Raw genomic sequence first — 54620 nt, forward strand, 5'->3', positions numbered from 1 at the left:
CTTGCACACACTAAGCTAGCTATAATCCCTAATGGACTTAAACGAGTATTACGCACATTTATTAAATTACAGCGCTTTATTGGTAACACCTTCAAATATAAACATCTAACGAATGGCCGTATTGAAGGTCTTAACAATAAAATTAAGGTGTTTAAACGTATTGCTTATGGATATCGGAACTTTCAAAACTTTAGAACAAGGATATTACTTACGAACAAACTATATTTAAATGGGCTCCCTATTACGCAAGCAGCCTAAGGGCTGCTTGGATATGGAGATAAATATTTATATAATGGATAATGGAAATGAATGATAAATAAAAAAACCAAGCAATCAATGATTACTTGGAAATTATTCTCATCAGTCCGATTTGACGAAGAGCCAAAATAAAGACAAAAAAGAAGCCGAGAAATTACGGCTTCTTTTTTGTCTTTTCTTTGAATAGTTATTATTTATTTAATAGGAATTTAAGTTCAGCTAGACGCTGCTCAAACTGCGCAAAAGTTTCCTCAATGTAAGTCGCATTCGTCATATCAATTCCTGCCTTTTGCATCACATTAATCGGATAGTCAGATGAACCAGATTTCAAGTAGGTTAAGTACTTATCTACCGCGCCATCTTCACCCTCTACCAACCGTTTAGCTAGTGTATTCGCAGCAGAAAAACCTGTTGCATATTGATAAACATAGTAATTCATATAGAAATGAGGTATACGAGACCACTCTAAAGCAATTGTTTTATCTTCACCAATTGAAGGTCCATAGTATACTTTGTTTAGTTCAAAATAATTTTCACTTAAGAAATCCGCTGTTAGTGGTTGACCCTTAGCATCAGATTCATGCATGAACTGCTCAAATTCCGCAAACTGTGTTTGACGGAAGATGGTTCCTTTTACGCCATCAAGATAGTGGTTTAGAATATAAATCTGTGCATCCTTATCTTCAAGTGTATCTAATAGATATGAAGTTAATAAATTCTCATTTGTTGTAGAAGCTATTTCGGCTACAAAAATTGAATAATCGCCATATATATATGGCTGGTTACTTCTCGTGTAGTAAGAATGCATTGAGTGGCCTAATTCATGTACTAAAGTATACAAGTCATTTAAAGAATCTTGCCAATTTAGTAGGATATATGGATTCGTATCATAGGCACCTGATGAGTATGCACCTGAACGTTTACCTTCGTTTTCGTATACATCAATCCATTTTTCATCAAAAGCTTTCTCTAAATCTTTTAAATACTGGTCACCTAAAGGCGCTAAAGCTTTAAATGTGATTTCTTTTGCTTCTTCATATGTAAATTTAATTGGTGCATCACCAGTCAAAGGTGTATACATATCCCACATTTGCAAGTCTTCAATCCCTAGCATATCTTTTCTCAATGCAACGTATTCGTGTAGTAAATGTGTATTCTTTCTAACTGTGTCTACTAATGTGTCATAAACACTTTCTGGAATATTATTATTATCTAAAGCTTTTTGACGAGCTGAATCGTAATGACGAATCTTTGCTGTATAATTATGTCCTTTTATATTACCGGACATTAATGAAGCATTGGTATTCTTAACACTTTCATAGCTAGCGTAGAGTTGTTTAAAAGCTTTTTCACGCACTAAACGATCAGTGCTCTCTAATAAAACACCATAGGACCCATGTGAAAGCGTCACTTCATTACCATCTTCATCTTTCACTTTACCAAACTTTAAATCCGCATTGTTTAACAGTGAGAAAGTTGAAGATGCATTTCCAAATATCTCACTTGCACCGGCTAACAATGATTCTGCTTCTGGTGATAATACATGTGCTTTTTTAGCAAATAATTCCCGGAAGAAATGACCATACTCAGCATGGTTTTCTAATGCCTTTTGTACATCTTCCGATACTGATAAAACTTCCGGCTCGAACCAAGAAATCTTTTCACTTACTTGTGCAAGTAAAGCACCTGCTTGGCTATTATACGTTAGATATTTGTTATTATTTGTGTCTTGGTCATGTTTTAAGTGCGCATAAACGTATAATGTTTCTAATTCACGACTAACAGCTAAGAGAGCCTCCAATACAGTAATTACTTGATCGACTCCTTGGCCTAAAGTTCCTTGATAAGTCTGAAATGCTTCCGCTTTACTAGGGAACGCTGCTAAGGCAGTTTCAAAAGCTTCGTCATCTGGAAAGATCGTCGTTAAATCCCATTGAAAAGCACTATCTACTTCATTTCTAGGTTTTGCTTCAAAAATTTTTGCCATGATTTGCCTCCATATTTTTAATAGTATTTTCATTTTAACATATGGAGGTTCTTTTCAACATTAATATGCTAACTACTTTCGTAATGCGCAATCAGCCACATCAACCACGAAACAATGATTTCTTTAGTAAAAAAAGGATGCTCAATAATCAATTGTTGATCTTGTAATAATTTAACAAATTGTCCGAAATGCATCTTCTCTTTAGCATCATCATCTTGATGATACATACTGAGATAAACAAGTATTATAGCCCAATCAGCAACTTTTGAAAAAATACTTCTTGCCTGATAAGTAAATAACGCAACCGGTGCGTCTTGTATATAGGTATGTCTTTGGTAAATAATTTCTAACACTTTCTTTTGATTAGATGTTGGTCTGACCAATACTTGCTTCATAAAGTGGTTTAAATCTTTAGGTGGGGATAGTTTTATTGGTTGTTCTCCTTCAAACAATAAATGGGTAATAAAATCCCCCTGTTCATAAATATAGTGTTCATTAAAATAGCTAATATATCTTTCTATTGATAAGCAGATTTGTCTTTGGGCCTGACCATATAGATTGAGTGTCAATAAGATAACTTTACTCAATCTTTCATGCCAAAATGGTAAGTATAAACCATATTCATAGGAGTATCTCAAAAAGGGACGTATTGCATTCAAAGTTTTGCTAACAGGAAATATGTTATTCTTGTCGAATATTTTTTGATAGCTTGACTGATAACCTAATAACCACAACACGCGACAATTTACCCTTTGGTAATCAACTTCTCGTCTATATACATCTTCTGAAGAAATCTTCGTATATTGAACTTCAATCGTTAGATTATGACTAATATTTGTTTGGTAAGGTATGTATATATCGGCTCTTCTAAGCTGATTTTCAATCAATACTTCCAACTCACATTCAATATCTAAATCAATCAAATGATTATATATCACAGTTTTTTGCTTCAAATGTATGTCAGATTCATTCACTTTATCATGATCTTTTACTGATCGGGCATAATGAGCAAAATGGGGTCTAGTATCTTTTCCATTTTTAAAATATACCGGTCGTTTGCATTGGCTACAAACGTATTTTTGGTTTATTGGTAGTTTATGACCATTTTCATCTATAAGCTCTTCTGCAAAGACAAATGTGCCATCCTCTTTTTGTGCAAATCTCATCCCTTTGCCTCCCCTCTCAATCTTTTATATACGTTATAGCACATTAAAAGCGTCTTGATATTGTAAAAAAAAGAGGCTGGGACAAAAATACCTCAGCCTCTCTTTGCTATATAAAAGATATTTATCATCGGGTTTCAAAAGTCAGCATTATTTGACACTTCCCAAAATGCGCCAATAACATTTCGTTATTGTTCGTTTTTTGGTCCAGTACGTCAATGCTAAACGACTTTTGTCTCACCTTCTTCTGAGCTTATCTAAAGCCAATCGCCTTTTCCATAGATGCAAGTGTTTCATTTGCTACCTTATTTGCTTTTTTAGCACCTTCTGCTAAAATGTCATCTAATTCAGATGAATCCATTAATTTTGCATGACGTTCTTGCATCGGTTCTAAAACAGAAATGACGACATCTGCTAAGTCTTGTTTGAATTTACCGTAACCAGCATTTTGATATTCAGCTACTATATCGTCAATAGAACGGTTAGCAAATGAAGAATAAATCGTTAATAAATTGGAAATTCCAGGTTTGTTTTCCTTATCGTAAGAAATTTCACCAGATGAATCTGTCATTGCTGACTTGATTTTCTTCGTAATCGTTTTAGGATCATCCAATAAAGAAACAAAAGATTTTTTGTTGTCATCTGATTTACTCATTTTCTTAGTTGGTTCTTGTAAACTCATGATTCTACCACCTTCTTTAGGTGCGTAAAACTCCGGCATTGTTAGTATGGGTTTTTCCTTTTTACCTGTGTAACGATTATTAAAACGTTCTACAAAGTTTCTAGTTAATTCAAGATGTTGCTTTTGGTCATCTCCAACCGGTACTAAATCGGTTTGATATAAAATAATATCAGCAACCATTAATGGTGGATATGTTAAAAGACCGGCTGAAACTGATGCTTGTTTAGCAGACTTATCTTTAAATTGCGTCATACGCTCTAATTCACCTAAAGCTGTATTACATTGTACAATCCACGCAGCTTGAGCATGAGCAGGCACTTGGCTTTGAATAAAAATGGTTGCTTTTTCTTGGTCAATACCTAAGGCAATATACAAGGCAGCTAATGATCTTGTATTGCGACGTAACTCCTCAGGATCTTGCGCTACTGTGATAGCATGTTGGTTCACGACACAGTAGTAAGCTTCAAAATCATTTTGTAATTCGATAAATTGCTTCATCGCTCCGACATAATTACCGATTGTTGGTGTTCCACTTGGTTGTACACCAGAAAAAATACGTTTTGTCATCTAAAAATCCCCTCACTTAAATTCTATATTAGTATAGCATATTTCTGCTAGCTTGTTGGTATCTCGCTTGTGCTTATTAGCTTTAGTTACTTCTTGTAATAACTTATTAATGATACGTCAAAATTGGTTAAAAAAACATAGTAAATTCACAAGCTCTATGGTATACTATATTTATGTTAGTTAAGAATTGTTTTTCATACAAAGGAGAGATACACATGGTAAAATTATACATATCACCAAGTTGTACTTCATGTCGCAAAGCACGAGCATGGTTAGAAGAACATGAAATTCCTTATACCGAAAGAAACATCTTTTCAGAACCATTAACCGAAGATGAAATCAAAGCTGTCCTACGCATGACAGAGGAAGGCACTGAAGAAATTATTTCTACTCGATCAAAAGCATTCCAAGAATTAAATATCGATCTTGAAGAAATTCCTTTAAATGATTTATTTGAATTAATCCAAAATAATCCTGGTTTGTTACGACGCCCTATTATTTTAGATGATAAACGTTTACAGGTTGGTTATAACGAAGATGAAATTCGTCGTTTCTTACCAAGAAGCGTTCGTAAACTTGAATTGCAACAAGCGTTACGCTCTTATGAGGAACAAGAAGCACACGCTAATTAATTTAAAAAAACAAGATAATCACGATGGAAAGAGTGCAATTTTCTGTACTCTTTTTATTTTCTAGAGTAAATTACTTTAACTTTCGCATCAATTAGTTTACACTACATAATAATAGATTGGGGTGATTACGATGGAAATGGAGTATATTAACGAAAATACTATCCGAGTATTTATAGATACTGATGATTTAATTGAACGGGGTATCTCGTTTATGGATATCATGAGCAACCAAAACGAAGTTGAGCATTTTTTCATGAGTATCCTTGAAGAGGTCGACGTGTCACAAAAATTCCAACACACTGAAGCGATCACTTTCCAAGTAATGCCGAAAAGAAACGGTATTGATTTGTATATTAGTAAAGGCTTTGGCGATGATAACGAGGAAGATAGTGCTTTCCAACAACTAATGGAGACAATTGGCGAGCTAGAAGATGAAGATAAGGCTAAATCAAGTGAACGTCAAAGTATCTTAGACGACCAAGCTAAACAAGATACCAACAGAAAAAAAATAGCTAGTGCAGGAACTGTGGAACCCCGTGTCCCTAGAGAAATTACGCTAGCCTTCCGTATATTTGAAGATTTCCTTGCTTTTGCTCGTGACTTTAAAGACCAGTATGCACAAGTAGATCTATATTTATATAATGAAGTCTACTTCGCACTAGTAAAATTTGAAGCTAACGAGTTATCTGATAGCGAGATTGAGGACTTGGCTTTCTTAGCGCAAGAATATGGTGAAGTATCCACACTAAATGCTGGATTAATTCGTGAACGCGGACATGAAATTGCTAGAGGCAATGCAAGCGTTCAAGTACGCCGAGCATTTGGTTAAATAGAATAGTTGAAAACAGTTAACCCTAAAGGTTGACTGTTTTTTTATTTAATTGATTACTACCCGTATTTTTACTTTTTTTGCACTCATCGTAAAAAGGACAAGAGTCTATACGAATCCTGTCCTCCTATAAAATTCAATTAAAGAGATGCTAGGTCAGCCAATTCCTCAGCTGTGACATTACCAAAATAGCTTTTAATATTCATACCATTAAAAACTTCAATCAAGTTTTCTCGACTATATTCTTGACCAATTAAAGCATTTTCAACATCAGTAATTTCACCTAAACCAAAGAAATCACCGTAAATTTTACATGCTTTGATTTTCCCTTTTGAGATATTAAACTGGAACTCAATTTGTCCAGCTGCCGTTCTTTCATCGCGAATAATTTCAAAGTCAGGATTTTCACCGTAGTTCCAGTCATCATTATTGGTGTATTGTTGACGGAAATTTTCAATCCATGCCCAATCATCTTCAGTCAAAACATACTCTTGGATATCCTCAAGATTTTCTACATCAAAAATATTACGTAATAAAGCTGATCTGAAATCAGACAAGGTCATATTTTGAGACGCAGCATCCATATGTGGCTTAATATTCGTTACGCGACTTCGGATTGATTTAACCCCTTTTGCTTTTAATTTAGCTGCTTTAGGTTTCAACACTTTAGTAGTTTCTTCAATATCTACATCAAACATCAGTGTACCGTGGGCTGTCATGCGACCATTCTTAGAATACATCGCATTACCAGAGAACTTTTGGTCACCGATTACAAGGTCATTTCGTCCACGTAACTCAGCACCTTCAACACCCATTTTTTTAAGCGATTCAATAATAGGTTCAGTGAACTGCTTAAAGTCTCTAAAGGAATTGCCATCATCATTTGTAATAAAACAGAAGCAAATATTGCCTAGATCATGGTAGACGGCACCACCGCCTGAAAAACGACGGACAACGTGAACATTATGTTCCTTAACATAAGGCTCGTTAATTTCAACATGCGTATTTTGATTTTTCCCAATGATAATTGAAGGTTCATTAATATAAAAGAGTAAGATTGGTTCATCTAGTTTCTTTTCATTTAATAAAAAATATTCAATCGCCAAATTGTAAGTGGGATCAAAAATTTCTTTGCCGTTACGTTCATTTTTAACATAATACATAACTAACTACCTCTCTATTTTAGACTTGATTTCAACTCGTTATAAGTAATATTTTAATCTAAAATTTAGATAAATCAAACTCGTAGGTATATCGCGGACTACCTGAAGCCATATATAGTAGACCTGTTCTAACAAAACCATTTCTTTTTAAGGTTTTCTGCATCATGATATTATCTGGATGTGTATCAATTCGTAATGCATCAATATTATTTAATATCCCCATCTTTTTAATATCCAAAAACATCTGAGTAGTCACTTTACTTCCACGTAAATGTTGAGAAACCATCACACGGTGAATGGCCAAATAAGAGCCTGATACAGTCCACTCACCTTCTGCAAGGTTTTCATACAATTCATCATAAGTACCCAAGACACAGAAGCCAGCAATGCCACCACTATCCCGGTGTTCCCAAACAAAGGCTTGATTGTGCATAATCGCATCTAATAAAATTTCACTGGATATCGTACCATTCTGCCATTGATCTATGCTATTCATTGCAAGTAAAGCTATCGCATCCTCAAGCATATCAGTTAATTGTGCCATGTCGCTCTCAACTGATCCGCGAAGTGCTAGTCCCATATTTATCTGACTCATTCATGTCTTCTCCTAAGTTCATTTTTTTCTTTAAATAAATTCAACTTATTTTATCAGATTGTATCCTTAGTGCATAGTTAGAAAATTACCAAAAATAAAGATGAAATTAAATTGACTTTAACAATATTGCAATAAAAAGAGGCTGGGACAAAAATATCTCAGCCTCTCTTTGCTATATAAAAATGTTTATCATCGGGTTTCAAAAGTCAGCATTATCCGATAATGCCCAAAATGCACCAATAACATTTCGTTATTGGCCGGCTTTTGGTCAGTACGTCACAATTCTACACGACTGTTGTCTCACCTTCTTAACATATCGCTATAATGCTATTTTTGCAAATTATTGTGCCGGCTCAGTTTGACCAACAACTTCAGCAAAGTCAGCTTGAATATCATCATCATCCGTCCAAGCTGATTGATCAGCACCTGAGGTTACTTCATCAATTTTAGCTGCAGTTTCTTCTGATTGGTAAGCATCCACAATTGTTTGGATATCTTCATTTTCGACATCTTCAGATTTTACAACAACAGCGTTTTTATATTGGGCACCAAGTGAACCTAAGTCATCTGTATCTAAGAAAATAGCATCCTCTTCAGGAACTAAACCTGCGTCTACAGCATAGTTTGTATTAGCGATTACTAAATCAGCATCTGCGAGTGAGCGAGGCACCTGAGCAGCATCTACTTCAGTAATTTCAATATTTTTAGGATTGGCTGTGATATCTTCAATACTTGGTGTAATACCTGCAGCATCATCAATTTCAAGGATACCGGCTAATTCTAATAATAGTAAAGCGCGACCACCATTTGTCACGTCATTTGGGATAACCACTGATCCACCATCAACTAAATCTTCGATACTTTCAAGTGAGTCTGAATAAGCACCCATTGGAGAGATGTAAGTATAACCAACTGGTTGTAAGTCAGCATTATCGGATGCCACAAATTCAGCTAAATAAGCTAAATGCTGGAAAGCATTTAAATCTAGGGATCCATCAACTAAAGCAGTATTTGGTGTAACATAATCAGTAAAAGTTTCAACATTTAAAGTTACACCTTCATCTGCTACACGTTCAGCCACATCTTCCCAAACTAAACGTTCAGTATCCCCAACGACACCAACCGTATATTCAGCTTGCTGCTCTGTTGCTGAATCAGCTGACTCTCCCTCGGTACCAGTTGTACCACATGCAGCTAAAGCAATAACTGAAGCAAAGATCGTTGCAGATAATTTAAATTTATTATTCATCATATTCTCCTCCAAAACTTGATTAGTGACAGATTAGTTAATGTTCTACTTTTTTAACCAAGCGATCAGCGATAGCTTGAGAAATAAAGACGATAATTAAAATAATGATTGTTGATACAATCGTTACGTCAGTTTGGAATCTATTGTATCCACGAGTGATAGCTAAGTTACCTAGTCCACCACCACCGATAGTTCCGGCCATAGCTGTTAATCCAATGACATTAATAATAGATAATGCAGATACTCGGATAATACCTGGTAAAGCTTCTTTAAGATAAACTCTAAAGACAATATCTCCTGTTGATAAACCCATTGCTTGTGCAGCTTCAATAACGCCCGGATTTACCTCAACCAAAGCATTTTGAATTTGACGAGCATAAAACGGCACTGTTGCTACGACTAGTGGAACAATTGCCGCTGTTGTACCAATTGAGGTACCTGCAATAAATCTCGTAACGTTTACTAGTAATGCAATCATAATAACAAATGGAATTGACCGGAAAATATTTACTAATTTATCTAAAATACCATAGATAGCCGCATTCGCTTTTAAGCCATTCGGTTGTGTAAGGACTAACCAAATCCCTAAAGCTAAACCAAGGATAAATCCTAGAACAGCCGTCCAGATGGACATGTACAACGTTTCGATTGTGGCTTCAATAAACTCATCAGGAATCCCCGCTGCATTAGGTAAGATACTTTCAATAAAATTCATTATGCATCAACCTCCCCTTGAATGTAATGGTGGCCTTCAATTTTGTATTCTTCAACTGTAATGCCTTCGTAGCCAATATAATCAATGGCTTCTTGTACCTTAGTAGCCTCGCCACTTAGGCTTAACAATAAAGTACCTACAGGAATATTTTGTAAGATTTCAATATTACCGAATAGAATATTGGCTTTAACTGAAAATTGTGTGGTTAATTGAGAAATTAACGGATCACCAGTTGAAGTACCTGAGAATGTTACACGGATCACACGGTCATCTGGATGAATATTTAATAATTCCGGATTGTTCAAAACTTCTTGGATCCCTTTCTCAATTGGCGAAGCAGATTCAATAAAGTCTTTCGTTAATTTTTGCTGTGGATTTCTAAAGATATTAAATATTGTATCTTGTTCAACAACAACGCCATGTTCCATGACAGCAACACGATTACAAATCTCTTTGATTACATGCATTTCATGTGTAATAATCACAATCGTTAAGTTTAATCGTTCATTCAATTCTTTCAGTAATTCTAGAATAGAGGATGTCGTTTTGGGATCTAAGGCTGATGTCGCCTCGTCACACAATAAGACATCTGGATCATTAGCCAAAGCTCTTGCAATAGCCACACGTTGTTTTTGTCCACCAGAAAGTTGACTTGGATAAGCATCTTTACGATCTGCTAAGCCTACTAATTCTAGTAATTCGTGAACCTTTTCTTTCTTCTCATCTTTGGATAACTTAGAATCCTTCAATGGAAAAAGGACATTTCCCTCCACTGTTCTAGCATTCATTAGATTAAAGTGTTGAAAAATCATACCAATTTTTTTACGAGAAGCACGTAATTCAGCTTCAGATAAAGCATTGATTTCCTTATCATTGACAATTACTTGTCCTGAAGAAACAGGTTGCAAACGGTTGATAGTGCGCACAAGCGTAGATTTTCCCGCACCTGAATAGCCGATAACGCCAAATATCTCCCCTTTTTCAATAGAAATATTGACATCTTTTACTGCGTCAACGATGCCATTTGGTGTTTCAAATTTTACCGCGACATCTTTTAAGTCTATAATTGACATTAGTTTCACCTCTACATTTTACTTTATAAAGTTTCCTTTTTTATATTCAATCGGTTCATTCTATCATAAGATGACATCATTTAGTTTGATCTTGATTGATTTCCCCTTAAGGTAATAGCATTCCTTTGATTCCTCTATCTTCAATGTCCAGTTTGAAAAATGCCATCATTATTATTCCTACCATTTATTTTAACAAGTAATCATTAGTTGGGATAATACGAATATAACATAACTATTGATAGCTTTTTTAGATCACATATTTGTTTACGTTTCTTTAATATAAAAAAGCCCAGTAGACACTCGCTAAAAAGCTGATGCTACATGGACTTTAAATAAATTATTTGTTTAAAGCTGCTTTCGCTTGTTCACAAATTGCTGCAAATGCGTCTGCATCGTTAACTGCTAATTCAGCTAACATTTTACGGTTCATATCGATGTTCGCAACTTTTAAACCATTGATTAATGTGCTATAGCTCATTCCGTTCATACGAGCAGCTGCATTAATACGTGTAATCCATAAACGACGGAAGTCACGTTTCTTTTGACGACGGTCACGGTATGCGTAAGTGTATGATTTCATAACAGCTTGTTTAGCTGTTTTGTATAATTTAGACTTCGCACCGAAGTAACCTTTTGATAACTTAAGATATTTTTTACGACGACGACGTGTTACTGTTCCACCTTTAACTCGAGCCATTTAATTTCCTCCTTTTAGTACTGTTCAGCCCGTGACTGAACGCTTAGATAATCTTATTTGTAAGTGTCCATCATTTGAGAAATACGTTTCATATCTGATGAATGAACTGTTGTCGCTTGTTTATGTTGACGACGTTGTTTTTTAGTTTTACCGTGGAAACGGTGAGAACGTTCTGAATGACTACGTTTTAATTTACCTGTAGCAGTCTTTTTGAAACGTTTAACTGAAGCGCGGTGAGTTTTTTGTTTTGGCATGTTTTTTCCTCCTAAAATTGTTCAATTATTTGTCAGTAGCTGGTGCCATTTGAAGAGACATTGAACGTCCCTCCATTTTTGGTCTTTGCTCAACTTCTGCAATATCTTTAAGCTCTTCTGCAAAGCGTTCTAGCACTTCGCGTCCAATTTCTTTGTGCGTAATAGCACGACCACGGAAACGAATTGACGCTTTAACTTTGTCACCTTTTCCAAGGAATTTACGAGCTTGACGCAATTTTGTTTCAAAATCATTTTTTTCAATCGTAGGAGATAAACGCACTTCCTTCAGATTGACTTGTTTTTGATTTTGACGTTGTTCACGCTCTTTCCGTTGTTGCTCATAACGGTATTTACCATAATCCATAATACGGGCAACTGGCGGTTTGGCGTTTGGTGATACTAGTACCAAGTCAAGTCCAGCTTGTTCAGCTTTATCCAAAGCCTCGTCTTTACTTAACACACCTAGCTGTTCACCTTCAGAATCAATTACACGAAGTTCACGTGCACGGATATTTTCATTTACGAACACATCTTTTGCGATAGTAATACACCTCCATTGATGCTTTATAAAGAGAATTTTTTCTGCAAAACTGCATATATCTGTATGAAAGAGAAATTTCACATAGAAAAAACGACGGATAGTACAAACTCTACCCGTCATATTAAGCACACAGATCGTGTCTGTGTGAACTGAATATCTATCAACCAGAGGACGTAACTTGTCAACTCAGGTGAGAAACGGGTGTTTCTGCTTCTTTTCTCAACCTCCATAGTGTAACATCCTTACATCAACTTGTCAATCATCTCTTTTAAACTCTTACTTTAGTCAATTCACGAATTGGGCGTCCTTTTTCATCATAAACAAAATCCTTTACACGCTCTCCATTCCCCATTGCTACTAATAATAAGTCTCGATAAGGTTCTGCCAATTCTTCAAATAGGAAAGTTTCATCATCTAATTGCTCTAGTTTGCGTTTACTGTCGATCTCACCAGGACTTCTCAACTTATATTTTTTTGATGGTAATTTATCTAGTACTCGTTTTTCAATGCGATAGTAGTAATTATCATCACCATATGTAATTTCGAGCGCACCAGAGTTAGTTCGTCTTTTATTTACATCGGTATAATTTTCTTGATGAAGCGTCCACCAGCTTTGAATGCCCTCTAAAGCCTCTTCCTCGCTAGCATATGATCCATGTTCTTTTCGAACACCGTCGCGTCGATTTTCCCAGTAGTTTGTGTAAACTTCAACCATATACATCACTCCTATTTATTTGATACCTCTATCATAAAGGAAATGACAACTGGATGTAAACGTTTTCTATGAATATTCATCTTTTCTTCATTAAGTCTTAATCAGGTAGAATCCAATATGTTTCATCTGAATTATGATTGATTTCTTCAATTTGTGCCTTAAATTCATCCGAATGATATATATCCACTACCGCTTGCACCCAATCTGCTTCTGCCGTTTCCGGGTCTGAAACAACTGCTTGCAATAATAAATCTTCACGCACATCCTCGGCTAATAACATTGTAGAGAAGTCAACACCCGCATCATAGGCAATGGAACCCGGGATAATAGCATAAGCTAAATCTTCCAACGTTCTAGGAATAGTTGCTGATTGCATAGGGATTATATCTATACCTTTAATATTTTCTGCAATATCATCTACCGTTAGCTTTTCTAGGTTTGCGTCATCGTTAAAAGTAATCCAACCAGCTTTTTCTAAAACGAGTAAGGCTCTTGTATAATTTGACGGATCATCCGGAATACCAACACGGTCTCCACTTGATACTGCTGTTAAGTCATCTTTCGTTCCTGGAAATAAACCTGTTGGCACTGTTGGAACGGGCGTAACAGCTGTTAAATCTGCGCCTGCTTCTTGGTTGAAGTTTTCTAGATATAAAGAATGTTGATCCACATTTAAATCAGCAGAACCTTCCTGTAAACCCACATTTGCTGAACGTAAGTCTGTAAACTCAATTTGTTCAACTGTATAACCTTCTTCTTCTAATTTAGGCGCAACTTGATCTAAAAATAACACACTATAAGGACCCGGAGAAGTTGCCACTCTAATCGTTGCTTCCCCACTATTCTCACTGGCACAAGCACCTAATACCAAAGTAGATAAAGAAAACAACCCAATTTTAACCAAAAATTTCATCATATCCATCCCCCATATTACATTATTTTCTACGACAACTTGATTATAGATATATTTAACAAATATTGATAATATCTAAGATAAATCACTACTAATCGTTTAAATCTATAACAACTATTAAAAGCATATTAGATTTGCTATAATTTGAATTAATCTTATTTATTATAATTTTTGCTAAGAAAAAAGGGGTTTTTTCATGCATACACGGTGCCAATTTGCTAACACGACAGAAATGATTGCCTATCATGATAACGAATGGGGACAAATTAAAACAACAAGCCAGCAAGTCTTTGAAGCGCTGTGTTTAGAATCTATGCAGGCAGGTTTATCTTGGTCTATCATTTTGAAAAAACGACTTGCACTTAGACAAGCATTTGCCCAATTTGATATCACTCAACTGGCTAAGTTTGATGAAGCAGATATAGACCGATTAATGACGAACAAAGGTATCATTCGCCACCGGAAAAAAATTCAGGCTATGGTAAATAACGCTCAGTGTGCTTTAGCTATTGAAGATGACCCAGAATTACCCGACTTTAAACACTATATCTATGAAACAGCACAGCAATTACTTGAAGATTATGATTGCAATGAAGAAGAAATCAATAAAGCCTTTATGAAATTATTGAAAAAACGTGGTTTTAAATTTATTGGGCCTACTACCATTGAATCTTTTTTAGAGACCATTGGTGTCTATAACCACCACGATCTACAATGTTACCTTAGATAATCATGATATTAATATCATGATGACTTAGATTTTACATATTTTTATTACTAGTCCTTTATAATGGGAAATAGCGAATGATAAACACAATATATATAAGGAGAGTTTTATGCCGTTAAATATTAACCAACAAAAATGGGATCCTTTTGTTGTCCAACGTTTAAACACAGTTATACAGGAATCCGCATCTGATTTAGGTACAGATAAGGCTGATACTGAATATGCTGTGTTTGATTTTGATAATACAACCATCATGCACGATATAGAAGACCATTTAATGATGTATATGATAGACCATTTAGCCTATAAAATGACGCCTGATGAGTTCTATGAAGTATTAACAAATGGACCTATGAATTTCAATCAGCCTATTTTTTCCAACTCACAAAATAAAGCTACCTATCTTGATTTGGCTAATGATATTATTGCGCAATATCAAGTCTTATACACAGATTATATCTCTTTAGATGAGAACGAACGTTTACCACTAGAGCAAGTAAAAGAGTGGACACAATTTGATGAGTTTGCCACAAAGCTGCGGTTATTTTATCAAAAAGTAGGTAGCGAATTTCAAAGAACGCCTGGTAAAAATTCACCTATTTATTGGTTTAAAGGCTATACAGTAAATGAGTTTAAAGACGTATCTATTGCTGTATTCGAAGATGCTTTAGCTAAACCTATTGCACTTCGTCGACTATCCTCTAGCCCACATATTCAAAGTAAGGTTGGAGAAGTTGAAGCTACTATCCAACAAGGGATCCGGATTGCTGACGAAATACTCAATTTATGGCAAGCATTAAAAGATAATAATATTACAATTTATATCATTACAGCGAGTCCAATTGATTTAGTTCGTTCAATCGTAACCAAGCCCCCCTTTAATTTAGATGCAAGTCAGGTCTTTGGCCAATGCTATGATGTTGATCAAGAAGGGGTGATAGATTCTCGCCTAGAAGCAGGAACATATATTACTAAAGGTCTAGGAAAAGTTGAAGTAATCAAAAACTTTATGGTAGAAACACACGGTAAAGAGCCAGCCATGGTGTTTGGCGATTCAATGGGGGATTACCCAATGATGACACAGCTACCTTCTGTTAAACTATCCGTACTATTTAATAGATATGCTAGTGACCGGACACAACAATTAGTTGCGAAAGGTATCAACATGTACAATCAAAAAAATGCAAATCTAGTGGTACAAGGACGCGATGAAAATAAAGGCACACTGCGTCCGAACATGGCAACGATTCCATTAGGTCAATTAGAGCCAGTGTTACAAGTAGTTGAATAATGTTTTAAGAAAAAAAGAAGGCTGCGAAAATATCTCGGCCTTCTTTTTTGTATATTCAAATTTTAAAGGTTAAACGCATGACAGCTTTTAGTCGGGTTCGTCCCTCCAGAAAGGTCTGCGTTTCAGATGAAGTTGTTGTTGACTGTCTCATCTACTGCCTTCATCTTCCAACGGTTCCTTTCTTAGCGTCGGGGCTCGCACCCTGTTTTAGTCAGGTTCGTCCCTCCAGAAAGGTCTGCGTTTCAGATGAAGTTGTTGTTGACTGTCTCATCTACTGCCTTCATCTTCCAACGGTTCCTTTCTTAGCGTCGGAGCTCGCACCCTTTATTTATATGCTTCGATGTCTTGTTCTAATTGTGCTAAGAATTCATCAAATGGCATTGATGATGTTTCTTTGGAGCCGTAGCGACGTATTGTTACTGTGCTTTCAGCTATTTCATTGTCACCAAAGACTAATTGATATGGAATTTTTTGTGTTTGGGCTTCACGGATCTTGTAACCCATTTTTTCGTTACGATTATCTACTTCAACACGCATACCCGCAGCTTGCATACGACGACGAATTGCTTCAACATGGTCACCGTGTGCTTCATCGTTAACTGGAATTAATTTAGCTTGGACTGGTGCTAACCAAGTTGGGAATGCCCCTTTATATTCTTCAATTAAGTAAGCAACGAAGCGTTCCATAGTTGAAACAACACCACGATGGATAACTACTGGACGATGAGTGTCTTGACCATCTTGACCAACATAAGTTAAGTCAAAGCGTTCTGGTAATAGGAAGTCTAATTGAACAGTAGACATGGTTTCTTCATTACCTAAAGCAGTTTTCATTTGAACGTCTAATTTAGGACCATAGAATGCTGCTTCACCTTCTGCTTCAAAATAATCTAGACCTAGATCATCCATTGCTTCTTTAAGCATTGCTTGTGCTTTTTCCCACATTTCATCATCATCAAAATATTTATCCGTATTGTTTGGATCACGGTAAGATAAACGGAAACGATAGTCTGTAATATTAAAATCATCATAAACTTGTTTGATTAACTGAATTACACGGGTGAATTCTTCCTTAATTTGGTCTGGACGTACAAAGATATGCGCATCATTTAAAGTCATTTCACGTACACGTTGTAAACCAGATAAGGCACCAGATTTTTCGTAACGGTGCATCATACCTAATTCCGCAATTCGAACTGGAAATTCACGATATGAGTGAATTTCATTTTTATAAATCATCATGTGATGTGGGCAGTTCATTGGACGTAAAACTAATTGTTCACCATCACCCATATCCATTGGTGGAAACATATCTTCATGATAGTGGTCCCAGTGACCAGAAGTTTTATATAATTCAACATCTGCCATAATTGGTGTATACACATGTTCATAACCTAAAGAAACTTCTTTATCTACGATATAACGTTCGATAATACGGCGGATTGTAGCACCTTTTGGTAACCAGAATGGTAAGCCAGAACCAACTTCAGGATTTACCATGAAGATGTCTAATTCTTTACCTAATTTACGGTGATCACGTTCTTTAGCTTCCTCACGTTGCTTGATAAACTCTTTTAAGTCACGTTTTTCAAAGAAGGCCGTACCGTAAACACGTTGCATCATTTTGTTATCTGAATTACCTCTCCAATATGCACCGGCAACAGATAATAATTTGAATTCTTTAATATAACCAGTTGATGGTACGTGAATTCCACGGCAAAGGTCGGTGAATTCACCTTGTGAATATACTGTTAGCGTTTCATCTTCCGGTAAATCTGCGATGATTTCCAGTTTATATTCATCATCCGCAAAGATTTCGTTCGCTTCAGCACGTGTCACTTCGCGACGTTCAATTGGATAATTTTCTTTTACAATTTTGGCCATTTCCGCTTCAATTACTGGTAAATCTTCTTCAGTAATTTGTTTTTCTTGGTCAGTATCATAATAAAAGCCTGTTTCAATAGCTGGACCGACACCGAATCTAATGCTTGGATACAAACGTTTCATTGCTTGTGCCATTAAATGAGCAGTAGAGTGACGTAAGATGCCTAAAGCATCCTCATGTTTAGGATCTACAATTTCGATAGCGCCACCTTCATTAATTGGTGCATTTAAGTCGACCAATTCACCGTCAATTTTAGCTGCTATTGCGCGTTTTGCTAATGAGTTACTAATTGATGCAGCAACGTCACGTCCAGTAACGCCTGCTTCGAATGATTTTTTCGCCCCATCTGGGAATACTAATTCAATCATGTTTTGCCTCCCTTTCCCTTTTAAAAACAAAAAAGCCCCACCCTAGCCTATAAGACTAGAATGGGACGCTAATAAACAATATGCGTGGTTCCACCCAATTTTAATAAAATATGCAAGGCATATCTTATCCTCATATGCTGATAATGGGGGCAACCCTTACACCTTATTAAATGTGCTCTCAGCCATTTACTTCGATGCTATCTAAAGAGTGGTTCGCCATATGATATTGCAAGTTTTTCACTAACCAACTTGTCTCTAATGTCCAACCCTAAAGCTTGTCTCTTATTTTCGATATCATTATCTTATTCCAAAATAAGTATAAGCATCACATATATAATTGTCAAATCAAAATTCATATAAATGTTCTTATGAAAAGAAGACGAGTATATACCCGCCTCCTTTATCAGTGAATACTATTGTACGCGTGAACCGTCAGTGTATTGACCACTTTGGTTTGCTTGACGTCGTTGTTGTTCAGCAGCACGTTTTTGTTCGTTTTGATCGCGTTCATATTCAGCGCGTGTTAATACATCATTCACATTCATGTTTACTTCAACTACTGTTAAGCCAGTAATTTGTTGAACATTTTCTTTTACTGCTTTCGTCACTTTGTCGAATGCTGCAGGAATATCTTTTCCATACTCAGCAATAACTTCTAAATCTAAAGCAACTTCTTTCTTACCAACTTCAGCATTAACACCTTTAGTATCATCTTCACCACTAGTGAAGAAACTCTTAATTCCTGAAGTAAAGTTACCTTTTAACTCTAAAATACCATCAATGTTTTGGACTGTATAGAAAGCAATTTTTTCCAATACACGATCTTCAAAAGTTAAATCGTTAGTGTGTTTTACGTTCTCTGACATGTAAAATACCCCATTTCTTTTATTGTTATTTTATATCTCATAAGTTGTATCTATCATAGCAAGATTACGAACTTAACTCAAGTAATATGATTCTAAAAATTGAAAAATGAGAACCAACTTTCCAAGTCAATTTGTCCGTCAAAGTAAGCACCTGCAATGTATCCAATTGTTGAGAATACAAGAATGAATAATGCAGGTCCAAAACCTAACCACATCCACATTAAGGCAAAAATGAATGCAATCAGGCCCCCTAAAATACGATTTCTATACGGATACCAGCTACGCGGTGGTTGTTTCATATGCTATGTGCCCCCTATCAAAGTTTAGTTCAAATGAACATTTATTATCTAACGCGTGCCTGTTTATGACCGCGCGTTTGCTGATGATTTTGTTCTACGTCATATGGTGCAGCAGTCACTTTCACATTTTGAATACTTGTTCCTAAGACACTTTCCGCAGCAAGCTGCGCCTTTTCTGCAATTTGATTGGAAATCGTCTGTACATCATTGTGCTTGTCTACAGCGTAGTCAACAGTTACTTTAGTATTTTCTGGTTTTCGACCAAATTTCACAGTGACATTTTTACGTGATGCCTGTTTCACGTCTAATAATTCACGATGTACCGCTTGTACCACTGTATCACGATTAACTTTAACCTCACCATAATCATTAGACACATTTAAAGTACGTGACTTGGCGGGTGCAACTATGCTCCATATTAAGGCTACTGCGAAGTAAATAAAGCTAAGTGCTAACAGCACAATGACTGCATTTACGAGCATTTGATTGGACACAATATTGTGGTCAACAAAATCACTTAAATAAGGTATTGGGTAAATAACTGAAGCTGTTGCCACTACTGCTAATAAAACTAAGAGTGAAAATAGGATTTGAAGAAATTTTCTTAATCCACCCATTCACTCACCTCCTTTTTGGCTCTCTATATGATATAAGTATAGCTTATCATTTTAAAGTTAATTGGACAAATAATTTGCCATAAAAATGGCCAAAAAAAAGAAGGTATTAACCGTTACGACGGTCTCTACCTCCAACATAAATTTCTTCACTTAAATATTTAATACGTTCCATAATACGTGCGGATTTGGCCACATCGACACCTTCTCGAGTAGTTGTTAAAAATTCTTCCAACTCTGCCATTGAGAAATTAGAGGTAAAGAAAGTGGATAATTGCTCTTGCATCCGGTACTGTAAAATCACACCTAGGACATCGTCTCTTACCCATTCACTATTTGACTCAGCACCAATATCATCCAACACTAAAACTTCTGCCTGTTTAATCTCATTTACCCTTTGATCTACTGTATTCGTGCGAATACGTGATTTCAGATCTACCAACAGTTCTGGGTAATGAACTAATGTAGATTTCACCCCATGCTCAGCTAGAGTGTTGACTAAAGCTGCTAGGATGTGCGTTTTTCCAACACCAAATTGGCCATGTAAATACAAACCTTTATGATAGATATTCGGTTTACTTGTATAGGCTGAAATAAATTGTAGACTTTTTTGAATTGCTTCAAAACGATCTTGATAGTCATCTGTTGTCATCTTTTCAAAAGATGCTGACCGCAAACTTTTGGGCATAGATAACATGGTGACACGCTTGTTCAATTCTTCCGCTTCTTGTTGTTGAATAAAAGCTTCAGTAGGATGGTAATCTACATCAATGTAGTTAACATTCATTATTAAATTAGGTGCATATTGGATAAACTTCTTTTGTCCTAGCGCATCATTCCCATTTTCTCGTGCAAATTCATATAATTTTGAGAATGATTTTCTCACAATCTCATCTTCAAAATTTAATTGATATTTTGCAAGAAAAGCCTGCACATCTGGGTCATTTTGGACAATGCTTTCGATTTTAGCTTGTCGTTCCTTGAAAATCGGATTGCGGTTAAATTGTTGTTTAAGCGAGTCTCCTACATTTTTCATTTGTTTATTATCAGCCATACTTACTCACCTTCTTTTGTATTTAATGATTGCAACAATTGTTGAATCTCAGCTTCTTGCGCACTTAGAGATGCTTTATTTTCTTGTTTAGTTGTCGCTTCTTTTGATGCGTCTTGTTTATTCACTTTTGGTGCACTTACCGGCTTTTGGTATTTATCCTGTCTTGAATCAGGATCTAACCATTTCGGCTTAACAGAAGCCTTTTGTGTTTGGTAACGCCCCTTGGCGATCCGATTTTTTTGTCGTTTTTCATAATTTTCAGCACTTTTTTGTTTACGTTGTTTCAGGTATATCATGGCCTCTTCAGGCTCAATAACCTTATTTTGACGCCAATCATCCGCAACACTTTCCAAGTAGGAACGAGTTAACCGGGGCTGCTCAAGTTCCACTAAACAAAATTGCACCATCACATTTAGGGTTGCAGGCTGAATCACACCCAATTCAATCAATTCCGTGATTGCTTTTCCTTCAGACTTCGTTAAGTAACCACCTTTTTGTTCCTTAATTGACTTCGCAAAGGCAATTGGGGGATAGTTTCTCGCCAATTTGGAAAATGACAATTCTTCTTGTGTTAGGCCTTTCTCTAACCATACTTGATCTGCTTGATCAACTTGCTGTCGCTTGGCTGTCTCACTAACAGTAATCCGGTCTGTTAAGCGAGCTTTTGTTCTTTCTACATGCTCTTCACCCTCTTGACCAGCTTGCTGGCTAGATTGATTTAAAGCTAATCGCTGCAATTTGCGAACATCGATTTGATTCGTCCGTAAATCCGTAGCTGATAATGCCAATTCTTTTAAATCTACTTCATCAAATCCATAAAGTTGATGTAGGGTTATAAACATTTCCTTCACTTCATCTGTAATCGCTTTTTCAGAAATAAAAGACGACTGTAGTAATTCTTTCAAAGTATTCATATCTAGACTTGAACTCGTTAAGGTAGTCGCTTTAGTAGCTGGATTTTTTTGCATCAATCTAGCTTCAATTTCATCTGAAATGGGATAGTACTGACTTGGTAATCGATAGACATCTTGAAAAGTAGCGGTCACTTCAGTCCAGTCTGTTGACGTTAATTCAACTGGCTTCTTAGCTGAAAACTTATCGAGCATGAATTGATATCGGTCTTGGCCTAAACGATCCATTAGTAAACTAGACATAATTGGATCAGAAAAAATATGCTTACTATCTAAAGGAGCTTGTAACTGAAAAATTGTCGTCACTTCATCTTGACTATGATGGTCACTTTTTTCATAGACTTGCAGTAAGCCAATTGCTTCCAAACGACGTCTGGCCTTCACATACTGCTCTTTACCGACCACCATTTGTTCCATTAAGTCAAAATGGCGTAACGGTCGTGAGACGAAATCCCCTAATTGAATATTGGCATAAAGTGTCTGATAAAATGCATAAGCTGTGCCACCGATGATTGGTTGATACAAATGTAGTAAAACTTGTTGGTCAATATCTGAAATCCAGTGAGGTTGGGTAATTTGCACAAACCCTTTTGGATCTAAATTTTGCCATGGGTATGCCATTATGATTACCCTCCCTTCTAAAGCATATTTTAGTCTATGTCCTCGTCTAAATCTTTAGCATCATCTGCATTGTCTACTGGATGAAACTGATCATCATGATCGTTTTGTGCATTCCGGCCTCTTAATCGTTCAATTTCTCTTAAAAAAACAGTTGGATCTTCAAATCGGCGGTATACACTAGCATAACGGATATAAGCTACTTCATCAATATCCGGCAAAGCCGCCATTAATAATTCCCCAATTTCAGAAGCTGGCACTTCATTTTGACTACGAGATCGTAATTCAGATTCCACATCTTGGGCTAGCTTTTCAAGTTGATCTGCCGATACAGGTCGTTTCTCTGCCGAACGAATCAACCCACGCAAAACTTTCTCATGTGAGAATTCTTCTCTCGTTCCATCACGTTTGACCACCAACAATGGTGTTCTTTCAATCCGTTCAAAAGTTGTAAAACGAGCACCACAATCTAGACACTCTCTACGTCGACGAATAGATCGATTATTCTCTGCTGGTCGACTATCAATTACTTTTAAATTAGTTGAACCACAATTTGGACATTGCATATATTTAGCACCTCTACTTTCATTTTTATATACGTGAATAATTTCTCGATTCATTATAGCACAAAGCCTGATATCCCCCTTATTTAAGCGGTTGGAAACCAGAAATGCCAAGCCAAGCATCTAATTGTTGATGTGTATCTGTAATTGAACCAGTATTATCAATTACTACATCTGCCATCATCACTTTCCGTTCAATCGACATTTGACTCGTCATGCGTTGAAATGCTTCAACCGGCGTTAGATGATCACGGTTAATTAGCCGGTCTAATTGAATGGTTTCTGACACATAAATCACCATAATTTGATCACAAGTATCTTCAAAGCCATGCTCAAATAATAGGGGGATATCCATCACAATCAACTCATGCCCAATAGCCTCATATTTATCTTTTTGACTATCCAACCAGTCACGTATAGGTTGGTGTAACAATTCATTTAATTTTTCACGTTCCTTATCATCACTGAAGATAATCTTGGCTAATTTTTTGCGATTCAATACACCATTTGGAAAGACAATATCATCCCCAAAATGTTGCTTTACTGCTTCTAACCCTGGTTGACCAGGTTCAACCACCACTCTGGCACCATAATCGGCATCAATCACTGGAAAACCTGCTGTCTTAAAGAATTTACTTGCTGTTGATTTACCTGTTGCAATACTGCCGGTTAGTCCTAAAATATGACTCATAAGACCTCCATTATTAACTTTTCTATTTAATAGTAATTTATTCATGTATCGTTTGGCAATGTGGACAATAGTGTGTCCCTCGCTGTGCCACTTTTATCTTTTCAATAGGGGTACCACACCGTTGGCAAGGGTTATCTGTTTGACCATATGCTTTTAAATAATTGGCAAAATGACCATTCTCACCAAAAGTATTCGTATAAGTACGAATAGTCGTGCCACCAACTGCGATTGCTGCTTGTATAATGTCACGACTAGCTTCAATAATAGCTGTGATTTCATGATCATATAAAGATGCGCCAATTTGTTGTGGGTGTACTTTTGCTTCATACAAGATTTCATCTGCATAAATATTACCAATCCCTGCAACAACAGACTGATCCAATAATACCGCTTTTATTGGCCGCTTTGTCCGCATTAACCTTGCTTTGAAATCTTCAAAATTTAAGTCCGCTGGCTCTGGACCTAAATTTAATTGTGCGATTGCTGCGTCTGTATCCGCCTTATCGACCATATGGATGCGACCAAATTTGCGCACATCTCTATAACGGAGATCATTGCCATCTGTTAAGTGACAGATAACATGTGTATAGGGATCAACAGGGGTGTCTTGCTTTTCATACAAATACTTTCCTTCCATCCGTAAATGTGCTATCCAAACAACATCAGTCCAATAAAAAAGCAAAAATTTACCAATACGACCAACCTTCATCAATTGTTGACCTGGCATTCGGTTTTCAAAGGCTTCGAGTCCACCTTCAGCTTGCACAATTCTCGGCCAAGTTACCGTCACAGATGCTACTGTCTTTCCAACAACAATTTCTTCTAAACCACGTCGAACAGTTTCGACTTCTGGCATTTCAGGCATCACTCCACCACTTTCTAACGTAACTCCTTCACATATTTTAATGCAAAATACACATATTGGAAAGATAGTAGACAGACAAATCTTTCCAGTAGCTAACTAGGCTTAAACGCCTATCTTAGAGAGGATGAAAAGAGGTGCTATTCAATATGAACTGCACCTCTTACCAATCGTTATTTTGCTTCGTACCAGCTTGCGCCATAATTCGACTCAATTTCTAACGGCACATCTAGTTGGGCTGCTGATCCCATAATTTCTGTGACTAATTTTTCTAGCGTTTCAATTTCATCTTTTGGTACTTCAAAGACCAACTCATCATGGATTTGTAATAACAAATTCGCTTTTAACTTATTTGATTTAAGTGCTTCATCCATTTTCACCATAGCAATTTTGATAATATCAGCTGCCGTTCCTTGAATCGGTGTATTCATCGCATTTCGTTCCGCAAACGACCGCACATTAAAGTTCTTCGCATGCAAGTCTGGTAAATAGCGTCGACGATTAAAGAGTGTTTCTACATAGCCATCTTCCTTAGCTTTTTCAACGACATCTGTCATATAAGCTTGAACACCTGGATAATTCTCCAAATAAGTATCAATAAAGTTTTTGGCTTCTGGTCGAGAAATATTCAAGTTTTGACTCAATCCATAATCAGAAATACCATAGACAATCCCAAAGTTTACTGCTTTCGCATTTCGTCTCATATTAGGTGTTACTTCGTCTCTTGTTACGTTATAAACCTTCATAGCTGTAGATGTATGGATATCTTCATGGTTATTGAAAGCTTCCTGCATATGCTTATCACCTGAAATATGCGCTAAAACCCGTAATTCAATTTGTGAGTAGTCACTTGAGAAAACCACCCAATCATCATGACTTGGTACAAAAGCTTTACGGATACTCCGTCCCTCCTCAGAACGAATCGGAATATTTTGTAAATTCGGATCAGCTGATGACAATCGTCCAGTTGACGTTAAGGTTTGTTGGAAACGAGAATGAATTTTACCATCATCGTGGATAAATCCTTGTAACCCCTCAACATATGTTGATTGTAGTTTGTTCAACTGACGATAATTTAAAATTAAATCGATAATAGGCGCTTGTCCTGCTAGTTTCTCTAAGACATCTTGAGCAGTAGAATAACCAGTTTTTGTCTTCTTAATCACCGGTAAGCCCATATCTTCAAACAGAATGGTCCCTAATTGCTTAGTAGAATTCACATTAAACTCACGGCCTGCTTCTTTCCAAATATCCGCTTCAAGGCCATCAATAATCTCTTGGAATTCCGCTTGCATCGTGACTAATTGCGCCTTATCTACGGAAATACCCAGAATTTCTAGATTAGCCAACACCAATGCCAATGGTAACTCCATTTTTTTGTATAGATCAGTCATTTTATTGGCTTCTAATTGTGGACGAATCGTTTCTTGTAATCGTGCAATCATATAGACTTTACGCGCAATATGATCATACATAGTTTGTTGATCTTCAGGTACACTACGTTTAGCACCCTTACCGTAAATGGACTCATCATAAGATAAATCTTCCATATCAAATTCACGAGCAACTTCCGCTAAGTCATTGGAGTTATCACGAGCATGTAATAAATATGAACCAATTAAGACATCATCTACAACACCCACAAAGTCGATATCTACATAGTCCAACATCACTTTTGTCCGCTTCGCATCAAAGACAACCTTCGTCATCTTCTCATCCGTTAACCAGTTTTTAAACAAGTCGGATTGCAATAAGCTTGCATCACCAGCAAAGATTTCTGACCCATTTGTCCAGGCGACAGCCACAATATCTGAATCATGATAGTTTTTACTCAAGTTTTCCAGATATATCGCATAACCATCTTGGACCGGTTCACTTGGGAAATGATCTGTTGTTAAATCTTCAACAGATGCCACATATGTATAATCCACATCCTTCCAATCTTCTGTCAATAAGTCAGCTTGGTTTGAATTTTCTAATAGGCGTGACATAAATCCATTAAAGTTCATATCCTTATAAAATGACATTAATGGTTCAAGCTGTTTACCTTTATATGGTAGGTCAGCTAGTTCAATCGTTACTGGTGCATTCAGTTCAATACGAGCTAATTTTTTTGAAAGGATCGCATTGTCTTTTTCGTTGATAAGATTTTCTTTACGTTTTGATTTCTTCATGTCGTCAATTTGTTCATATATAGCTTCCATTGATCCATATTCATGAAGTAGTTTTAAGGCTGTCTTTTCACCAATCCCAGTTACACCTGGGTAGTTATCTGAAGAATCACCCATTAATCCCTTCATATCAACAATTTGTTCAGGTGTAATACCCATCTCTTCCATAATAGAAGCCGGTGTATAAGACCGTAGTTCCGATACTCCTTTTCGAGTGATATCCACTCGAACATTATCACGTGCTAACTGCGTTAAATCCTTGTCTCCAGAAATCACCACAACATCAAACTCTTCAGGATCAACAGATGTCGCAAATGTACCGATAATATCGTCAGCTTCATAATTGGTCAAGTCATAGTGGGCAACACCAAAAGCATCTAATAAAACATTGAAAAATGGCATTTGCTCTCTAAATTCAGATGGTGTTGATTGACGCCCACCCTTATATTCATCAAAAAATTCATTTCTAAAAGTCGTTTTTCCAGCGTCCCAAGCCACTAAGGCATGCGTTGGCTGTTCTTTTTCCAAAATATTATTCATCATTTCATGAAAAGCAAATAAGGCATTGGTATGCATACCATTCTTATTTACAAATGAATCAATATTATGGATAGCAAAAAAAGAACGAAAAGCTAGAGAAGATCCGTCAAAAAGGACAAGCTTCTTCTTTTCTTTATTAATACTCAATTGAGTCGCCTCCTGAAATTCGTTGGAATACACCTGCATCAATCGTATCTGTATCATTTTTTAGGTGCTCTTGTGGTGGTAAAACGGTTAACATAGCATCTAATACACGGTCGTCGTCAGTCGCATTGGTATACTTCCCTATACAGTGAATTGTCACAAATTGTTTTAATTCTTCTACACGAATAACTTCAAATTCAAAAGTAATGATTGAATTATGTGGAATCGAGTGAATAATGTTAATATTCATTTCTACTAAACGTGACCCAGGTCCAGGGAAGTTCATAGATACCGTACGGGTGATAATGCCCATTAAGGCAATTGGTGGTACCACAACATCACCCGGTGTAAGTCCTGCCTTATGTGACGTTTGTTGTAGATATGCGGGATTTGAATCAGCAGTTACGCCCATATATAACAAAACATCTCGCTCTCTGATAGATTCAGTTACCCGAAAAGTATCTCCAACCTTTATAGATTGAAGTGTTTTGCCTATTGCAGCAAATTCTTGAGTCTCTTCTAAATTATGTTCTACCATATGTGATACTCCCCTAGCTTATTTTATGTGATCTCCAACGTTTATTTGTTGCGGTAATCGCAACAGTCTCCTTCATATTTTAACAAAGATATTCATTATATGCGACAAATACCATAGTGCACTAATCTAAACAATTATACTGGCTATATGAAAAAAGCCATGACCAACATGTCATAGCTTTTAAAACTGTTTTATTTGTTTTCTAAGTAAGTAGCTAACAAGTCAATATATAAGTTAACGAATGTTAGATACTCATCTTTGTCCACGTATTCATCAATTTGATGTGATGTTGTTGAACCTGGACCAAAAATAATAATCGGATAACCAGCAGGTTTATTAGCCACAAAGTTTGCACCATCAGTACCTCCCGTCATTGGCACTACAGCTAGGTCTTGATTTAAATATGTTGCACCTAAGCTTTTCGTTAATTGAACTAAATCTGAATCTACGCCACCATTTAGGGGTTTTAAATCAAGAGTGAGTTGTAAATCAAAATCTGCACCTTTATCCAAGAATGCTTGATAGACCTCATTAAAAACACCTTTTACAGCTTCATTGTCAAATTCAGGTACAGTACGAATATTGAAGACAACTTCCGCATGGTCAGGAATCGTATTCACTTGATCACCACCACGGAATACAGTCACATTAAAAGTTGGTTGTTTCAATAATTGATCTAGTTCTTGATTGCCAACTTCATCTCCTTCAACTGCACCGTAAAGGTTTAATACAGGTGAAAAATCTAATTGACCAAAGCTAATGTCCTTAGTTGCTTCTCTGAAAGCTTCTTTAAATGCTAAAGCAAAGTCCATTAATGGGTCAATTGCATTTATCCCACCACGAGGTCTAGAAGAATGAACCGATTTACCGCGTGAAGATACGACGAAGTTCATTGATCCTTTATGAGATGGATGAATCATACCTGTAGTTGGTTCTCCAATCACAATCGCATCAACATCTGTCAGATATCCAGCATCTTCCAATTGAATAGAACCAACCGCACCATTTTCTTCGTTATAAGTCGCTAATAGTCGTAAAGTACCCTTCTCAAGTAAACCTTGTTCCTTAATTTCAATCATGGCAATCACTAGTGCAGCTAGTCCGCCCTTCATATCTGTTGCACCACGGCCAAATAATTTGCCATCGCGTTCCGTCAACGTATAAGGATCAGACGTCCAAGCTTCCGCATTTCCAGCAGATACGACATCCATATGACCAGAAATTGCTAAAACTGGTGAACCTGAACCAATTTCTGCTATTAAGTTCGCACGACCAGGAATCCCTGTTGGAATTACTTTTGACTCTATACCATATTTGTCTAATAAAGCCGCTAAATAGTTCGCCACATCTTCTTCATTACGGTCAACAGTCTCAATCGCCACAATATCACTTAAAATTTTAATTTTTTCTTCATCAGTAAATACTTTTGCTACTTTTGTCAATCAGAACACTCCTCATTTTTCTGCCAATTCCTATGGCATTCATCTCTACCGTTCATTCTAGCACGAATTTCTGATAGTAAATAACAAATTGCCCACGAGTTTTCAATCAGGAGTGTTCGCTTTTATTGAACTAAGTGTGTGAATAACTCTCGCAACTGAATGAAGCTAGTTTTAGGTTAAAACCACCATTCATTTAGAAATCGTTTTCATAAATCGTTTATTATGCTAGAATAAAGTTAACATCGAATTTTAAAATATGAGAGGAGTGAATAAAATGGCAGCTATCCATTATTACTTTGTCCGTCACGGTGAAACAACCGCCAATGCAGATCAACGCATTCAAGGTTGGACGGATTCCCCAGTCACACGTACTGGTATGCGTGTTGTAGACCAAGTAGCTGATACTCTAGCAGACATCCCTTTTGATTTAGCATATACGAGTGATTTAGACCGATGTGTTGAAACTGGTGAACGCATTTTAATGAAACAAGATCATGATATTCAACTATTTACAGTTGAAGGTTTTAGAGAATACAATTTTGGTGGTTTAGAAGATCAAGATATTGAAAAGGTATGGCCAAAGTCCATTGGCCAATTGGTTGACGACATGCGTATCAATCAAATTCCTTCCACCCAATACGTGCCATTGATTATTGAAAATCTTGTTGCACGTGACGAAGAAGGAAATTCAGAAGACTTTATTACATTTTGGCATCGCATTGAAGAAGCCATGTTGGATATCCATGACGATGCCTTAGAAGTCGGTATGGAAACCCAAAAACAAGATATCAATGTTTTAATCATTAGCCACGACATGCCTATTCGCTTCTTCTTACATGAAGTACTAGCTGAATTTGACCTTAAAGAAGACTTAGATTATGGCCATTATGCCCATGTTGTCTATGCTAAAGGTGCTTACGAACTAGAAGAATTTAACCAAGTATAACGCCATACAATTCATTCACATAAATAAAAAAGGTGGGGTTGCTGAATAAACCACACCTTTTTTGGATACTTAAACAAATTTCGACGCAAAACAACTATTCATATATACCCGCCCTAATATAAGGTATATATGGATTATATATCTATCCTTCTTCATTTCTAAAACAGTTAAAAATATTCGTATTCCTTAACGTCTATGATAAATATGAATGGTTAGGCCACCTATCACATCAACTTGGTCTAATTGTAAAGGTATACTTTCATTTAATTCATAAAATAAAGGTTTACCTTTACCTAAGATAATCGGTACAGTCCCAATAATGTACTCATCTATCGCATTTGCTGCCATAAATGTTTTCAATACAATTCCCCCACCATATAAGTAAATATGGTGACCTTGCTTTTTCTTTGCCAACATTAATTTCACAATTTGTCCTGGTTTGACAAAATGGATATTCCCCTCATTAGGTCGTTTTTCATTTGTCACCACATAAATTGTTTTACTTGGGAAATCTGCTGCAAAACCAATTTTATAAGATTGATGTCCCATTACTATCAAGTCATACATATCGAAAAAGGTTTCGAGTGAATACGGTGAATCACCCGTTGAGATATCTTTTAAGTGAGGACCTGGTATACCTTCAATAAAATCAAATTGATCATCTGAGTCAGCGATATATCCATCTACACTCTGTACAATACTTAAGGCAATTTTACCCACGATTTCTCCTTCCTAATCAGCTTTTATTGCCAATGGTTATTGCGCTAATCTGAATCCTGAAATCCGGACATCGTCTCTTTCCGCTTGTGGTAGTTGGTCGCGTAAACTAACAACTGATTGCCCTAGAATAGGGACCTGCCATGAACCAACGATATCTGCAGCCGGACATAAGACAAAAGCACGTTCATGCATCCGTGGGTGCGGTACTTGTAAGTCTGGTGTGTCAATAATCTCTTCGTCTATAAGTAAAATATCTACATCGATGGTGCGGGGACCATTTTTAATTGTTCGAACACGCTTTTGATCCTGTTCAATCTTTTGACAAAAAACTAATAAACTATCTTCATCTAAATCTGTTTGAATATGAATAACCATATTTAAAAAGTCTTCTTGGTCAAGATAACCTTTAGGCACAGTCTCATAAATTGGTGAAATGCTCTTCACTACCATTGATTCATGCTGTTTAAAAGCTGCTACTGCATTTTTTAAGTGATCTAATTTAGGGGCGATATTTGATCCTAAGGCAATTAATATGTCACGTTGCATCTTTATTTCACCTCATTTATTTGGTCAAACCATGCACGGTCACGTTGGATTTCAATTGCAACACTATCATAGATGCCACGAATTGGCGGATCAGGTTTTACTATTTTAATGGTTACTGCTTCAACAAAAGAAAAGTCAGATAAAATGCGTACTGCTAATTTATGAGCTAACCGCTCTAATAATTTTACTGGAGGTTGATGGACCACAACATCTTCAATCACAGTATAAACATCAGCATAAGACACCGAATCGTACATATTGTCTGATTGCCCAGCTGGACCTAAGTCAACAGTTAAGACAGCATCCACATTAAAACGTTGTCCTAAAGTTGTTTCCTCAGCTAACAAGCCATGATTGGCGTAGAATTGCAGGTTATTTAAATATATTTTGTCCCTTGTTGCCATCTGACTTCCTCCTCATCGCGCTAGGGGCGCTACTTGTCCACGTTTAATGGCATCCGCAACTACCGCTGCTTCCTTGTTTACTTTCACATTGTGGACACGAACCATATCAGCACCCGATAAAATACCCGAAACAGTAGTAGCTGCAGTAACTACGTCCCGCTCATTAGCCGGCACATCCACTAATTTCCCTAAGAACCCTTTCCTTGAAGTGGCTAAAAGGATAGGCATACCAAAGCTAGCTAATTCTTGTAATCCTTGAATTGCCAACAAGTTGTCATCCGCTGTTTTTGCGAACCCAACCCCTGGATCAAGAATTAATTGGTCATCACGCATACCTTGTTTACGGGCAATCTCAATAGATGCTTGTAAGTCCGTTTTCATTTCATCCATCATATTTTGATAGGGTTTATATGTTTCACGGTTATGCATCAAAATCAAGGGGGCATCAAAGTCAGCACAAACCTTCGCAATTTCAGGTTCTCTAGTTGCTGCCCATTGATCATTGATAATGTCTGCGCCAGCTTCTAAGGCTTGACGGGCTACTTCAGCTTTCCAAGTATCCACTGAAATGATAACATCTGATACTTCACGTATAGCCTTCACGGCCGGCACAACTCGCTTTAATTCTTCTTCAAGGGTTACTGGTACATGACCTGGGCGGGTTGATTCCCCGCCTACATCAATAATATCTACTCCCTCTGACACCATCTTCTTCACTTGGGCAATCATATCATCTGAAGCGAGATACGCACCACCGTCCGAAAATGAATCAGGCGTCACATTTAAAATGCCCATGATCCAAGTGTGGTCGCTTGGGAAATTGAAGGTTTTATTTAATCGTTTAATATACATCTACTCACAAACTTTCTACTATAATTGCATCATATCTAAAGCCTCTTGACGGCGGTCACGATCGTTATAAACACCACGTGTTGCATAGGTAACCGTTTTACTACCCGGCTTCTTAATGCCTCTTAGCGTCATACACATATGTTCTGCTTCAAGGACTACATAAACCCCTTCAGCCCCTAATTCATTTGCTAATACATCCGCGACCTGGTTGGTCAACCGCTCTTGTAATTGTGGTCTTAAGGCAAAATCTTCTACAATCCTAGCCAATTTAGATAAACCAATAACTTGACCGTCTTTTGGAATATAAGCGACATGTGCTTGGCCAATTACCGGTAATAAGTGGTGCTCACATGTTGAGTGAAAAGGGATATCCTTTACCAACACAAATTCTGATGCTGATTCAGAAAATGTTTTTTCTGTATGTATTTTAGGATCTCTAGTTAAGCCATCAAATACCTCTGCATACATCCTAGCTACTCGCTCAGGGGTTTCAACTAACCCTTCACGGTCCGGATTTTCGCCAATAGCAAGCAATATCTCTCTGACTGCTTTTTCAATTCGTTTCGTGTCCATTTTGTCACCTTTTTCCATTTTTTTAATGTTCTACTATACTTTTATGCCTTATTTTGAATCATCTCTCGAAGATAGCCCACAAAATAGAATGAACCAAATATACATAAGACATCTTCGCTATTTAAATCTGCTATTGCCATTGCGAAGGCTGCCTGATCTGACTCAGCCAGTGCAACAGTTACGCCAGTTTTTTCCACCATAGTGGCTAATGCCTCAGCAGGTAAGGCACGATTTGAATGAGGGGTAACTGTAATAATCTTTTGAAAGATGGGCGCAATCTCTTTGACAACATGTACGACATCTTTATCGGCTAACATGCCCATAATCGCTACTCTTTTCCCTATTTTTTCAGTTGGATAATGGGTTAAAAGTGCCTCCTTCAATGACAGGATGCCATCCATATTATGTGAGCCATCTATAATAATGGCCGGATTTGTTGCAACTTGTTCAAAACGTGCTGGCCAAGTAACTGTCATAAGCCCCTGTTGGATAGCTTGGTCTGAAATGGTGATGCCTTGTGCTTTCAAGGCATAGGTAATTTCAATTGCTAGGGCGGCGTTATTCACCTGATAAGGCGCCTGTAAATTGAGTTTATACTGGTGTCCTTTATAATTGAAAATTTGCAATCCCAGGCTATCGTAACCTACTAGTTCAATATCGGCTGGTTTGACTTCATGTATAGGTACTTGAAGCTGGTCAGCTTGATGTGCGATGACCTGTTTTACCTCATCAACTTGTGGATAGACGACTAAGGGAACGTCAGTTTTTAATATACCTGCTTTCTCACCAGCAATTTCTGTTAAAGTGTTGCCGAGAATTTTCTGATGATCTAAAGCAATTTTTGTGATAACGGTGACCAGTGGTTTCTCGATGATATTGGTTGCATCTAATCTCCCGCCTAAGCCAACTTCTAAGACGACAAAGTCTACTTCTTCAGCTTCGAAGACCAACCAAGCGAGTCCAGTAAATACTTCAAATTCAGTATAGTATTCATCAGGTGCTAAGGCTGCTGTCATCCGATCAACTTGTTTCATCAATTGGTCATCCGTCACTTGCTTGCCATTAATTTGAATCCGTTCGTTAAAGTCTACCAATGATGGAGAAGTAAATAAGCCGACTTTATAGCCTGCCTGCTCTAGGATCGTACTAAGCATTTTAGCTGTAGACCCCTTACCATTAGTTCCAGCAATATGAATCGTTGGTAGTTCGTTTTCTGGATGGTTAAAATGAGCCATTAATTGTTTCATTGACGCTAATCCTAACACCATTTCGCCTGCGGGTGCTAGGGGCAACTTTGCTTGAAGTGATTCGTATCGCAATGATTAAGCCTCTTTTCATGATGATTTAAACGGATAATTTGATACCAGTCCAATTAAGTATAGCTAACTTTTATTTGTTAGTCATCAACGGATGCCTATTTTTCAATAGTTCGTGTTCTAAGAATAACTATTCTAATATTAATCAACTGCTATTGCTTGAGAAATCAACGTCATTATATTACAACAGGTGTATATTAGTTTGAAACCGAAATATTAGTTCTAAAAGGAGATGAAAGAATGGGATTATTAGTAGACGGGGTCTGGAAGGACCAATGGTATGATACCAAATCAACAGGTGGACGTTTCGTCCGGAAAGATTCTCAATTCAGAAATTGGGTGACTAAAGACGGCTCACCTGGACCATCGGGCGAAGGTGGCTTTAAGGCAGAACCAGGACGCTATCACTTGTATGTATCTTTAGCTTGTCCTTGGGCTAGTCGTACGTTAATGATGCGCAAATTAAAGGGTCTAGAAGACATGATTTCTATTTCAATCGTCAATCCAATTATGTTGGAAAATGGCTGGACTTTTGCGCCAGATCAAGGGGTTATTGCTGATCCTATCTTAAATGCTGACTTCCTATACCAAGTTTATACGCACGCTGACCCTAACTATACGGGTCGTGTAACTGTACCAGTTTTATACGATAAGCAAAATGATACGATTGTGAATAACGAATCGTCTGAAATTATGCTGATGTTCAATACTGCTTTTGATGACATTGGTGCTATCGAAGGTGATTACTATCCTGAAGCACTGCGTGACCAAATCAAAGAAATGGATGATTACATCTATCCAAATATTAATAACGGTGTCTATAAAGCCGGTTTCGCAACAGATCAAGCTGTTTATGAAGAAGAAGTTGGTCATGTATTTGACACCCTAGAAAAAATAGATGGTATCTTAGCCAACAATAAATTCTTATTGGGTGATCAATTTACCACTTCCGATATCCGCTTGTTCCCAACACTAATCCGCTTTGAGCATGTTTACTATGGTCATTTTAAATGCAATATTAAACATTTAACTGACTTTGAAAATGTTTGGCGTTATACGCGTGAAATTTACAATATGCCAGGTATATCTGACACAGTTGATTTTTACCATATCCAACATCACTACTACGGTAGTCATCCAACTATCAATCCGAATGGTATTATTCCAGCTGGACCTGCAATTAGTCTAGATATTTAACTGGTTGAAATGTAAATAAAATCAATAAAAAAACTGGTGTTTACTGATAAAAGTACACCAGTTTTTGCTTTCATGATAAGTGCATTTATCCTTTCATACTGTCTTCTTTAACGTTTAATAAAAGGAAATTGTAATGTCTCTTTTTAGCATGCTGTAAGTTAGCTACTATTTAGTATCTAAAATACTCAATTGCTTATACTGCGATATCATCATCCTACTTTTTTATCCATAACCTAATCTGCTTGAATATACTTCGCCATCAGTTTCTTAAAGTCTGGTAGTACATCGGTTTCAAACCAAGGATTCTTTTTCATCCACCGCTGATTTAAGGGCGATGGGTGCACTAGCGGAAAGTAATTGGGTAAATAATCTTGGTAGTGTCTAACCGTTTCTGTTAAGTTTTTTTGCCGTTCTTTTCCTAAATAATGTTTCTGTGAATAATTACCGATTAAAATAATTGTTTCTAGGTCTGGCATTTCTTTCAAAATTTGAGGATGAAATTTTTCCGCAAATTCTTTTCTAGGCGGTTTATCTCCTGTTTTGGCTTTACCTGGATAATAGAAATCCATTGGTAATTGGGCAATGAGGTCAGTCTCATAGAAGGTCTCTCTTGAAACGCCCATCCAATCCCTTAAACGGTCTCCAGACTGATCATTCCAGAAGATTTGGGTTTCCTCAACCTTCTTACCCGGTGCTTGCCCAATAATGGCCACTCGGGCATTTTTTGAAGCATAAAAAACTGGGTCAATCCCTCGGTCTGTATAATCTTTATTATAAGGATCATCAATAATTTCTTGTTTAATATCATCAAAAATTGTCATCATTATCCTCCTATCCAATAAATGATTGCCATTTAGTGAAAATTGTCCGCAAATCATCCGGTAAATAGGTCAGTGTTTTGATCACAAGATCATCCGGTATATCCTGATAATAAGCTGAGGCTATAGCCCCTGTCATATTAGCGATTGTATCTGAATCTCCGCCCACTGATACCGCATTACGGATGGCATCTTCAAAATGATTGCTTTCCAAAAAGGCTTGAAAGGCTACCGGGATAGACCCGGCACAAGAAACATCAAATTTGTAAGTTGGTCTTATCTCATCCAAGCTAAAATCAAGTGGATAAAAATCAGCCATTTTACGCGCAATTATCGCCTTATCTTCCTCTGATTTAGCAGCCACAACTGTCTTTGCCATAGCCTGTGCACCATATATACCTTCTTTGGAATCATGGGAAACTGACGTAATCAAATCCACCAAATGGGCGCGGTCTTGCTTTGATAAATCTAAATCAGCTACTGGTGAAATACGCATGGCCGCCCCGTTTCCGTATGAGCCATAAGGTTCTGGATTATCTGAACGTAACCACTTAGAAAAGTTTAAGCCATAGCCAGCCAACGGATAAGCGCTACCTAATTTTTGCATAGACCTTATCATCAGCGCTTGAATCGCCGTATCATCTTGACCTAGCTGTAACTTTTGACTGATCATGTCCATAAGTGCATCTACAACCGCCAAGGTCATCACTGTATCATCAGTGAACCGATTCTTTTCAGTAAATAGTTCAAATGCTTTGTCCTTATGATTGTGCCGTTCAAACCGTGACCCCACTACGTCACCAATAATCGCGCCAATTACTGCAGTCGTCATTTTCCCATCTCCACAAATATCATTATTCAATCAATTATAACATGCACAACTTCAATGGTTTGTAAAAAGCAGGTAAAGGAAATATACTCTCACCTGCTTTCATCATGATATTGTCTAAATTGTTTAGATTAAATCTTCTGACTCAGCCAAGAATTCTTTCACATCTTGAGCCGCTAAATCAATCGCTGCTTGCCAGAAGTCTGCTTTCGTTAGATCAGCATTTAAATGTTTCATCGCTAAATCTTCAGTTGTCATACGACCGGTATCTTTTAATAAGGCAATATAACGTTCTTCAAACCCTTCAGGTGCTTTCAAGTATTCAGCATAGATCCCTAAACTAAACATATAGCCGAATGTGTATGGGAAGTTATAGAAAGGTACATCATCGATAAAGAAATGTAACTTGCTGGCCCAGAAGTGTGGATGTAAGTCATGAATAGCTCCACCAAATGCTTCTTCTTGTGCTGCAACCATTAACTCATTTAAACGACTCTCTGAAACAAACCCTTCTTGACGTTCAGTATAAAAGGCTGTTTCAAACAAGAAACGCGCGCGGATATTCATAAACATAGCAATGGCATTTTCCATTTTAGCGTTTAATAACTGTAGACGCTCAGACTTATTTTTAGCTTGTTTTAAGTTCGCATTTGCCACGATGGTTTCTGCAAAAGTTGAAGCAGTTTCTGCTACGTTCATTGCATAAGCCTGGTTGGATGGTGCTTCACTTGTTAACACATCTGAATGGAAAGCATGGCCTAATTCATGCGCTAGCGTCGACGTATCATTTCTTGAACCAGTAAAAGTCATAAAAATACGCGTTTCATTTTCATTAATAGTTTCTGTACAGTAGCCCCCTGGACGTTTACCAGGACGATCTTCTGCTTCAATCCACCGTTTATCGATAGCTAATTGGGCAAAGTCTGCTAGCTTATCTCCAAAAGTTCTAAAGTTTTCTATCACAAAGTCCGCTGCTTCATCATAAGTAAAGGTTGTTGGTTTCGTATCTGGGAAATTTAGCGGTGCGTCAACGTCCTGCCAGTTTAATTCATCTAGACCAAGCAACGCTTTTTTACGGTTTAAAAACTGTACAAAGATATCTTTATTGTCTGCAACAGCTTGCCACATCGCTTCGACAGTTTCAGCTTGAATACGGTTATATTCTAATGGTTCTTCCATGAAGTCAGCGTAGCCATGCGCTTTTTGAGTAGTTAAACGGTAACCAGCTAAATGATTTAATACATCCGCAAACACCGGACCATATTGAGCAAATGTCTCTTCCCAAGCAGCAAAAATCTTCGCTCTATTTTCAGGGTTTGGGTCAGCATACATATTATTCATCGCTTGTCCCACAGAATAATCATGATGGCCATCATCCAGGTCAACCGAAATCGTCATCACTGAAGCGGTAGTAGAATAGGTATTTGACCAGCCTGATAAACCATCGATTTGTAATTCTGATAAAAGGGCTTCTGCTTGATCATCTAACAAGCGTTTAGCATCGCGGCGCGCTTCTTCAAGGGTAAAGGCAATTTCCGCTAAGCGTGGTTCCGCTAAAAAATCTTGGAATGCAGCATCTGAAAGAGTCGCCAATTGTTTATTTAAACCTTTACGCGCAATTTCATAAGCTTGGTTTAAAGTCGCTACCTTATTAATCGCTGCTGAAGCGGCTTCATCACGCATATCTGCGTCACTAGCCATTTGGGCATAAGTCATTAAGGTTGTATATTCATTTAAATACTGATCAGCTTGATCAATGATATCTGCAAAAGTGACGGATGCATTTTCTACATTCACATCAAAAGCCTGCATCACCTTGATTAAATCATCACGCTTTTCAACTAAACTAGTTAAAGCTTCCTTGAATGCTTGACCTGTTACCCCGCCTTGATACATGGCGTTTAAGTCCCAAGTGTCATTATATTTCATCTAAAAACCCTCTCTACTTGTATTATTTTCACTATCATTATTTTACCCCTCTTCAAGGTGTTGTCAATGAACCGCATTTTTTACAAGCTTAGTCTAATGGGGTGAATGAACGAAGTGATGATTGACTATACGACATATACGAAAAATGATAAAAAGGGATGCGATACTTAGCGCACATCCCCTTATATTTTTTAACGATATACTGATATACTGCTTATTTATTTTTCCGTCTATTTTCAAGCTCAAAGACAAATCCAACTATAATAATGGCTGCAAAGATAAAACGAAAAGCCGTTTGAAATTGTTCTGGATTTGGTACTGTTAAAATCGTGATCATATAAACCACGAAGAAGATGATTAGGGCGGCACGCCAACCTAAGTCTTTGAATTTTTGCCACATATAGATAAACCTTTCTAATGTTATCCGTCATTTAGACAATGGGAGTAGTCTAGAACATGTTTTTGATTTTTTCGATATTTTTGATTTCAACTGATAGTGTCCCATCTGGATTATTTTTAATTTCCACTACTTCTGGGTCATTAAATAAGTCTAGTGGAATGGATAATTCTATGCCATTTTCAAACTTGAATTTTTGTCTTTGCATATTGTTGCCCAGTAATTCTGGCATATAGGGTGTTTCATCAGCTAAGCCTTGTTCATTGGTTTCTTCGAAGTAAGCTTGTTTACGTGAGAAATTATCACCATACATCACTTCAGCAATTGCTTGATTATCGATAGCTTGATTTTCATGAATCGTATCATGAAGGATCTGCTTCACCTCAGCTAAATCTTGATAATCATCTTCTCCAAATTTCTTGGCTGTTTTAGCAACCGCCTTTTTGATGATATTAACCGATTCTTTCATACTTGGATTGGTTTGAATATCTAGAAAAATTTCGCTCAGATAATTTATTCGTTCACCATATTCCTCAATGAGATGCTTCTTCTCGATTAAGAAATATTCTTCTGTTTCCATACAGTATAGAAATCCTTCGTCAATCGCTTGGGTTGGACTTGGTAAAATCGCACGATTAATGATTAGATCATTCTTTAAATTATCTTGATCATATTCAACATAGTGGGTATAAGACTCATTATGGTTTAATTTAAACATACCCACAAAATACGCTTCATCTAGCCAAAATCCCGTCCACAACAAATCTGATGGTTTAATATCCGGATTTAATTTGGTGAAATTGAAGAAACGGTTGGTCAACTTTTGTGTACCATGCAAGAAATTTTCCGATTGATTCATACCCACTAAAATTTCTTTAGCAGGACTTCTATCAGGTAGTTTTCCTACCTTTTGTTGCGCTGTGTACATGATTTTGCTCATCATCTTTTCGATATATTCCACCATGTATTGTTCTTTATGGTCCAAAAGTGTCTGTGATAGGACGGGCTCGTTAGTATTCGTATCGAAAATATGTAGTACTGCGGCATCAATCCTTAACATGTCGTATCCCTCTTTCTTTAGCATTCCTTCCTATTTTAACTTATAATGGGCTTGTAAGATAGAAAAGTTCATATATATTTCTTTAATTGGTATTTATTTGACAATGATTATGGAAAGGATGTAGCAACAAATGGTAGCTAGTAACGAAAATTTACCTCATCAACCCAAGAATATTATTTTCATGGTATCTGATGGGATGAGCGTTTCACTCGCATCAGCCTATCGAGAGTATTTACATCAAGATGTCGGCCACTTTCGAAAATCAAGCATCTTTAACAAATATTTGGTGGGCCAACAATCTACTTATTCCTTTGATCCTTGGGCGACAATTACAGATTCAGCAGCATCCTCCACTGCTATGGCTACAGGCGTTAAAACCATGAACGGTGTTATTGGGCTAGACAAAAAAATGAATCGGGTAGATTCTGCTTTAGAGATCGCTAAAGCCAACAAAAAGAAAACAGGGATTGTAGTGACGGCTGAAATTAGCCATGCTACACCTGCTGGTTTTGCAGCTCATGTTGAAAGTCGCTTGGATTATTTTGATATTGCTGACCAATACCTTGATGATACCCTTGATGGTCAACAAAAGATTGACGTGATGCTTGGTGGTGGGCGTAATCATTTTATCCGACCAGACCGTAACTTAGCGCAAGAATTTGCCGATTTAGGTTATGACATCGTCCACACTAAACAGGAGTTATTTAATTCAAATAGCCCACAAGTACTGGGCCTTTTCTCAGAATTTGGGCTTCCAATGGCGATTGATCGATGGTCTAACGTAACGCCAAGTTTAGCTGAAATGGTCCACTCTGCTATTCGTCGTTTAGATACTGGTGATGACGGCTTCTTCTTAATGGTTGAAGGCAGTCAAATTGACTGGGCTGCCCACCATAAAGATATCGTTGGCATCATGAGTGAAATGGATGATTATGCTGATGCCTTCCAAGTAGCTATTGATTTTGCAAAACAAGATGGTAATACATTAGCTATCTCTACTTCAGACCATGCAACTGGTGGGATGACCATGGGGGCTAACAATATTGATTCATGGTTGCCAGAATTTATCCGAAATGTAAAAGCCACCCCTGAGCATATTGCCCAGCTAACACAAGAAACGAATGATTGGGTAGAAGTTATTCGTCGTAACATTCAGTTCGACCTATCTGCTACTGAACAAAATCAATTACGGTCAATTTACTATACATACGTCTATACTTACGAAGAAAAAGTAGGACGTTTAACACAAGCCATCCGTGATATTGTTGACCGCCGTTCAAATACAGGTTGGACTACTGGTAACCATACTGGCGAAGATGTGAATGTCTATGCTTACGGACCTGGATCTAACTACTTTAGCGGTTGGCATGAAAATACTGAAAATGGACAACTACTAAAAATATTAGCTGCTGGACTTCAGCCTGAAGAATATAATAGTTAAGAAAAATAAGCAGTAGCACCATTATTTCGGTGCTACTGCTTATTTAGGCATTTATTTTAAATTTGGAATAATATCATTTTTCAAGTATTCACGGAAACCGTCTGCTGTTTCTTCGTGACGTAAGGCGAATTGAATGCTGGCTTTAAGTAAACCTAATGGTTCCCCAACTTCATACCATTCACCTTGATAGTCATAAGCTTTTAAGTTATCTTCATTTGCAAGAGAGTTGATGGCATCTGTTAATTCAATTTCACCGGAAAATGCGTTCACTGGTATAGCTTCAATAGCATCAAAAATCTCAGGAGTTAAGATATAACGTCCCACTGCCGCTAATTTTTCTTCTGTTTCATTTTGTGGCTTCTCTTCAAACTTATCAATATGATAAATGCCTGCTTCACCATTCCCAGAAGTTGTCATAATCCCATATGCAGATGCTTCTGATGCTGGAACAGTTGCTCCTGCCACTAATATATTGCCATCTTCTAGATGTTCTTGATAGCATTCAATCAGCTGTTTAGATAAAGGGCGTTCTCCCTCTGCATTAACCATGATATCGTCACCCAAAAGTAATAAGAACGGTTCATCACCAACAAATGATTTAGCTTGGAAAATAGCATCTCCTAGTCCTTTTGGATAATGTTGACGTTTGAATTGGATATTCAATAGTGAAGTATCCTCAACCATCTTCAATAATTTATCTTTGTGTTTTTGTTTTAAGTTATCTTCTAAATCGAAGTTTGCATCAAAATGGTCTTCGACTGAACGTTTATTACGTCCAGTAATGATTAAAATCTCTTCAATACCACTTTCAATCGCTTCTTCTACAATAAATTGAATCGACGGTTTATCCAAGATTGGAATAATTTCTTTCGCCATTGCCTTAGTTGCTGGCAAGAAACGAGTGCCCAAACCAGCAGCTGGAATTACTGCTTTTTTAATCTTTTGCTTAGCCATAATAGCCTCCTTGATTATACTGTCTTCATATTAGCATAATTTAGCGACGACGCGATAGGTAAAACACTACTTTTCAAAAAAATTATACCTTCTCATATCATTTAAACAAATCCATTCTTTCGATAATCCAGTAAATAATCACTGATAAAATCACTGATCCTACTAAAATGATTGAAAAACCATGAATATTGTCCTCCAAGGGTAGTGCCACGTTCATTCCCCAAAGGCCTGCTGTAATAGTTGGTACCGTCATAATAATTGTAATGACAGTTAATCGTTTCATGACATCATTTAGATTGTTTGAAATGACATTTGATAACATATCATTTAATTTATTAACCACTAACATATCATTTTCAATCATTGTTTTAGCTTGATTCATTTCTATTTGTACTCTATTTAAGACCCGTTCATGGTAGCGGGTATCCTTTTCAATACGGGTGAAATACTGATTGATTTTATCCAATGTTTTCGCATTTTGATGAACAGCAGTAGAAAGATATACTAGTCCTTTATTTATATTAATTAAGGCATATGATACATTGTTCTTAGTAGAGTGACGTGCTTCTTCCTCAGCTTGTTTGATTAGTCCGTGTATATTAGTAACTGCATCAATATGCGCTTGAGCTACTTTATAAAACATATACATCACAAAAGCATATGAAGAAGTTAATGGAAAATCAGATGGAAAATTTAATCGTTGAATATCTAGCATAAACGGCACATTGGTATGGTTCATAAACGTCATTACGACATCTGTCCCCATTACAATCACTAATGGTGCTGTACGATAAGTATTTTCACTAATCACTTCATGACCGTATGGATACTGAATGATGATATAGGTAAATAACTCTCCCGCTTCATTACGGTAATACTCAATCCAAGAAGTTTCAAACTGGTCATAAATATATTCGCCAAAATGAACTGGTAAATGATAGTCTTCTAGCACTTTCCTAACTTCTACTTTATCTGGATTTTCATAATGTAACCAGGTTAAAGCGTTGACATCATTCGCTAAAACATCTTGAAATCGTTCTTCTTGGTCAAATTGTAAAATTTTTCGATAAACCATTTTTCGTTCCACCACCTTATATATCATCCCAAGCAATTTACAAAAAGGCCAGCACAAAGCCGACCTTTCTAATTATTATATTTTAGTGAATTGTTGATTGGCTATCTGCCAAAAGCTCTTCATATGCATAAGCAAATTTCATAATATCGCCAGCCCCCATAAAGATCATGACAGCATCGTCATAGTCTAATAATGGCGATACATTCTCCAACGGCAATACTTCAACAGGCTTAGTCACTTTATTTGCTAAGTCAGTAACAGATACTTGTTTATTATCTTTCTCACGGGCAGAAGCAAAAATTTCACATAAATAAACATCATCTGATAAATCCAAAGCACCCGCAAATTCATCCATTAGTGCAATTGTACGACTAAATGTATGTGGTTGGAAAACAGAAATAATTTTTTTATTTGGATATTTTTGACGAGCAGCGTTAATTGTCGCTTTAATTTCTGACGGATGGTGTGCATAGTCATCAATTAAAGTCATATCACCAATTTTCTTTTCTGAGAAACGACGTTTTACACCACCAAAAGTCCGTAATTCTTCAGCAACCCGATCAGCTGGGAAATTTTCAAAATAGCAAAAACCAATCACTGATAAAGCATTCATCACATTATGTTCACCAAATGTTGGAATATCAAAATGACCATAATATTCACCCATCACATGCACATCGAAATGAGAACCGTCAGTCGCTAAATCAACATTGGAAGCAACGATATGGTTATCGCCACCTTCAAGACCGTAATACCAAACCTCTAAATCAGATTGATCTGCAAATTGGCGAAGGTAAGCATCACCACCGTATGCAATTACCTTTTTCTTCACTTGGTGTGCAAAAGTAGTATTAGCTGCGAATACTTGATCGATATTTTCATAATAGTCTGGATGGTCAAAATCAATATTCGTAAAGATCGCGTAATCTGGATAGTAAGCTAAGAAGTGTTTACGATATTCATCTGCTTCTAATACAAAGTATTCAGCATCCTCTTGCCCTGCACCAGTACCATCGCCGATTAAGAAATTTGTAGGGTGTAAACCTCGCATCACATGTGCCATCAAACCAGTAGTAGATGTTTTCCCGTGGGAACCCGTAATCGCCACACTCGTATAATCTTTAATTAATTCTCCAAGGAAGAAATGGTAACGCATCACATCGAGACCGAGTTCTTTAGCACGGACAACTTCGGGATGGTCATCACCAAAAGCATTACCACAAATCACAAACATTCCTGGTTGAATATTATCAGCATTAAAAGGTAATAATTCAATTCCTGCTTTTTCTAGACCTCGTTGGGTAAAGAAATAAGTTTCTTGGTCAGAACCTTGAACTTTATAGCCCATATTGTGCAAGATTAAGGCCAAGGCACTCATACCTGAACCCTTAATCCCAGTGAAGTGATACGTTAATTCTTTATTCATTCTCGTTTAAATCTCCATTTCCTCGATTAGACTTTGCTTGTTTATTTCTTAAATATGGGGTATTTTCTGACTGATCTTTCCCTGGAAAATAAGAATAATGTCCTGACTTTGCTTGTTTTCCAGGCTGGTGAAAGCTAACCCCTGGTTCATCTGCCATAATACTTTTTAAACCTCGGTTTAAATGTCCACGTTTGGGCATAGTTTTTCTTTCAGTTGATGCTTCTGAAATCGGCATTGTTTGTCGCTTCTCTTGAAATCCTTTAGGTTCAGAAATAGCTTCTTCAAAATGAAATTGGCTTCTCCCTTTAGATCGGGCAATTTTAGCATCCTGACGACTACTCGTCCAATTTGACGGCAATTCACTAGGTTGAAAAGGTCTACGGAACTGATAATCCTGATACTCCTGCAACTCTTGACGTAACCGATCTAACTTTTGTTGACGCTTGTTGTCAACATTCACTGCCTTAAATACTTCTTGATCAGCTGAATCATTAGCTAATCTTGTTTTTGAAGAGTCTTGCCGGCCATAGTTAAAATGCCCATATGACGACTGATGGCGTTGTTTGTGATCTTGCCCGGATCGATAGTAAGCCATCTGTTGGGGGTCTTGATTTTCTCTATTCGCATCGTATGCCTTTTTAGGCGGGATTTGTCTTCTAGAAGATGCATCTTCCCCTTGGTTATACCAGTTCATGTAGTTGGGGAAAGTAATTGGATTGTTATTTTTCTCATGTAACAAAGCATTATTCTCCTTATAATAAAATGGCACAAAATGCTCAAGCTGATTATTCGTTCTCTCTTCTATTCGCTGCCATTTGTCCTTAGAATGTCTCAGTTTGTCATGCTCTTGACGCAACTACTCACCCCCAACACTTTACATGTATTATTTATTTATGAGGTTACTTAATATCTCATTAGGCATCAACGAAATGCTCACTATTAATTTTATCAAATGATGTCCCAACTGGCACGTCATTTTTAATTTCTAGGATACCTTTTCGTTCATGTTCAGGATCAACGCCTAATTCAAATGCAGAAGTTAACATACCGTAACTTGGAACGCCGCGCAATTCACCTTCCCAGATGACTTGTCCATTTGGCATGACAGCACCCGGTAAGGCTGCTACAACAAACATTCCTTCACGGACATTAGCTGCACCACAAACGATTTGTACAACTTCATCCGGCCCAATTTTTGTTTGGGTGATATGTAAGTGGTCAGAACCTTCTAAAACTTTCACCTCTAATACTTCAGCCACAACTAGACGTGGATTATCATTGAAAGGAATGGTATCAAAACCTTGCTCATAAAGCGATTGGTTGATTAAATCTAGTTGTGTTTGACTTAAGTGTACTCGTCCCTTTCCTTCGATTGATATTAGTTTAGAAATATTTTGAATGTTGTAACCCATGGTTTCTTTTGATTCACTATTATAAATACGCGTTACATCGCCAACAGTTGAAGTTGCAATACGATTTCTCGCTAATGTGCCTTTTGAAAACATGATCACGTCACCGACGCCATCTCGGTTATATATACTAATCCACATATTCGTTAAAATCTCCTTCATATATCCATTTTAATATAGGATTAAATAAAACTTACGACAGTAACCAATAAAAAAGCCTAGTCATCAACTAGACTGGTAATGTCCTATTAAAAAGTATCATATTCCACTAAATTATATACTCATAGTAATAAAAGTGCAAATATTAATAAAGAGGCTCAAATCATACCATTTATACAGCCTCAATTTTCACAATCCCATTATCCTAGTAGGTCAAACTATATTTTGTTAACTATGATTGTTATAATACATATATCATCACTTATCGAAATAGTATTACTTATTCAACCTTCAGACAATAAAGGAGCGATTATATGTCTAATCAATACGAACTGCAAAATAAACGTAACGATATCCTATTAGCTAGCTTCCTATTTGGTTGCGGTTTAGTTATCGGTGGTGTTGTAGGTGCTTTAGTATCTGACCACTCTAAAAAAGTGGATGGTAATGATGTCCTAAAAAAAGCGAAAGCCTTATTCACTGACCCAGGTACCATTGAAGGTTCTTGGATTGAATTACAACCAATCGAAGCAGAACGCTTTGGGCAAAAACAAGAAGTTTTCTACGGTGGGATTTCACGAACCGAAGACAATGAATTGGTTCAATATGAATTTATGGCTGATCCAAAAACAGGTAACTTTTTAGACTTTTATAAGTTATAAAAGTTATCGCATATAAATAAGGGGATGTGACGTAAAGGTCACATCCTCTTTTTGTTATCTTATAATCGTAATGATATTTGGCTTCTTCTAGTAGATTGACCTATTATATATCACTACATTTTGATTACTTTGCTAAAAAGTCAGCATTACTTGATTTTTGTCCAACTTATCTATTCTAAGCGGCATTAGCACATCGTTTTATTTGAATTTTGCTAACATATAGTTGATTCTAAAACCCCGGGCCGAGAATTTTTCTTCGTACTCTGTTTGTACATTACCCTCGATATCTGACTCATGCAAGTTCAATGAAATTTCTAAGAAATCCATCCCATATTGAGACATTGAGGTGAGTGAATATTCAAATAAACCTTGATTATCCGTTTTAAATTGCAATAATCCATCTGTTTTTAATACATGTTTATATTGGTCTAAGAATGTTTTAAAAGTTAAGCGACGTTTAGCGTGCCGTGCTTTTGGCCAAGGATCAGAGAAATTTAAGTATAACTTAGCAACTTCTCCGTCTTCAAAATAATTAGATAATTCAAGGGCATTTCCTAAAATAAAGCGTAGATTCGGAAGTACTTCACCTTTCAAAGCTTTCTCCATTGCCATCACTAAAACTGACTCTTGTAGTTCAAGACCAATGAAATTAATATCTGGATAACGGCGTGCCATCTCAATAATAAATTGTCCTTTTCCAGTCCCCACCTCTAAGTGAATAGGATGGTCATTATTAAATTCTGCTTGCCATTTTCCTTGCATCGTTTCTGGTTCTAAAATGACATATTCTCTATGGTTTGCCATAGCATCTTTTGCCCATGGCTTATTTCTTACACGCATATTTTCCTCCTCATCAAAACTATCTAGTATGATTCATTCCAATAAAAAAGACCGGAAGGCCCGGTCCCTTTCAGTTGACTGACACTTGTTACATTTCTCCTACTTCCTGTAGGTAGCGGTTATTATATATATGTTTTAATTTTAATATCTTATGGTTCATGGCCATCATCCGGTTCTCTTGATAATCTTTTTTGATCATATTCAGGAGATTTAACATGGAGTACCATTCAATACGTTGATAAATATCATACGTAATACGTAATCCATATAAATCAAACCAAGCATCCCAATTTTTAAAGTCAACATATTGTACCAATAACTGGCTGATATCTAATATTGGATCAGCAATTTTAACCATTTCCCAGTCTACTAGATACAATTGGTTATCCTCAGCACGAATAAAATTACGACGGTTTAAGTCCCCATGACATACCGTTTTGCGTGCACCATCAACTAAATGACGCGTGTCCCACAAACAATTCTCCACACAAGTTAAGAAGTGGTGGTTACGTAATTCTTTTGATAGATTACTTTGATAATCTTGTAAAAAACGTTCTGGTTCATAAACATCACCATCAATTTTCACTAACATATTGTATAGATTATCTGAATGGTGATAACGATACATCAATTTTACAACGGGCAATTGGGCTACTTCAAAATGTGATAAGACATTACCATAAACCCAATCCTGGGCCGTCATAATATCCCCACTACTTTCGCGCTTAGTCCATTTCAACTTGGGTGCAAAACCTTCCATTGACAAGATCGTTAATAAAGGTGAAGAATTTCGTTTTAGAAATACACGTTCATCGTTGGCATCATTATAGCCAACATAAGCTTGGCCAGTATCGCCTCCAATAGGTTCAAGAATCCACTCACGATCAAATTTGTATTCCAAAACCATTCCTCCTCTCGTTTACCCAAGTCATAAAACTTCACTGTATAAATGAAAAAAGTGAGCAGCGACTCCCTTTTGAGATGCTTACTCCTTTTTTCTTAAGTACTAGTTATTTTAGTTGGAAATCCTTACTTAGTCAACTAACTTAGCGTATTCTAACCTTTTTTTCTTTGTTACGCATAAAGCGCGCTAGATAAAAATAAACGAAGAATAACCCGAGTATAATGGTTGAAAGTAATAATGTGCCAGTAAAAATCCAGTCATGTGTAAATATGCTTGCAATTAAAAATAATACAATTTGCGTACAAATTGGTTGCATCATCATTTGTTTAAATCCAGTAAGTTGTGAACTTTGATTAATTGGATAGACCTGTAATAAAATATGTTGGTTTATTTTCTTAGCCATCGGTAAAATTTGAAAATGGCTAAAGTATTGAACTAGTAATAACACTAGTATATTCAACCAGTGATTATTTGTGACAAATATCAAATATAATATCCCTATCAAAGTCATACGGGACCATAGAGGGAAATAATCACTTGACCGCCAAAAAGCTCGACTATACAGATAAGCATATGGATTATCACTACGATTCATTATTTTAATTAGTCCGTCTAGATGCTTGCGACGTTTACTAGATACAGCATCTTGAGGCATATTGACAAATAAGGCTAAGCCACGTTTAATCTGTTGCTGGCGATTTTGTTCCATAGAAACAAGCTTATGCCAATGCCAGCCCTTCTTTTCCTCTGAGAAAGGCTGAATACCAGTAAAATGAACTACAATCAAATATACTAAAGCGATAGCTAAACAAAGATAGGGCGTAACATAAGAAGCTAAAAGTACTGTTATAAATAACACAAAATAAAGCATTACTAGATGAAATTGAATCAAACGCTGATTTGTATAACGCCAACTTTCAAGAATAATACTTAGATGTGCTGACTTAAAACAAATAAGAATGACCGCTAACACCAGCAATTCAACAATTGAATACCCCGCCATCATTACCAATAACGGGTATGATCCAGCCACCAATAAAATGGTGATGATACTTGGTAATAATAACGAGTGGTTTAAAGCTGAGCGAAACCACTCATTAAATTTAGATTCTATAGGTAATAGAAAGACCAAGTCACTAGCAATAATATGAGAAGCAACACCAGTCAAGAGAAGGCCCACTGTCATGATCAAAGCCCAAAGTAAATGTACCCAAATACCGACTAGACCTTGAGATAATGTAGATAACCAATTTGAGTATTGATAAGCTAAAGCCCCAAATAAAAAGAAAAGCACAATAACAGCGTGATCATTAAAAATATACTTCGCATTTTTAAAAAATAAATGATAACCCGCTTCTCGGCGCTTATGATAGATATCAAGCAGATGCATGATCATCTGCCCCCTTTGCTAAACGCAAATATAAATCATCTAACGTTGCTTTTGGCATTTGATATTGTTGACGAATTTCATCTAGTGTTCCAGCTGCTACTAATTCCCCATCCGCTAAGAATAAGAAACGGTCACAATACTGTTCAGCTGTTGCTAAAACATGCGTAGTCATTAATACCGAAGCACCATCTTCTCGTTTCGCCTTTAGTAGGTCTATAAAATCATGAATAGCCATCGGATCTAATCCAAGAAAAGGCTCATCTATTACATATAATGAAGTATCTACTAAGAAAGCACAAACAATCATTACCTTCTGCTTCATCCCTTTTGAAAAGTGTATAGGTAACCAATCTAGCCTTTTATCCAAACGGAAATTTTCTAGTAACGGTTGCGCATTCTTTAGCGCCTCTTCCTTACTTAATCCATAAGCCATCCCAGTTAATTCAATATGCTCTCTTAGCGTTAACGTTTCATATAATACTGGCATTTCAGGAATATAAGTGAAGGCTTGACGATACACATCAGCATCGTCTGTTAATTGATGGCCATCAATTGAAATCTCGCCCTTCATTGGCCGCATCAAACCAATAATATGCTTAATAATGGTTGATTTACCAGCACCATTTAATCCGATAAGTCCCACAATTTCACCTGATTGAATATTAAAATCAATATCTTTTAAAACAGGTTGACTTGAATAGCCTCCTGTAAGTCCTTTAACTGTTAATGTCATTAAGTTCATCCCTTTTAATTCACTTTGTCTTTAAATGTCGAATAGATCAACTCCAATTTAGCATATCACTGAAATTGTTCCCTTCCCATCATTTATGTTAAAATTAATATAATTATAGCCTTTAATTTACCATTATTTATAAATAAATGCGATGAATTATTATGGCGAAAGTTAGCCTATTATTGAAAGCGAGGACTATTCATGGATAATTGTATATTCTGTAAAATTGCAAACGGAGAAATCCCAACAAATAAGGTCTACGAAGACGAAGTAGTTATGGCCTTCCTAGATATGAGCCAAGTGACAAAAGGTCATACCTTACTTGTACCTAAGAAACACATTCAAGACATCTTTGGTTATTCTTCAAATGATGCTGGCGCTGTCTTTAAACGGATTCCTTTAATTGCGAATGCCCTAAAAGATGCCTACCCAGATATGCAAGGTTTAAATATTTTAAATAATAATGGTGAGATGGCTTATCAATCTGTATTCCACTCACATGTCCATCTAATTCCTAGATACAACGGAGAAAAAGATGGCTTCGGCTTAAAATGGGAACCAGCTGAAGAAGGCACATACTCAGACAAAGACTTAAGTAATATTGCCAAGACTATCAACCAACAAATCGAGGGATAATAATGAAAAAATTTATAACTGGTCTCCTATTTGGTGCTGTTGCAGGTGCGGGCTATGCCTTATTAAAAACACCTCATTCTGGTACAGAAAATAGAGAGCGTTTAAAGAATTATTTTGACGATGTCACTTATGCAACCAATGATTTAACTGGTTCAATCGCACAAGCTCAAAATGCAGTAACAGATTTAGCCCAACAAGGATTATCCTCAGCAAAAATTGCTCGCGATGAAATTACCCTTGCGCTGAACGATTTCAATCAATCTACTACACCACAAATTTCTGAAATCCAAAAACAAGTGGCAAAATTACAGCATGACTTATCTGCCGCTGACATTCGTTCAAACGATGAGCATACGAATGATTAATCTAGCATTAAATATGAAGTTTTCTTGATTAATCTTCTGAATCATTGTGTATTGCTTTTTTGATATGCTATATTAAGACTTGTATTATGAAGTTTTGACAGGAGTGAATCAAGAAAATGAATATTAGTAAGAAGTTCAAACTTACTTCAATTGCCTTATTAAGTACTTTTGCCCTTGCAGCATGCTCAACTGGTTCAGGTGACGGTTCAAGCGCTGTTGCAACTGGTGATGGTGTAGAAGTGACCAACGAAGAATTACAAGCAGAATTAAAATCAACATACGGTAATACTGTATTACAAGAATTGATTATGGAAGAAGTTTTTGTTAATGAAGTCGGTGAAGATCGCGCTAAAGAATTGACCGAAGAAGCAACAACTGAAGTTGAAGCCCTTATCGCTAATTATGGTGGAGAAGATGCCTTCAATTCTGTTTTAGCATCATCTGGTTTCTCTGACCGTGAGGACTACGAACATCAAGTATACTACTATAAGCTAATGAGTGAATCTGTAGCTAAATATATCGATATCACCGATGAAGAAATTCAAACCGCTTATGATGAGTATACTCCACCATTCACAGTTTCACATATCTTAGTTGAAGATGAGGAAACAGCGAAAGACTTGATTGCACAATTAGATGACGGTGCAGACTTTGCGGAATTAGCAAAAGAAAACTCAACCGATACTGCAACTGCTGAAAAGGGCGGTTCTCTAGGTGAAGTAGATGCAGACTCTGGTTTAGATGAAACATTCTATGCTGCAGCTGAAGAATTAGCGGAAGGCGAATATACAACTACACCAGTTGAAACAAGCTTTGGTTACCACATCATTAAAATGGACGAAAAACCTGAAAAAGGTAGTTTAGAAGAAGAAAAAGATAAATTAAAAGAATCAATTACTGCTGATAAATTAACAGATTCTACATTAGTTGCCGGTATCGTTTCTGATATTCTAAAAGCGCACAATGTCGATATTAAAGATAAGGACTTAAAGACAGCTTTAGATGATGTAATCATCTCAGATGAAGAGCAAGAATCTATGGATGCTGAAGCTGAGTCTGCTGCTGCTGAAAGTGAATCTGCGGCTAGCGAATCTGCAGCATCAAGCGATGATGCCTCTGAATCTACAGAATCTTCTAGCGAATCCTCTTCTGAAGAATCTTCAACTGAATCTTCTGCCTCATCAGAAGCAAGTTCTAGTGAATCGGAATCTTCTGCTGAATAAACGAATGAATATACCTAAATGAAAAGCCATCCGAATTCGGATGGCTTTTTTGATCTGTTCTTTTACTATAAGTTGTTATGGCGCTACAATATATAGGACTGATGACTAAAATGATATGCTCCCCCTAAAGTAGACACTTAATAAAATAAGTCTGCTTTAGAGGGGATTTTTTTATGAATAGAAAAGTATATTCTGCAGA

Annotated in this window: 57 protein-coding genes; 12 read left to right on the forward strand and 45 right to left on the reverse strand. The window is 36.8% G+C overall.

Going from position 1 to position 54620, the window contains the following annotated elements; genetic code table 11:
- On the forward strand, positions 1–258 hold a 258-nt coding region (locus CJ191_RS06310), incomplete at its 5' end, for a transposase (protein ID WP_146001968.1).
- A gap of 190 nt (positions 259–448) precedes the next feature.
- Here the strand turns inward: CJ191_RS06310 and pepF are convergent.
- The 3 genes from pepF to trpS form a co-directional block, all read right to left on the reverse strand.
- Entirely contained in the window at positions 449–2245 is a 1797-nt protein-coding gene (pepF, locus tag CJ191_RS06315; protein ID WP_070467994.1) for an oligoendopeptidase F, read from the reverse strand.
- A 68-nt stretch (positions 2246–2313) separates the two neighbouring features.
- The gene (locus CJ191_RS06320; RefSeq protein WP_102199310.1) at positions 2314–3411 is read right to left on the reverse strand and encodes a competence protein CoiA; all 1098 of its coding nucleotides are present in this window, start codon (positions 3409–3411) and stop codon (positions 2314–2316) included.
- 250 nt (positions 3412–3661) lie between these two features.
- A complete protein-coding gene (gene trpS / locus CJ191_RS06325; protein WP_102199311.1) occupies positions 3662–4657 on the reverse strand; it encodes a tryptophan--tRNA ligase in 996 nt (331 codons plus the stop codon).
- Between the two features lie 215 nt (positions 4658–4872).
- On the opposite strand from trpS, the gene spxA reads away from it, so the two are divergent.
- Both spxA and CJ191_RS06335 read left to right on the forward strand, forming a co-directional pair.
- Positions 4873–5289, forward strand: a complete 417-nt coding sequence (gene spxA, locus CJ191_RS06330) for a transcriptional regulator SpxA (RefSeq protein WP_070467997.1) — start codon at positions 4873–4875, stop codon at positions 5287–5289.
- 130 nt (positions 5290–5419) lie between these two features.
- Entirely contained in the window at positions 5420–6118 is a 699-nt protein-coding gene (locus CJ191_RS06335) for an adaptor protein MecA (RefSeq protein ID WP_070467998.1), read from the forward strand.
- A gap of 140 nt (positions 6119–6258) precedes the next feature.
- Here CJ191_RS06335 and CJ191_RS06340 read toward each other — a convergent pair whose 3' ends face one another.
- The 10 genes from CJ191_RS06340 to CJ191_RS06385 all read right to left on the reverse strand — a co-directional run bounded on the left by CJ191_RS06340 (position 6259) and on the right by CJ191_RS06385 (position 14036).
- The gene (locus CJ191_RS06340; protein WP_070467999.1) at positions 6259–7281 is read right to left on the reverse strand and encodes a lipoate--protein ligase; all 1023 of its coding nucleotides are present in this window, start codon (positions 7279–7281) and stop codon (positions 6259–6261) included.
- Positions 7282–7339: 58 nt separating this feature from the next.
- Entirely contained in the window at positions 7340–7876 is a 537-nt protein-coding gene (locus CJ191_RS06345; RefSeq protein ID WP_102199312.1) for a GNAT family N-acetyltransferase, read from the reverse strand.
- Between the two features lie 340 nt (positions 7877–8216).
- Positions 8217–9125 carry a MetQ/NlpA family ABC transporter substrate-binding protein gene (locus CJ191_RS06350; RefSeq protein WP_102199313.1) on the reverse strand — a complete coding sequence of 303 codons (909 nt, stop codon included), beginning with the start codon at positions 9123–9125 and terminating at the stop codon, positions 8217–8219.
- Between the two features lie 37 nt (positions 9126–9162).
- Complete coding sequence (locus CJ191_RS06355; protein ID WP_102199314.1) at positions 9163–9840, reverse strand: methionine ABC transporter permease; 678 nt, start codon at positions 9838–9840, stop codon at positions 9163–9165.
- Positions 9840–10913 carry a methionine ABC transporter ATP-binding protein gene (locus tag CJ191_RS06360; protein ID WP_083272767.1) on the reverse strand — a complete coding sequence of 358 codons (1074 nt, stop codon included), beginning with the start codon at positions 10911–10913 and terminating at the stop codon, positions 9840–9842. The genes CJ191_RS06355 and CJ191_RS06360 overlap by 1 nt, the downstream gene beginning before the upstream one ends.
- Positions 10914–11250: 337 nt before the next feature.
- Positions 11251–11610, reverse strand: a complete 360-nt coding sequence (gene rplT, locus CJ191_RS06365; RefSeq protein WP_003142018.1) for a 50S ribosomal protein L20 — start codon at positions 11608–11610, stop codon at positions 11251–11253.
- A 53-nt stretch (positions 11611–11663) separates the two neighbouring features.
- On the reverse strand, positions 11664–11864 hold the full coding sequence (gene rpmI, locus CJ191_RS06370; protein WP_070468003.1) for a 50S ribosomal protein L35: 201 nt from the start codon (positions 11862–11864) through the stop codon (positions 11664–11666).
- Positions 11865–11889: 25 nt separating this feature from the next.
- The gene (gene infC, locus CJ191_RS06375; RefSeq protein WP_070468019.1) at positions 11890–12411 is read right to left on the reverse strand and encodes a translation initiation factor IF-3; all 522 of its coding nucleotides are present in this window, start codon (positions 12409–12411) and stop codon (positions 11890–11892) included.
- Between the two features lie 262 nt (positions 12412–12673).
- On the reverse strand, positions 12674–13120 hold the full coding sequence (locus tag CJ191_RS06380) for a hypothetical protein (protein WP_102199315.1): 447 nt from the start codon (positions 13118–13120) through the stop codon (positions 12674–12676).
- 97 nt (positions 13121–13217) lie between these two features.
- On the reverse strand, positions 13218–14036 hold the full coding sequence (locus tag CJ191_RS06385) for a MetQ/NlpA family ABC transporter substrate-binding protein (protein ID WP_257994136.1): 819 nt from the start codon (positions 14034–14036) through the stop codon (positions 13218–13220).
- A 193-nt stretch (positions 14037–14229) separates the two neighbouring features.
- On the opposite strand from CJ191_RS06385, the gene CJ191_RS06390 reads away from it, so the two are divergent.
- Positions 14230–14763, forward strand: a complete 534-nt coding sequence (locus CJ191_RS06390) for a DNA-3-methyladenine glycosylase I (protein ID WP_102199316.1) — start codon at positions 14230–14232, stop codon at positions 14761–14763.
- A gap of 106 nt (positions 14764–14869) precedes the next feature.
- Positions 14870–16051 (forward strand): haloacid dehalogenase-like hydrolase, encoded by a 1182-nt coding sequence (locus tag CJ191_RS06395; protein ID WP_102199317.1) that lies wholly within the window; start codon positions 14870–14872, stop codon positions 16049–16051.
- A 324-nt stretch (positions 16052–16375) separates the two neighbouring features.
- Here CJ191_RS06395 and thrS read toward each other — a convergent pair whose 3' ends face one another.
- From thrS to CJ191_RS06455, 12 genes are all read right to left on the reverse strand, one after another.
- Entirely contained in the window at positions 16376–18304 is a 1929-nt protein-coding gene (gene thrS, locus CJ191_RS06400) for a threonine--tRNA ligase (protein ID WP_102199318.1), read from the reverse strand.
- A 413-nt stretch (positions 18305–18717) separates the two neighbouring features.
- On the reverse strand, positions 18718–19170 hold the full coding sequence (locus CJ191_RS06405; RefSeq protein WP_070468008.1) for an Asp23/Gls24 family envelope stress response protein: 453 nt from the start codon (positions 19168–19170) through the stop codon (positions 18718–18720).
- 92 nt (positions 19171–19262) lie between these two features.
- Positions 19263–19469, reverse strand: a complete 207-nt coding sequence (locus CJ191_RS06410; RefSeq protein WP_070468009.1) for a DUF2273 domain-containing protein — start codon at positions 19467–19469, stop codon at positions 19263–19265.
- A gap of 44 nt (positions 19470–19513) precedes the next feature.
- Complete coding sequence (amaP, locus tag CJ191_RS06415; protein ID WP_102199319.1) at positions 19514–20086, reverse strand: alkaline shock response membrane anchor protein AmaP; 573 nt, start codon at positions 20084–20086, stop codon at positions 19514–19516.
- A 106-nt stretch (positions 20087–20192) separates the two neighbouring features.
- Entirely contained in the window at positions 20193–21137 is a 945-nt protein-coding gene (gene dnaI / locus CJ191_RS06420; protein WP_102199320.1) for a primosomal protein DnaI, read from the reverse strand.
- 2 nt (positions 21138–21139) lie between these two features.
- A complete protein-coding gene (locus CJ191_RS06425) occupies positions 21140–22669 on the reverse strand; it encodes a DnaD domain protein (protein WP_257994137.1) in 1530 nt (509 codons plus the stop codon).
- A gap of 29 nt (positions 22670–22698) precedes the next feature.
- Positions 22699–23232 carry a transcriptional regulator NrdR gene (nrdR, locus tag CJ191_RS06430; protein ID WP_070467386.1) on the reverse strand — a complete coding sequence of 178 codons (534 nt, stop codon included), beginning with the start codon at positions 23230–23232 and terminating at the stop codon, positions 22699–22701.
- Between the two features lie 79 nt (positions 23233–23311).
- Positions 23312–23920 (reverse strand): dephospho-CoA kinase, encoded by a 609-nt coding sequence (gene coaE, locus CJ191_RS06435; protein ID WP_070467324.1) that lies wholly within the window; start codon positions 23918–23920, stop codon positions 23312–23314.
- Positions 23921–23957: 37 nt separating this feature from the next.
- Entirely contained in the window at positions 23958–24785 is an 828-nt protein-coding gene (mutM, locus tag CJ191_RS06440) for a DNA-formamidopyrimidine glycosylase (protein WP_070467326.1), read from the reverse strand.
- 170 nt (positions 24786–24955) lie between these two features.
- On the reverse strand, positions 24956–27640 hold the full coding sequence (gene polA, locus CJ191_RS06445) for a DNA polymerase I (protein WP_257994138.1): 2685 nt from the start codon (positions 27638–27640) through the stop codon (positions 24956–24958).
- The gene (locus tag CJ191_RS06450) at positions 27630–28175 is read right to left on the reverse strand and encodes a dehydrogenase (protein WP_102199323.1); all 546 of its coding nucleotides are present in this window, start codon (positions 28173–28175) and stop codon (positions 27630–27632) included. The genes polA and CJ191_RS06450 overlap by 11 nt, the downstream gene beginning before the upstream one ends.
- Before the next feature lie 191 nt (positions 28176–28366).
- Positions 28367–29617 (reverse strand): ArgE/DapE family deacylase, encoded by a 1251-nt coding sequence (locus CJ191_RS06455; RefSeq protein ID WP_102199324.1) that lies wholly within the window; start codon positions 29615–29617, stop codon positions 28367–28369.
- Between the two features lie 274 nt (positions 29618–29891).
- Between CJ191_RS06455 and CJ191_RS06460 the strand changes: the two genes are divergently transcribed.
- Entirely contained in the window at positions 29892–30563 is a 672-nt protein-coding gene (locus tag CJ191_RS06460; protein ID WP_102199325.1) for a histidine phosphatase family protein, read from the forward strand.
- 186 nt (positions 30564–30749) lie between these two features.
- Here CJ191_RS06460 and CJ191_RS06465 read toward each other — a convergent pair whose 3' ends face one another.
- From CJ191_RS06465 to CJ191_RS06490, 6 genes are read right to left on the reverse strand one after another with little or no spacing between them, the layout of a single operon-like run.
- A complete protein-coding gene (locus CJ191_RS06465; protein WP_102199326.1) occupies positions 30750–31283 on the reverse strand; it encodes a dihydrofolate reductase family protein in 534 nt (177 codons plus the stop codon).
- Positions 31284–31319: 36 nt separating this feature from the next.
- Positions 31320–31829 (reverse strand): 2-amino-4-hydroxy-6-hydroxymethyldihydropteridine diphosphokinase, encoded by a 510-nt coding sequence (folK, locus tag CJ191_RS06470; RefSeq protein WP_070467336.1) that lies wholly within the window; start codon positions 31827–31829, stop codon positions 31320–31322.
- Positions 31830–31831: 2 nt separating this feature from the next.
- A complete protein-coding gene (gene folB, locus CJ191_RS06475) occupies positions 31832–32233 on the reverse strand; it encodes a dihydroneopterin aldolase (RefSeq protein ID WP_070467337.1) in 402 nt (133 codons plus the stop codon).
- Positions 32234–32245: 12 nt separating this feature from the next.
- Positions 32246–33085, reverse strand: coding sequence for a dihydropteroate synthase (folP, locus tag CJ191_RS06480; RefSeq protein WP_102199327.1), 840 nt, complete (start codon positions 33083–33085; stop codon positions 32246–32248).
- 18 nt (positions 33086–33103) lie between these two features.
- Positions 33104–33658 carry a GTP cyclohydrolase I FolE gene (gene folE / locus CJ191_RS06485; protein WP_070467388.1) on the reverse strand — a complete coding sequence of 185 codons (555 nt, stop codon included), beginning with the start codon at positions 33656–33658 and terminating at the stop codon, positions 33104–33106.
- A gap of 41 nt (positions 33659–33699) precedes the next feature.
- Positions 33700–34977 (reverse strand): bifunctional folylpolyglutamate synthase/dihydrofolate synthase, encoded by a 1278-nt coding sequence (locus tag CJ191_RS06490; RefSeq protein WP_102199328.1) that lies wholly within the window; start codon positions 34975–34977, stop codon positions 33700–33702.
- Positions 34978–35214: 237 nt separating this feature from the next.
- On the opposite strand from CJ191_RS06490, the gene CJ191_RS06495 reads away from it, so the two are divergent.
- Entirely contained in the window at positions 35215–36171 is a 957-nt protein-coding gene (locus CJ191_RS06495; RefSeq protein WP_102199329.1) for a glutathione S-transferase family protein, read from the forward strand.
- A 233-nt stretch (positions 36172–36404) separates the two neighbouring features.
- Here the strand turns inward: CJ191_RS06495 and CJ191_RS06500 are convergent, their stop codons facing one another.
- The 5 genes from CJ191_RS06500 to CJ191_RS06520 form a co-directional block, all read right to left on the reverse strand.
- Entirely contained in the window at positions 36405–36992 is a 588-nt protein-coding gene (locus CJ191_RS06500) for a uracil-DNA glycosylase family protein (protein WP_102199330.1), read from the reverse strand.
- Between the two features lie 10 nt (positions 36993–37002).
- Positions 37003–37821 carry an ADP-ribosylglycohydrolase family protein gene (locus tag CJ191_RS06505; RefSeq protein ID WP_102199331.1) on the reverse strand — a complete coding sequence of 273 codons (819 nt, stop codon included), beginning with the start codon at positions 37819–37821 and terminating at the stop codon, positions 37003–37005.
- Between the two features lie 123 nt (positions 37822–37944).
- Entirely contained in the window at positions 37945–39747 is a 1803-nt protein-coding gene (locus tag CJ191_RS06510; protein ID WP_102199332.1) for a M3 family oligoendopeptidase, read from the reverse strand.
- A gap of 214 nt (positions 39748–39961) precedes the next feature.
- A complete protein-coding gene (locus tag CJ191_RS06515; RefSeq protein ID WP_102199333.1) occupies positions 39962–40147 on the reverse strand; it encodes a hypothetical protein in 186 nt (61 codons plus the stop codon).
- Positions 40148–40196: 49 nt separating this feature from the next.
- The gene (locus CJ191_RS06520; RefSeq protein WP_257994139.1) at positions 40197–41204 is read right to left on the reverse strand and encodes a nucleoid-associated protein; all 1008 of its coding nucleotides are present in this window, start codon (positions 41202–41204) and stop codon (positions 40197–40199) included.
- A 130-nt stretch (positions 41205–41334) separates the two neighbouring features.
- On the opposite strand from CJ191_RS06520, the gene CJ191_RS06525 reads away from it, so the two are divergent.
- Positions 41335–42645, forward strand: coding sequence for an alkaline phosphatase (locus CJ191_RS06525; protein ID WP_102199335.1), 1311 nt, complete (start codon positions 41335–41337; stop codon positions 42643–42645).
- 51 nt (positions 42646–42696) lie between these two features.
- On the opposite strand, the gene CJ191_RS06530 is transcribed toward CJ191_RS06525, so the two are convergent.
- The 5 genes from CJ191_RS06530 to ytpR form a co-directional block, all read right to left on the reverse strand.
- Complete coding sequence (locus tag CJ191_RS06530) at positions 42697–43599, reverse strand: UTP--glucose-1-phosphate uridylyltransferase (protein WP_070467356.1); 903 nt, start codon at positions 43597–43599, stop codon at positions 42697–42699.
- A 97-nt stretch (positions 43600–43696) separates the two neighbouring features.
- Positions 43697–44674 carry a magnesium transporter CorA family protein gene (locus CJ191_RS06535; protein ID WP_102199336.1) on the reverse strand — a complete coding sequence of 326 codons (978 nt, stop codon included), beginning with the start codon at positions 44672–44674 and terminating at the stop codon, positions 43697–43699.
- An 82-nt stretch (positions 44675–44756) separates the two neighbouring features.
- Positions 44757–46100 carry a UDP-N-acetylmuramate--L-alanine ligase gene (gene murC / locus CJ191_RS06540; RefSeq protein WP_070467360.1) on the reverse strand — a complete coding sequence of 448 codons (1344 nt, stop codon included), beginning with the start codon at positions 46098–46100 and terminating at the stop codon, positions 44757–44759.
- Positions 46093–46956 carry a hypothetical protein gene (locus tag CJ191_RS06545; RefSeq protein WP_246819018.1) on the reverse strand — a complete coding sequence of 288 codons (864 nt, stop codon included), beginning with the start codon at positions 46954–46956 and terminating at the stop codon, positions 46093–46095. The genes murC and CJ191_RS06545 overlap by 8 nt, the downstream gene beginning before the upstream one ends.
- A gap of 58 nt (positions 46957–47014) precedes the next feature.
- A complete protein-coding gene (gene ytpR / locus CJ191_RS06550; protein ID WP_257994140.1) occupies positions 47015–47650 on the reverse strand; it encodes a YtpR family tRNA-binding protein in 636 nt (211 codons plus the stop codon).
- A 332-nt stretch (positions 47651–47982) separates the two neighbouring features.
- Between ytpR and CJ191_RS06555 the strand changes: the two genes are divergently transcribed.
- Complete coding sequence (locus tag CJ191_RS06555; protein ID WP_070467366.1) at positions 47983–48330, forward strand: hypothetical protein; 348 nt, start codon at positions 47983–47985, stop codon at positions 48328–48330.
- A 198-nt stretch (positions 48331–48528) separates the two neighbouring features.
- Here CJ191_RS06555 and trmB read toward each other — a convergent pair whose 3' ends face one another.
- From trmB to CJ191_RS06575, 4 genes are all read right to left on the reverse strand, one after another.
- Entirely contained in the window at positions 48529–49170 is a 642-nt protein-coding gene (gene trmB / locus CJ191_RS06560) for a tRNA (guanosine(46)-N7)-methyltransferase TrmB (RefSeq protein ID WP_102199338.1), read from the reverse strand.
- Positions 49171–49258: 88 nt separating this feature from the next.
- Positions 49259–50077 (reverse strand): phosphotransferase family protein, encoded by an 819-nt coding sequence (locus CJ191_RS06565; RefSeq protein ID WP_102199339.1) that lies wholly within the window; start codon positions 50075–50077, stop codon positions 49259–49261.
- A 139-nt stretch (positions 50078–50216) separates the two neighbouring features.
- On the reverse strand, positions 50217–51464 hold the full coding sequence (locus CJ191_RS06570) for an ABC transporter permease (RefSeq protein WP_102199340.1): 1248 nt from the start codon (positions 51462–51464) through the stop codon (positions 50217–50219).
- On the reverse strand, positions 51451–52197 hold the full coding sequence (locus tag CJ191_RS06575; RefSeq protein WP_102199341.1) for an ABC transporter ATP-binding protein: 747 nt from the start codon (positions 52195–52197) through the stop codon (positions 51451–51453). Before CJ191_RS06575 ends, CJ191_RS06570 begins: the two co-directional genes overlap by 14 nt.
- Positions 52198–52398: 201 nt before the next feature.
- Here CJ191_RS06575 and CJ191_RS06580 point away from each other — a divergent pair, with 201 nt between their 5' ends.
- The 3 genes from CJ191_RS06580 (at position 52399) to CJ191_RS06590 (ending at position 54421) form a co-directional block, all read left to right on the forward strand.
- Entirely contained in the window at positions 52399–52833 is a 435-nt protein-coding gene (locus CJ191_RS06580; protein ID WP_070467374.1) for an HIT family protein, read from the forward strand.
- 2 nt (positions 52834–52835) lie between these two features.
- Complete coding sequence (locus CJ191_RS06585) at positions 52836–53198, forward strand: YtxH domain-containing protein (RefSeq protein ID WP_102199342.1); 363 nt, start codon at positions 52836–52838, stop codon at positions 53196–53198.
- A 116-nt stretch (positions 53199–53314) separates the two neighbouring features.
- A complete protein-coding gene (locus CJ191_RS06590; protein WP_102199343.1) occupies positions 53315–54421 on the forward strand; it encodes a peptidylprolyl isomerase in 1107 nt (368 codons plus the stop codon).
- The last annotated feature ends 199 nt before the right edge of the window (positions 54422–54620 follow it).

The sequence above is a fragment of the Aerococcus viridans genome (assembly GCF_002871935.1).
In the GTDB taxonomy this organism is placed as follows: domain Bacteria; phylum Bacillota; class Bacilli; order Lactobacillales; family Aerococcaceae; genus Aerococcus; species Aerococcus viridans_B.

What these genes read in the sequence shown, in the direction of transcription:
- pepF (WP_070467994.1), bottom strand. Translation starts at nt 2,245, where the DNA reads ATGGCAAAAATTTTTGAAGCAAAACCTAGAAATGAAGTAGATAGTGCT.
- CJ191_RS06320 (WP_102199310.1), bottom strand. Translation starts at nt 3,411, where the DNA reads ATGAGATTTGCACAAAAAGAGGATGGCACATTTGTCTTTGCAGAAGAG.
- trpS (WP_102199311.1), bottom strand. Translation starts at nt 4,657, where the DNA reads ATGACAAAACGTATTTTTTCTGGTGTACAACCAAGTGGAACACCAACA.
- spxA (WP_070467997.1), top strand. Translation starts at nt 4,873, where the DNA reads ATGGTAAAATTATACATATCACCAAGTTGTACTTCATGTCGCAAAGCA.
- CJ191_RS06335 (WP_070467998.1), top strand. Translation starts at nt 5,420, where the DNA reads ATGGAAATGGAGTATATTAACGAAAATACTATCCGAGTATTTATAGAT.
- CJ191_RS06340 (WP_070467999.1), bottom strand. Translation starts at nt 7,281, where the DNA reads ATGTATTATGTTAAAAATGAACGTAACGGCAAAGAAATTTTTGATCCC.
- CJ191_RS06345 (WP_102199312.1), bottom strand. Translation starts at nt 7,876, where the DNA reads ATGAGTCAGATAAATATGGGACTAGCACTTCGCGGATCAGTTGAGAGC.
- CJ191_RS06350 (WP_102199313.1), bottom strand. Translation starts at nt 9,125, where the DNA reads ATGAATAATAAATTTAAATTATCTGCAACGATCTTTGCTTCAGTTATT.
- CJ191_RS06355 (WP_102199314.1), bottom strand. Translation starts at nt 9,840, where the DNA reads ATGAATTTTATTGAAAGTATCTTACCTAATGCAGCGGGGATTCCTGAT.
- CJ191_RS06360 (WP_083272767.1), bottom strand. Translation starts at nt 10,913, where the DNA reads ATGTCAATTATAGACTTAAAAGATGTCGCGGTAAAATTTGAAACACCA.
- rplT (WP_003142018.1), bottom strand. Translation starts at nt 11,610, where the DNA reads ATGGCTCGAGTTAAAGGTGGAACAGTAACACGTCGTCGTCGTAAAAAA.
- rpmI (WP_070468003.1), bottom strand. Translation starts at nt 11,864, where the DNA reads ATGCCAAAACAAAAAACTCACCGCGCTTCAGTTAAACGTTTCAAAAAG.
- CJ191_RS06380 (WP_102199315.1), bottom strand. Translation starts at nt 13,120, where the DNA reads ATGGTTGAAGTTTACACAAACTACTGGGAAAATCGACGCGACGGTGTT.
- CJ191_RS06385 (WP_257994136.1), bottom strand. Translation starts at nt 14,036, where the DNA reads ATGATGAAATTTTTGGTTAAAATTGGGTTGTTTTCTTTATCTACTTTG.
- CJ191_RS06390 (WP_102199316.1), top strand. Translation starts at nt 14,230, where the DNA reads ATGCATACACGGTGCCAATTTGCTAACACGACAGAAATGATTGCCTAT.
- CJ191_RS06395 (WP_102199317.1), top strand. Translation starts at nt 14,870, where the DNA reads ATGCCGTTAAATATTAACCAACAAAAATGGGATCCTTTTGTTGTCCAA.
- thrS (WP_102199318.1), bottom strand. Translation starts at nt 18,304, where the DNA reads ATGATTGAATTAGTATTCCCAGATGGGGCGAAAAAATCATTCGAAGCA.
- CJ191_RS06405 (WP_070468008.1), bottom strand. Translation starts at nt 19,170, where the DNA reads ATGTCAGAGAACGTAAAACACACTAACGATTTAACTTTTGAAGATCGT.
- CJ191_RS06410 (WP_070468009.1), bottom strand. Translation starts at nt 19,469, where the DNA reads ATGAAACAACCACCGCGTAGCTGGTATCCGTATAGAAATCGTATTTTA.
- amaP (WP_102199319.1), bottom strand. Translation starts at nt 20,086, where the DNA reads ATGGGTGGATTAAGAAAATTTCTTCAAATCCTATTTTCACTCTTAGTT.
- dnaI (WP_102199320.1), bottom strand. Translation starts at nt 21,137, where the DNA reads ATGGCTGATAATAAACAAATGAAAAATGTAGGAGACTCGCTTAAACAA.
- CJ191_RS06425 (WP_257994137.1), bottom strand. Translation starts at nt 22,669, where the DNA reads ATGGCATACCCATGGCAAAATTTAGATCCAAAAGGGTTTGTGCAAATT.
- nrdR (WP_070467386.1), bottom strand. Translation starts at nt 23,232, where the DNA reads ATGCAATGTCCAAATTGTGGTTCAACTAATTTAAAAGTAATTGATAGT.
- coaE (WP_070467324.1), bottom strand. Translation starts at nt 23,920, where the DNA reads ATGAGTCATATTTTAGGACTAACCGGCAGTATTGCAACAGGTAAATCA.
- mutM (WP_070467326.1), bottom strand. Translation starts at nt 24,785, where the DNA reads ATGCCTGAAATGCCAGAAGTCGAAACTGTTCGACGTGGTTTAGAAGAA.
- CJ191_RS06450 (WP_102199323.1), bottom strand. Translation starts at nt 28,175, where the DNA reads ATGGTAGAACATAATTTAGAAGAGACTCAAGAATTTGCTGCAATAGGC.
- CJ191_RS06460 (WP_102199325.1), top strand. Translation starts at nt 29,892, where the DNA reads ATGGCAGCTATCCATTATTACTTTGTCCGTCACGGTGAAACAACCGCC.
- folK (WP_070467336.1), bottom strand. Translation starts at nt 31,829, where the DNA reads ATGCAACGTGACATATTAATTGCCTTAGGATCAAATATCGCCCCTAAA.
- folB (WP_070467337.1), bottom strand. Translation starts at nt 32,233, where the DNA reads ATGGCAACAAGGGACAAAATATATTTAAATAACCTGCAATTCTACGCC.
- folP (WP_102199327.1), bottom strand. Translation starts at nt 33,085, where the DNA reads ATGTATATTAAACGATTAAATAAAACCTTCAATTTCCCAAGCGACCAC.
- folE (WP_070467388.1), bottom strand. Translation starts at nt 33,658, where the DNA reads ATGGACACGAAACGAATTGAAAAAGCAGTCAGAGAGATATTGCTTGCT.
- CJ191_RS06495 (WP_102199329.1), top strand. Translation starts at nt 35,215, where the DNA reads ATGGGATTATTAGTAGACGGGGTCTGGAAGGACCAATGGTATGATACC.
- CJ191_RS06500 (WP_102199330.1), bottom strand. Translation starts at nt 36,992, where the DNA reads ATGACAATTTTTGATGATATTAAACAAGAAATTATTGATGATCCTTAT.
- CJ191_RS06505 (WP_102199331.1), bottom strand. Translation starts at nt 37,821, where the DNA reads ATGACGACTGCAGTAATTGGCGCGATTATTGGTGACGTAGTGGGGTCA.
- CJ191_RS06510 (WP_102199332.1), bottom strand. Translation starts at nt 39,747, where the DNA reads ATGAAATATAATGACACTTGGGACTTAAACGCCATGTATCAAGGCGGG.
- CJ191_RS06515 (WP_102199333.1), bottom strand. Translation starts at nt 40,147, where the DNA reads ATGTGGCAAAAATTCAAAGACTTAGGTTGGCGTGCCGCCCTAATCATC.
- CJ191_RS06520 (WP_257994139.1), bottom strand. Translation starts at nt 41,204, where the DNA reads ATGTTAAGGATTGATGCCGCAGTACTACATATTTTCGATACGAATACT.
- CJ191_RS06525 (WP_102199335.1), top strand. Translation starts at nt 41,335, where the DNA reads ATGGTAGCTAGTAACGAAAATTTACCTCATCAACCCAAGAATATTATT.
- CJ191_RS06530 (WP_070467356.1), bottom strand. Translation starts at nt 43,599, where the DNA reads ATGGCTAAGCAAAAGATTAAAAAAGCAGTAATTCCAGCTGCTGGTTTG.
- CJ191_RS06535 (WP_102199336.1), bottom strand. Translation starts at nt 44,674, where the DNA reads ATGGTTTATCGAAAAATTTTACAATTTGACCAAGAAGAACGATTTCAA.
- murC (WP_070467360.1), bottom strand. Translation starts at nt 46,100, where the DNA reads ATGAATAAAGAATTAACGTATCACTTCACTGGGATTAAGGGTTCAGGT.
- ytpR (WP_257994140.1), bottom strand. Translation starts at nt 47,650, where the DNA reads ATGTGGATTAGTATATATAACCGAGATGGCGTCGGTGACGTGATCATG.
- CJ191_RS06555 (WP_070467366.1), top strand. Translation starts at nt 47,983, where the DNA reads ATGTCTAATCAATACGAACTGCAAAATAAACGTAACGATATCCTATTA.
- trmB (WP_102199338.1), bottom strand. Translation starts at nt 49,170, where the DNA reads ATGCGTGTAAGAAATAAGCCATGGGCAAAAGATGCTATGGCAAACCAT.
- CJ191_RS06565 (WP_102199339.1), bottom strand. Translation starts at nt 50,077, where the DNA reads ATGGTTTTGGAATACAAATTTGATCGTGAGTGGATTCTTGAACCTATT.
- CJ191_RS06570 (WP_102199340.1), bottom strand. Translation starts at nt 51,464, where the DNA reads ATGCATCTGCTTGATATCTATCATAAGCGCCGAGAAGCGGGTTATCAT.
- CJ191_RS06575 (WP_102199341.1), bottom strand. Translation starts at nt 52,197, where the DNA reads ATGACATTAACAGTTAAAGGACTTACAGGAGGCTATTCAAGTCAACCT.
- CJ191_RS06580 (WP_070467374.1), top strand. Translation starts at nt 52,399, where the DNA reads ATGGATAATTGTATATTCTGTAAAATTGCAAACGGAGAAATCCCAACA.
- CJ191_RS06585 (WP_102199342.1), top strand. Translation starts at nt 52,836, where the DNA reads ATGAAAAAATTTATAACTGGTCTCCTATTTGGTGCTGTTGCAGGTGCG.
- CJ191_RS06590 (WP_102199343.1), top strand. Translation starts at nt 53,315, where the DNA reads ATGAATATTAGTAAGAAGTTCAAACTTACTTCAATTGCCTTATTAAGT.